This is a genomic window from Opitutia bacterium ISCC 52, assembly GCA_014529675.2.
Classification (GTDB): Bacteria; Verrucomicrobiota; Verrucomicrobiia; order Opitutales; family UBA2995; genus UBA2995.
The window spans coordinates 3,460,288-3,517,958 of record CP076040.1 but is presented as its reverse complement, the minus strand read 5'-3'; the positions used below and the strand labels follow the sequence as shown (position 1 = coordinate 3,517,958).

The window sequence follows — 57,671 nt, the reverse complement described above, 5'->3', positions numbered from 1 at the left end:
TTACGGCTGGGGAGGTGTCTTCATCTCCCACATAGGTCACGCGGTAAAGTCCCGATTGGACCCTTCGTCCACCGATTGCAAAATACATGGCGCCATCCTCCGGGTGAATCACCATATCCGTTAATGGAAGTGGGACACCTGAGATGAAGTCTTCTTTGTATCCTGTATAGCTGGATCCTTTGGGCTCGAGAAAGACGGAGTAAAGTTTCCCCCAACTCCAATCCATGATGAAAAACGCGTTTTGGTATTTGGCGGGGAACTTAGCGCCATAGCCGAAGGTGACTCCAGTGGGTGAGCCGGGGCCAATATTCACCGTTGCCGGAACACTGTCCGCATACCACTCGGCAAACTTGCCTGTGCCATTTCGCCAACCGTAGTCAGAACCGCTGACTACATGGTTTACGCGAGTAGGGCGGTACCAGGGAGTATTGAAATCATACTCCATGTCTGCGTCGTAGGTGAAGAGCTCGCCATCGGCGTTGAAGTCTGCGTCGAAGATATTGCGGTAACCCATGGAGTAGCGCTCCCAATGCTCACCATCAGGTGAGATCTTATAAATGATCCCGGCTGGGGCCAGGCGTGAGCGATTGTGTCCACGGCCATCGGGCATACGGGGTAGAAGGTGGTCTTCCCCAAAGTTGCTTATGTTTTCCCGATTTACTTCGGTGGGTTCAGCATTGTTTCCACAAATCAGGAAAATGGATTTCCCATCAGGAGACAGTTTTACAGCGTGGACACCGTGATCACCCCGTGAAGGGATGTGGCGCAAAAGCTCCACATGATCGAGCTGGTCGTCGCCGTCTGAATCGGTGATGCGATACAATCCGGAATTAGTGCTGTCTTCGTAGTCATTGACGCCGACATAAAGTGAATCGAATGCCCAGAGCATACCATTGACCGCCCGGATGTTGGCGGGCACCTTTTCGATAGCTGCAGCGTTGAGTGTTTTGCCTGGAGCTGGTACCGGAAAGCGGTAAAGGCCACCAAACTGATCACTGGCAATTAATCGGTTTTTTCCGTCCAAGGCCAGGTTGACCCAGGAGCCTTGTGTGTCTCCGGGAACGGAGTAGAGAAGCTCCACTTTGAAGCCATCGGGCATGAGGATGTCTTCAATAGGAGTCGCGCGGTTTTCATTTACCGCGAGCCCCTCTTCTAGGGGTGTATCATTTTTTTTTTCGATCAAGGCTTTTGCCTCTGCTGCATTTATCCCATCTCGGAGTTGAATATTTTTAACCTGGATGGACATGTCTGGCCCTCGGTGAAGTTGCAGCCCAATCAGTCCACTTAGTACGGTACTGGGATCGCGGTCCACCACATCGACCGTGATCACTCCGTTGATCTTGTGTACACTGCGACGTCCCATTGCGATGACTTCGTAGGTGTTCCACTCGGAAAGATCAAAGGCGGGTTCAGATCCCAGGTTACCTCGAACCTGTGGAGTGGTCTTTCCCTTATCATTCAAGTCAGCTGGAATGAGGACCTTCTGTCCACGTTCGGCGATGATACCACGGCCGGTTTGCTCGCTGTAATACATGCCCTGGTATTCCGGTTTTGGGTGGATATCCATTTGGGGGCCTTTGAGCCTGAACGGGCCGCTATCCAGGCTTTGCGCTCTATACATGACACCGGAGTTGTTGGTGCCTGCCATGCGAAGTCTCAGTGTCAGGTGAAAATTGCTTACCTCGACATCCTTTGCGATGAGGAAGGTGTTAGCCTCGAGAGTCACGCCTTCTGTGCTGCCGACGATGTTTCCGTCTTCCACTTTCCAGAGTTCGGAACTGCCTTCCCAGCCACTGAGGTCTTTCCCGTTAAAGAGCGACTTGTATTCCTGCCCGGCGGCGGACATTCCGAAGAAAAGGATGGAAACGAATGCCACTGCAAACCATGCAAGCGACTGTGAGGAAGAAGGACGATGTGTCATAAATTTAAAGGGTGTTCTTAGGCTTAGACGAATGGGGTAATACATACCATTAAAAGGGATTGTTGAAGAGCTGCGTGCTGGCAAGTTTCTTTAGTTCCTAGTTATTCTCATTGTAGAGTAGTGTTTCTATACAGGGTAAAATTATTTTCACTCCAATTATTTGAGCATTTTTTGTGTAATTGCATTTATCTGAGCTTGAAGTGGAACTACTCTCCAACCAGAACCTCACTTTTGTAGAAAGTGCCAGCACCGGTATCCAAGGATGCGACAAGTTTTGGGAGTAAATGCTCCATTTTGTCTTTCAAGGTCCAGGGTGGGTTAATGATCATCATTCCAGATGCTGTCATGCCGCGTTCGTCAGAATCAGGGGAAAGGCCAAGTTCGAATTGCTGGATGTTGCGGATCCCGCTTTTCATAAGTTGGGTTTCCAGTAGATCGATCCGCTCTCTTTGTACCACCGGATACCAAAGTGCGTAAGTTCCTGTCTCAAATTTGCGATGGGCTTTCCGGATCGTTTGGATCACGGTTTCGTAATCACTTTTAACCTCGTAAGAAGGATCTATCAGAATGAGTCCACGACGGGAACTGGGTGGCAGTTGTGATAGCAAACCCCGATAGCCATCCATGAGTTCTAGGCCAAATCGGCTGTCTTTTTCGAAGACCCGGCTCAAGATTTCATAATCGGCGGGATGTAATTCGAATAAGCGGGCTCGATCCTGTTCCCTTAACACGTGTTGGGCAAAGAGGGGAGATCCAGGATACTGTGAGCATGTGTCCGTCGTGTTGTGCCGTTGGATCACCTCAAAGTAAGTGCTCAGCTCGGGCCAGTCTTCTGCTGCGAGCTTTTTGAATCCACCTGTGGCTTCGTTTAACTTGGTCGCATGATCCGACTGTAGGTCGTAGAGCCCGGCTCCGGCATGCGTATCGATATAAGTAAAGGCTTTGTCTTTTCGCGTCAGGTACTCCAGAATCTGAACTAAGACGATGTGTTTGAGAACATCGGCAAAATTGCCTGCATGAAAAGAATGACGGTAGCTGAGCAAGGTGTTAAAAAGAAACTAAGCCGGCAAGGATGCCTAAGCAGACCACAAAGAGAAAATAATAAAAGGCAGACTTGGCGTATTTAAACTCCTTCCTCCGGTCTTTCTTTCTTGCCGCAGCGATCGCGCCGACTGCACAAGGAACAAACACGCAAGGATAACCCAGGCAGACGCTGCGGAAGCAGGCTCCGATTATAAGTGGAATCCAGGGGAGTCCCGGAGGTTTGGGTTCCGTCATTGCGATGATCAAGCTTATGAAGACAAAAGGATAAATCAGTACTGGCCACCCACTCAATAGGAGTAGGAGCTTTGACTTCTTGTTCAGCTTTTCATCTATGCCGAAGTCCACGATGGTTGGTGTAGGGTTCTTCGGGGTATGAATCTTGATTCTGTGTGGAGCTTGTTCAGGCATTCTTTGACCTCAGGACCGCACAAGCGGTTCATTTGGTTAGGGAATTGAGTAACTATTCGGACGTGGAAAAAGAGAAAGTTGGATAGATTGAGAAACCCTTTGGTTTCTTTCAAGGGGGTAATTCACCTTAGAAAACAGGATTGGGTCTGCAGACTCTGGTATCCGGTTTGCTCACCCAGATCTACTGCCTAGCCAATGGGGCGTCTAAAAATTGCCCTGATCTCCTTGGCGATCTATTTGGTTCTATCGCATAGTGCCGGTATTTTTTCGACCCTTAGCCGACAGAAACCAAAAGTTTTGGTGTTTTGCGACTATTTGTTCAGCTTCTGCCCTACAACGGCGTTTCCAGAAGAATTTTTCCCCTGATGAATACGCCAGCCCAATTGTAGGTAGAATTCCGGAATCTCAGTGTAGGCATAGAGTTCATCTTCGAAGTCAGATGAAAGCTGTTCAGCCAACTGAACCAATGAACTTCCGATGCCACGGCTCCTGTGAGAATCTTTCACATAGAGCCCATTGATCCAGAGTGTTGGTGAAATGTCCTCAGTGCGTTGATAGCGACTGATCCAAACAAAACCAGCGGCTGCCTTTTCATCGACGGCTACTTTTGAAGGGGGGGGATTTATCCTTAACAAGAAGTTTTTCACGAATCGTATCCAGGCTATCACGGCTTTCCTTCGACCATTCATCGAATATCCATTGCGAAACGGTATCCAGGAAAGGACTATTATCGGATAGGGAATGGAAGGAGAGCTTGTCGGGCATAGAGGGTAATCAGGTCCGGAATATCGTAGAGGCGTATAGTCCAATCGCTAATCCAGTATAGTAAATAGTAATTAATAGAAGAATGTTTGTGCTCTTTGGAGAGTGCTGGGGAACTCGATCTCTGAATGCTGGACGAGTAATTCCCGTATGTTCAGCACCGACTTTCTTAAGGCCAGTCCATCTTGAGCCAGTGCTTTGATGCCTAGCCCACCTGTCCTGAGGGAACTTGCTCCAATGGCTACCTCTTTATTGGATAGTTGGTTGAGAGGCTCGATCAATTCTTTTACCGGCTTTGAGGTCAAGAAATAGAGACTCACATAAGGACCATGAGGAAAGCGGGTCCGCCAATCGGCGACGTCACCTGCCTTTGGGTCAACGTTGAAGTTCTCGTAGACCATTAGCGTACCCGATCGGTAGATACGTAGCTTTGAGCGCCAGGATTTAAACTCGAAGGACTCACCGTAGCTTGCACGTCCTGGAGAAATGATCTCTGTGAGAAGCAGCCTGCTGCTAGCCTCTAGATCTACCCTGGTGAATTGCCTCAGTCTTGAAGCCGATTGTAGCACCAAGGGTGCTGGCCAGACATCCAGAGCAGCATCTTCTCCAAGCTGGTAATGTTGTTGGATGGTGGCTTCGCCGTCGGCCATAGTGTGCACGCGGCAAGCAGCCGGACTTATCATAGCAGCCTTGGCCCCAGCTTCCACCTTGCAATCGATCTCCAAATGATCTCCTTCCAGTAATCCTGCGGTCGGACTCGTGAGCAAGTTAATGGCCCAGCCTTTGTCATGGTAGGTTTTGGCTATATGAAGGGGAGGGCGAACCCATTGTTCCTTGAGAGTGGATCCCTTTGGATCAGCTATATAAGCTAAGCGAACACCTCCGGATACGGCGGGTCGCTTGGCAGGCTGATTCTCTGTGATCGTTTCGGGCATCAACCAGCTTTGGGAGTCAGTGGAAAGAAACACTCCTTCTCGAGCCAGGCCAAGACATCATCCAGCCCCTTTCGGCTTTTTAGATCGCAAAGGAGAAAGGGACGTTCATCGCGCATCTTCTTTGAGTCACGTGCCATGACATCGAGATCCGCACCCACATAAGGGGCTAGCTCGGTCTTGTTGATAATGAGTAGATCTGAAAATCGAATGGCAGGGCCACCTTTGCGGGGGATCTTATCGCCCTCCGCAACATCAATTACATAAATGAACGCATCCACCAGCTCCGGTGAGAACGTAGCCGATAGATTGTCGCCACCGCTTTCTAAGAGAACGACTTGAGCGTCGGGATGCTGTAGCAGCAGGTTATCAATCGCTGCTTCGTTCATACTCGTGTCGTCGCGAATGGCCGTGTGCGGACAGCCCCCTGTTTCTACTCCGAGGACTCTCCCGGCTTCAAGTGGGCTATTTTTTACCAGGAATTCGGCGTCCTCCTTGGTATAAATGTCGTTGGTAATCGCGACGAGGCTGAATCGTTTGTTAAGTACTTCTGTGAGGCGAAGGAGGAGCATTGTCTTGCCGGAACCAACCGGGCCTCCGATGCCAACGCGGACAGGACGTGGAGATGAATTTGTATCAGACATGGATTAAAAAGGATGAGTAAATATGTTCTTAGGAATTTTATCGCTTAATTGTTTTGAACAGTCGCTTTCGCTCAAGAAAACGAAGGTAACAAAGGTTCTATGGATTGTTGCTTTCAGTTTTTCTTCGTTATTTTCGTTTCCTCTTTGTTCAAAATGGCGTCGCTGTTGGATCACTTTAGTTAGGTTTTTGCAGTCATCTGCATTTTCTGCGGTTAAACAAAATTAAGAAATAAAAAGTCGTGAGAAAGCGGTGGCATGTTGGGCGCAGGCAATGTCGTAAGCGGGTGCGAACCATCCAGCGTCCTCGCGGTTAATGGTGAGCGATTGATCGACCCAGGTGGGCAACTGATCCAGTCCAGCGTGTAGAGCTGCTTGTGCAGATTCCGGACCGATGCGTAAGAGTTTAATGGAGGCGGAAACAAAGTTGGCCAGATTTTGATACCCGTAGGCCATGAGACCAGCTCGTTCTGGCACTTTGAGGATTTCAAACTGCAATGCTGTTACCACAAGATGATGACCAAATACGTTTTGTTCGGCCAATAGCATTCGGTAATTTTCCACCCTTGGATCATCCCAGAGTTTCTTGAGGAGTCGAAGGCGACCTCGTCCTTGCGCTAGACTCGCTTCGCGAATTTCTGATGCCCATTTCCAGGCATCGATCTCTTGTTCTAATTCGATGAGCCCCTCAGTATCAGTCCCAATCAAAAGGTCTCTGGATAAGCGAAGGTAGGGTAGTTCCAGGCGCGCCAATGCAGGGCCGGCGTGGTCCATAAAAAATTGAGTCAGGTCCTCTCCGTTTTGGTAGCCGCAGCTTGCGGCCCATTGCTCTAGTCCCAATGAGTGAGCATAACCTCCCGTGGGAAATAGAGGATCGGAAACCTGAAGCAGTGAAGCGACCCACTGCTCGTCAGATGAAGCATCGCGAGTCATTTAATGGTGATGATGGTGATTCGAATGATCGTGCCCATGGCTATGTCCGTGATCATGATCATGATCGTGATCGTGAGAGTGACCGCCAGACTTGCTTGGTTGAAATACACGGGTGACACGTTCGAAGGCTATGGATTCACGCTCGAGCATCTGCTCCACAGCCAAATCGTCCTGTACTAGAATTCCTTTGTCCGAAAATGCGGCTTTGAAATGAAGGTTGCCGATCATCCAGCCTAGCCATGCCGCTTGTTGCCCTTCGCCCATAGGTACCAGGAAACAGGGTTCGGGTGCTTGTTCTATGACATAGGCCGTATGGGCTTCTACCAGAACGCAGTCTCCGTGGTTCAGGGCTTCAGCTACATCGAAACCAAAGTCCGTGTCATCAGCTGCTTTTCCACGCCAGCGTTTCCGGGCCAGTTTATGCCTGTCCACGGGGATTGATACATGATCGTGATGATGTGGAATCGGGTTTAACGCTTCGGTAACTAGATGCATTTTAGAATAGAAAGTAACGTTGCGCCATCGGAAGCTCGGTTGCCGGTTCGCAAGTCAGCTCCTCGCCATCTGCCGTCACAGTGTAGGTCTCTGGATCGACATCAATGTTTGGAAGATAGTCATTCATAACCATGTCATGCTTAGAGATCTTTCGAGTGTTTGCTACTGGGCGGATGATCTTCTCCAATCGGAGAGAATCTGCCACACCTGCGTCCACGGCAGCCTGGCTAACAAAGCTGATAGAAGTTCGGTGCTTTGCCTTTCCAAAAGCAGCAAATTGAGGTCGGTAATACATCGGTTGTGGTGTGGGGATGGAAGCATTGGGATCGCCCATGTTAGCCAGAGCGATCATGCCACCTTTGAGTACCAGCTCCGGCTTCACTCCGAAGAAGGCTGGTTTGAAGACAACGATGTCAGCCAGCTTCCCCACTTCAAGACTACCTACATCGGCGGTCGTTCCGCAGGCGATAGATGGATTAATCGTGTATTTGGCAATATAGCGAAGCACACGAAAGTTATCGGCCGCTGTATGCACATCGGACTCCAGCTTTCCAAACTGCTTCTTCATTTTGTCCGCTGTTTGCCAGGTGCGTATCAAGACTTCACCCACGCGCCCCATGGCTTGGCTATCGCTTGACATGATGGAAATGGCTCCTCGGTCGTGCAGAATGTCTTCGGCTGCGATGGTCTGAGGTCGAATCCTTGATTCAGCAAACGCCACGTCTTCGGGGATCTTTGAATCCAGATGATGACACACCATGAGCATATCTAAATGCTCGTCGATGGTGTTAACTGTAAAGGGACGTGTTGGATTGGTAGAGGAGGGGAGCACATTCGCTTCTCCGCAGACTTTTAAAATGTCTGGAGCATGACCTCCTCCGGCACCTTCCGAGTGGAAGGTGTGAATCACGCGGTCTTTAAATGCTTTGATGGTCGTTTCGACGAAGCCCGACTCGTTCAAAGTATCCGTATGGATGGCGACTTGAACATCCATCTCGTCCGCCACGCTGAGGCAGTGGTCGATTGCACTGGGGGTGGTTCCCCAGTCTTCGTGAAGTTTCAACCCCATGGCTCCCGCTGCCACTTGTTCGCGCAGAGCATCCAAGTTGGACGAATTCCCTTTGCCCATAAAACCGAGGTTCATAGGAAAGGCGTCTGCCGATTCCAGCATCTTCTGAATATTCCAGGGTCCAGGGGTGCAGGTGGTTGCATTAGTGCCGGTTGCTGGTCCTGTTCCACCGCCAGTCATGGTAGTTACTCCACTGGCCAAGGCTTCGTCGATTTGCTGCGGGCAAATAAAGTGAATGTGGGAATCAAATCCTCCAGCAGTTACAATATGCCCTTCGGCAGCGATCACCTCCGTGCCAGCACCTATGACCATGCCATCCGCGATCCCGGATTGAATGAGTGGATTGCCTGCGTGTCCGATACCAGAAATGCGCCCATCTTTAACTCCGATGTCGGCTTTGATAATACCGAGAATGGGATCAATGATGGTTGCATTGGTCAGGACTAGATCGAGGCAGTCTTTTCCGGTGGCAAGCGGTGATTGTCCCATGCCATCTCGGATGACTTTGCCGCCTCCAAACTTTACTTCGTTTCCGTAGCCTGCCGCTTCGGCAATCAGGTCCTTCTCGACCTCAATGAAGAGCTCTGTGTCGGCAAGGCGTACTTGATCACCCACGGTAGGTCCGAACATTTCGGCATATTGTCTTCGTGTAAATTCTAAGCTCATAACTGTCCGTCTACTTTGTTGTTAAGTCCATGGACTTCGCGTTTGCCAGCCAAGGCGACCAGCTCGACTTCCCGTATGTCACCAGGCTCAAATCGCACGGCTGTGCCCGCGGCGATATTCAGGCGGAAACCCTTCGAGGATTCTCGGTCAAATTCCAGGCCTTCGTTCACTTCGTAGAAGTGAAAATGACTCCCCACCTGAACGGGCCGGTCACCTGTATTGCTGACTTGAACGGTTAGGGTCTCAAGATCGGGATTCCCGGTTAGAAGCGCATCGGGTTCGGAAAATTTATATTCGCCTGGAATCATCGTAGTGGGTTGTGGACGGTTACAAGTTTGGTTCCATCGGGGAATGTGCCTTCAACCTGCACTTCGTGAATCATCTCTGGAACACCTTCCATCACATCATCTTTGGCCAGGATAGTGGCTCCGTAGCTCATAAGATCCGAAACCGATTTTCCATCGCGGATGCCTTCGAGTATTTCATAGGTAATAACTGCAATGGCTTCCGGGTAATTGAGTTTAAGGCCTCGGGCTTGTCGGCGCCGAGCCAGGTCGGCGGCAACGACAACCATAAGTTTTTCCTGTTCGCGGGGCGTTAGGTGCATAGACGGTGATAATTGATTAATTCGTTTATAAAGCGGATGAAGCAGCCCAAATTATGCCAACTTATGTGGCTTTGGTTATTTTTGAGGACTAGCATCTAAAACGGACCCCGGCAAGCTGGAGCTCTTAGAAATAACGCGAATATCTGTTCAAAGTGAGACTGTTTTACTCAGATTTCGGATGGGAGGGGATGGTGAAGGGAATATTCGTTGTTATGGGGCTTCTAATACGTGCTTGCTACTATTGAGGTCTTCCTCTACAAATTAACATCTTCAGCAATTTTAATTATAATCCGTCCATTATCCCAAAACATATGAAAAAGCTATTATCGATCATCGCAATTCTCGCTTTCGCAACCGGTCTTTACGCCGCTGATGAAGCAAAAACAGTAACTCTAAACGGAACTGGCACCTGTGCTAAATGCAGCCTGGGCATCGCTGAAAAGTGCACCAATGCACTTCAGGTGAAGAATAAAAATAACGACAAAGTAAGGACTTACCTCTTTGCTAAGAACATCGAGCATGGCGCCTATTTCTGTCAGGGAGAAACGGCAGGCCTGAAAGTTAAAGGTTCGGTTGCCAAAGTAGATGGTAAATTGGTTCTTACAGCTAGTTCTGTTGAGAAAACAGAAGGCTAATAAGCGATCTGCCGCATTCAATTTCAAGGGTCCCGATACCGGGGCCCTTTTTTTTGTACATCCGGTTACGAGCTTGCTTGCCAATGATTTAACTTCACCGCTTAATCGGCAATCCACTACCCCAATAGATATGATGAAGATACTGCTAACGTTTATACTGACCTTCCTTTTTTCATTTCTCAATCTTCAGGCGGCTCATCACGCGAGCAAAGCTAAGGTAAATCTACCGGACGGATTTGTCGCTCTGTTTGATGGGAAATCCAAAGATGGATGGTTTACCAACCCAAGAGGAGCACAAGAAGTATGGAAGGTGGATCCCAAAACCGGAGCCTTGGCACGCAGCCTTCAGAACGGTTACATTTGGACGGAGAAAGAATACGGCGATTTCATTCTCGATCTGGAATACAAACTCTCAAGGGGATGTAACAGTGGTGTTTTCTACCGCACCGATCCGAATAACCCTGTGCAAGGAGGGTTCGAGATTCAGCTGCTTGATTCACAAGGTGTGGACAGGGGGAAGCATGATCACGGCGCGATCTACGATGCCGTCGCTCCTAGCAGCAAACCAGCCGGCAAGGTGGGGGATTGGGACAAGCTTCGCCTTCGTGTTAAAGGCGATATCGTTCGGGTCTGGGTCAACGGAGTTAAAGTATCTGAAGCCGACCTTTCAAAATGGACCACCGCTCAGAAGAATCCGGATGGTTCCAAGAACAAGTTCAAAACCGCTTTGAATGATCTACCGAAGATGGGTCACATTGGTTTTCAAGACCACGGCCACAATGTTTTGTTTCGCAATGTGTTCCTCAAGGAACTTTAACCTTAGAGTTGTTCTATTCTTCAATTGCTTCATCGACTTTGGATTTTAAGTCGATACCGTGACCTATCATGAGTGCTACTGATAAAGATGATCCGAAGCTTCTGAGTGCTTCGGCGTCCATGCTGTTTGATGCACTGCTTCATCAAACAGAGGACCAGGTTTACTTCAAAGATCGCGAAAGCCGCTTTATTCGAGTCAGTGATGTTATGCCTGCCAAGTTTGGGCTGAAGTCGCCGGAAGAATTGATAGGCAAAACGGACTTTGACCTCTTTTCCAAGGAGCATGCGCAGCAAGCCTACGACGATGAGCAGCGGCTGATTCGAGATAATGAGCGCCTGGTTAATTTGACCGAAAAGGAAACCTGGCCCGATGGCAGTGTGACCTGGGCAACCTCGACCAAAGTTCCACTTTACTTGGGATCGGGTGAACCCGTGGGTATTATGGGTATTACGCGGGATATCACGGAGCAGGTCGTTGCTCAGCAGGCCCTCGAGGAAAGTCGGGAACAGTTGCGTCAGAAGAACGAAGAGATGGCCACCGATTTTCAGAATGCCGGGCGCGTTCAACAGCGATTGATTCCTGGCCCTATGCCGGAACACCCGGATGTAGATATTGCAGTGCTGAATTTGAGCTATTCCGATGTGGGTGGCGATGTGATTACCTTCCCGCTCGTTTCTGATAAACACCTATCCTTCCTCTTAGGGGACGTGAGCGGTCATGGGTTATCTGCCGGTTTATTTACTATTCTAGTCAAGCACCTGGCCGATTTTTACATGCCAGCAGAGTTTGCTCATCCTGAGCAGGCCTTAATCGAGCTCGATCAGCACATGAAAGGACTCATTCCTTCAGGCTTTGTCGCGGTGATGGTTGGGACCCTTGATCTTTCAGAGGATGAGTATGCAACTCTAACTTTGGCCAACGCAGCTCAACCTCCCTTGCTCTGGTACCGGGAAAGTTCCGACACCGTTGAAATCGTAAACTGCCCAAGTGAGAACGTTGTGGGATTAGGTATTTGTGATAACGTGCAGGTAACTAAATTTACAGTCGATCTAGGAGACTGTCTTCTGTTCATGACCGATGGATTAATCGAGTGTCGAAATCCAGAAGGCGTTGAATTAGGAACCGAAGGTCTGGTGGACGTGTTTAAAAATTGTGCCCGCCAACCAGTCCAAGAAGTCGTCAAAACCCTCGAAGCATATTTGAAGTCCTACTGCGGTGCCAATTATCCTCAGGACGATACCACGCTACTGGCCCTGCGCCTCAAGGAAGACTAATCGGGGGTTTTGTCGCTAAGCGCTAGCGTCAGTATGTTTTGTCTTAGGTAGGGACGCATCGCCGAGGCGTCTGTTCCAGTAAGATCAGATATTCATCGGTCGGCCCGGCGGTATGACCCTACCTTCCATGTTAATACCTTCGACATGTGGTGACAACTTATCTGCCACCCTTTCTTGTGATACAGGCGATGGGCATCCAGCCGCTGATGGCCCGTGTCGAGGTGCAGCTCATTACATCGGTTCCGTTTACCTTCTTCTTCCAGCCAATCCATCAGTGCGCCGGCGTAGCCTCGTTTGAGTTTAGTGGGATCCGTAATGAGGTCATCCAGGTAGAGCACTTTTCCCCAGGCCATGAACTCTGCGAAGCGGTAACCTGCAAGGGCTGCGATTTCATTCTCTTCATCGATGAGTGCGACCAGGTGATACCCTTGCTTCTGTTGTCGCCGGACTTTTTCAATATAGGCGTCTTCTATCAGATGAGGACGAAGCGCTCGCATGACATGAAAACTGTCGGCCAACTCCTGGCCGGTGGATATTTCTTTAATGAGACTACTCATTGGGTTGCTTTCGTTTCAGGTTTAGCGCTTCCAGAAGATACCCTGTAGACATGCAAAGCCATGCAAATCCATATATTCCAATCATTATAGTGAAAAGAAAGCTTGGGAGGTGATTGAATCCCAATCCAATGGCGGCAGCAGCCGGAATCGAAACTAAGGCTCCATACATTTGCATCCGCGTAGGGAGTGTTCCCAGTCGCCGGTGTCGTATACTCGCTCCGACTACTATTGAGAGGTAAAAGATAGCTGCTATAGAATAGAAGAAGATTAAATTCATAAATCTAGGAGAGGGTTATAACGTGCATTCAAGGTATGATTTAATCGGCTGCTGGAATCAAACTCGGAATTCACTCGAAATGTATATCCATTCATATTTTAATCTGCCTATGTCACTTTTTAAGATCCTTGTTTGTTTAGCATTTTATTTTGTAGGCGTCCTGTATTCAATTGGTAATGACAGGCCGAATATCATCGTTATTCTGGCCGATGATCTTGGTTACTCCGATATCGGTTGCTTTGGTGGTGAAATTGAAACCCCGAACCTGGATCGCTTGGCTCATGATGGGCTTCGATATTCCCAGTTTTATAATACGTCGAAATGTTGGACAACCAGGGCATCGCTTCTCACCGGAGAATATTGGCAAAAAGTAACAGTGGGAAATGGTCTCAAGCCGGAAACGATTACCGTGGCGGATCGACTCAGGGATGCTGGTTACCGAACTTACCTAAGTGGCAAATGGCATCTGGACCAGAATCGACACGACGATCCTTCGCGCAATCCGTTGGAATTTGGGTTTGATACGTTTTACGGCAACCTGCACGGCGCTGTGAGTTACTTTAATCCCTATACTCTGATGCGAGGCAAAGAGTCTGCTGCAGATGAGATTGGAGATGACTACTATCTTACAGATGCAATCAGTGAGGAGGCAGTCAAGAATGTGCGAGACCATGCGCGTGATCATGGCGAAAATCCCTTCTTTCTGTATTTGTCCTACACGGCTCCGCACTGGCCGCTCCAGGCACTTCCTGAGGACATTGCCAAGTATGAGGCCTACTATCAGGACAAGAGCTTCGAGCAATTGCGACGTGCCCGATATGAAAAGATGAAGACCCTGGGCATTTTACCTAAGAGCGGCCAGTTGTCCGAGGCAACTCACGGTGATTGGTCGAAAGTGGACCAACCCTGGAATGCCCGGCGCATGGCTGTGTTCGCTGCTATGGTTGATCGTATGGATCAGGGCATTGGTCAGGTGCTCACTGCATTGGAAGAAACCGGTCAGTTAGAAAACACCCTCATTTGTTTCATGGCCGACAACGGAGCTTCGACTGAATTGATTGGCTATAACAATGCCTTGAGTTGTCTCGGAGGAGAGGCGCTCACTAGAGATGGTCGTCCTATCAGTATCGCCGGTGAAGAAATGCCTGGAGATGAAACCACCTTTCAAGGGTATGGTCCTGATTGGGCTAATGTTTCCAACACCCCTTATCGATACTTCAAAGTCACCAGTTTTGAAGGCGGCATTCGGTCTCCGTTTATCGTTCATTGGCCAGCTGGTATCACACGAAAACACCGAGGAAGCATCGACCACCAACTGCTTAGCCATCTTATTGATTTAACTCCAACATTCTTACAGATGGCTGGGCAAGACATTCCAGATTCCATCGACGGCACGAGCGTACTCAGCTATTGGAAAGGGAAGCAAAGCGGTAACCCACAGCGCGTTCTTTTCAATGAATTTGGCAGGAGTAGTGCGATGTACGATTACCCCTGGAAATGGGTTCAGTATAGAGGTGACCGCTTTCTCTTTAACTTGGAAAAAGATGCTTCTGAAACAAACGATGTGTCTCAACAGTTCCCAAAACAATTCAACTCGATGAGGCAAAGGTTTGACCAATGGAAAGCATCGTTTGGTGACTAGGTGCACTTCCTCTAAAAAATCATAGCTTTCAAAAGAAAGGTTGTCGCACTTCATTTGCTGACAAAGAATCAGTTAAATCCAAACAATATAATCAATCATGTCCTTTCAAGATATTCGATCCACCCAAGGCCGTAAACGGCTATTTAATAGCGTTGTAGATACCATCGGAGACACTCCTTGTATTCGTATCAACAACTTGGCGCCTGATAATGTAACCGTATACGTGAAGGCCGAGTTCTTTAACCCTGCCGCTTCAGTCAAAGACCGACTGGCTATTAACATCATTGAGGCTGCTGAGCGTCGTGGAGATCTCAAGCCGGGGCAAACCGTTGTTGAGGCAACCAGTGGAAACACTGGTATTGGTTTAGCTATGGTCTGTGCAGCAAAAGGATATCCTTTGGTCGTGACGATGGCCGATAGTTTTTCTATCGAACGCCGTAAGTTGATGCGCTTTCTCGGTGCCAAAGTGGTTCTGACACCGCGTGCAGAAAAAGGATACGGCATGTATCAGAAAGCCAAGGACCTTGCTGAGAAGAACGGCTGGTTTCTAGCCCGTCAGTTTGAAAGTGCGGACAATGCTGATATCCACGAAAGTACCACTGGGCAGGAAATTATGTCTGATTTCGAGGGTCAGCGGCTTGACTATTACGTAACCGGTTATGGAACTGGCGGAACCCTTACCGGAGTGGCTCGTGTGCTTCGTAAGGAACGTCCGGATACAAAGATTATTTTGAGTGAGCCAGCCAATGCTCAGTTGATCGGATCCGGCGTCGCTCAAGGCCGAGGCGATGATAATTCTCCAGCGGTAAGTCATTCTGCATTTGAACCACATCCGGTACAAGGATGGACGCCTGACTTCATACCTTTCGTGCTACAAGAATCGATAGACAACAGTAACTACGATGAATTGATTCCTGTTCCAGGGCCGACTGCCATTGAGCATTCGCGTAAACTGGCTACTCAAGAAGGTATCTGCACCGGCATTTCCGGCGGGGCAACACTGGCTATCGCTTTACAGATTGCCGAGAAAGCCGAACCAGGATCCGTAATCCTCGCCATGCTCCCAGATACGGGCGAGCGTTACCTGTCTTCGCCTCTATTCGAAGGGATTGCTGAAGACATGACGGACGAAGAAGTCGAGTTGTCAAAATCGACGCCTGGTTACCAGATGGACTAATCGCATAAACGCAGATTTAGTTTTACCACCTTTCAGAAGGCTTGGAAGTATCGCTTCCAAGCCTTCTTTTTATCTTTTCAGTGTAAAAAAAGTCTTTTCAATTTCAGAGTTATTTTGGAATTTCTTCATCTGCGGTTCTATTAAGACTATATTGTATATTCCCGTTCATCTAGTATGGCTAAGCTAACCCGCTTCCTGCGTTTCCTCTCATCGAAACAATCTCTCTCAGAATCGTTGTCCTGGGGCATTGATCGCAACATGGGAAAGATGCGGCCCGATTATTCTATTCGCATGGATCGGGAGGATATCCCCGTTTGTGAGGGGGTATATATCCAAGTCTATAATAAGGAATTGAGGCTTGGAAGAGGACCAGCCTGTTCCTTATTCATGCTAGAGGAAGAGGTTCTAAGAATCGATTGCTTTGGGAAAGGAGCGGGGCACTTACATATTGCATTCTTTCTTCCTGGTTCAGGTGAGAATAGATTATGGATGCACGAAGCTACGGTTGAAGAGCAAGTCGCTCGAGCGAAGTTCGAGCTTCATCGGAATTTTAGGTACTATCAGGCTAGAGTCCCTAATCCAAAGATTCGGGCCCTTGAAATTGGTCGACGGGAGATGAAGGCAGCCAGTCAATTGGCCTTCGAAAAGATGACCCGTTTTATTGAGTTGTTTCCTGAAGGCGAATTCGTCTGATACGAGGCGTACGGCGATGATATAGATTAAAATACTTTCATCTGGGTAAAGGTATATTGCCAATCGTCAGGATGCCCTGATAAAAAGGAGGCATGTTCAACAAGTCTCGTTTCTTTTTTCTAATCGGTACATTCATTTGCCCGCTTCTTTTTATCAATTTGCAGGCCCAGAGTCCTGCCACTCAGCGTTTGCTGGACCGGAATAAAATCCTTGGCCCGCAAATTATTAAAGTGGCTGAGAACGTCTATACGGCTGTTGGCTACTCGGCTTCAACCAACACGATGATAGTCGGGGATGACGGAGTGATCATCATCGACCCGGGACAACAAGTTCCTCTCGCTCAGCGAGCTCGGGCCGAATTTGAGAAAATTACCAAAAAGCCCGTTTTGGCGATGATCTACACCCATGCTCACTTTGATCACACGGGCGGTGCAGGAGCATTTTACGAAGAGGGAAGTGATATGCAGATCTGGGCCCGTGACAACTTTGGGTCAGAGCAGCATCGCAATGAAGAGGTCGGTTTTTCAGGCGGGATTCGCAGGGCCAATTCCCAGGGATTTGATTTGAATCCGGAACAACAAATCAGCGTGGGCATCGCCATCCCTCCCTATGATCGCCTTCGGGGAAACGCATTTGGAGGAGGCGAGCAAGCAGCCCGGAGTGGTGCTACACGTCAGCGTGGTGGAGTCAGCGGACCCAGGGCAGGCATTGATCCAACGCACACTTTTTCCGAGGACCGGAAAGTAATCGAAATTGCAGGCATCAAGCTCGAGCTGGTGAAGGCACCTGGTGAAACGGACGATCAACTATACGTTTGGTATCCGGATAAGAGGATCGTGTTTGCGGGCGATAATTTTTACCAATCCTGGCCTAATGTCTATCCTCTGCGTGGTACCGCTCGACGGTCGACCCGGGATTGGATCAAAAGTATCGATGCCATGGTGCAAGAGAATCCTAAGCATGTGGTCGGAGGTCATACTCCACCGATTCTCAATGATGCACTCGAAGTGCTTACAAACTACCGCGATGCGATTAAATACGTATACGATAAAACCATTGAAGGTGCGTCCAATTACATGACCCCTGATGAGTTGGTTGAATACGCGGCACTGCCTGAGAAATATGCTAAACTCGATTACCTGGGCGATTACTATGGTACCGTGGAAGGTACTATTCGCGATATTTATGCTCAGGATCTAGGTTGGTTCGATGGGAATGTAATGACCCTGCACCGCGAATCTCCTGTACAACAGTCTCAGCGTATAGCCGATCTAGTGGGTGGCGCTGGCGTATTGTTTGGTAAGGCAAAGAACGCCCTGAAAGGTGGCGATGCATTAGGTGCGGCCCAGCTTGCACAACATGTGATTCGCCTTCAGCCAGACAACAAGGAAGCCAAGATTCTCATGTCAGATGCTTTGTATATTGTTGGTGAAGCCACCTTCAATGCTCCCGTGCGGAATATGACCCTTTCTACCGCGAATCGCTACAAGCGTCTTGCGAATGAGGAGTAGCTGAAATTCGACGGTCGCCTCATCTTCACATGAAATTCGTGATCCCTATCATTATCTCACTTTTTCTTGGGGGCCTTGGATTGGTCGCCGAGGAGGCACCGTTTGCCGTTCACAAGGGCCTCGTTTATTCAGAAGTAAGTGGCGGGATTACGCTTGATTTGTTCGTTCCGGAAACAGCGAGTGAACCCGTCCCTTGTATCCTGGTGATACAGGGCGGAGGCTTCAACGCCCAGGATGGGCAGAAGTTTCGACCCTTTGCTGAATATTTGGCTGAACAGGGTTTGGCGGCTGCGCTCATAGCTTATCGTGGACGACCCAATCATCAGTACAAGGATACAGTTGCAGACACGAAGGCTGCGGTCAGGTTTGTTCGCAAAATAGCTGAACAATATTCCATAGATCCCGAGCGCATAGGTGCCATGGGACGTTCGGCGGGAGGAACCCTGGCCGGACTTTTGGCGGTGACCGGTGGTATGGAATCGTTCGAAGGTGAGGGTGGGCATCCTGATTACTCCAGTCGTATTCAAGCGGCCGTTGCCTATGCTGGTGTCTTTGATTTTGTGAGCCGTTTTACCGATGAGAAGCAGATCGCGCTGCAACCCAATGTGGAGACTAAGGTGATCTCGAATGGAAAGTGGGTAGGGCCTTCTTTTTCACCGGATGGCAAAGATTGGATCCATGCATCCGTAATCACACATGTGGATAAAGAGGATCCACCCATCTTGCTTATTCATTGTGAAGACGACGCTACCGTTCCCTGGCTTCAATCTGAGCTCCTTTTCGAAGCAATGAAAGAGGTCGGCGCGGATGTATCTCAGATTTACTACAAGGAAGGGGGCCATGGGTTCAAAGGACGTGGAGAACAATCGATGGCTTCCATGGTAGAATTCTTTAAGGAAACATTATGAGAAAGATTACGCTGATCGGTTTATGTCTTCTGGCTTTCACAGCTGGTTCATTTAGTAGAGAACTGGAGATTGTAGCCCATCGAGGTGCTAACCACTTGGCTCCTGAGAATACCTTCGCCGCCGCGCAGAAGTGTGTTCAGCTACGCGTTGACTATGTCGAGGTAGACGTTCGAACCAGTCAGGATGGAGTGATGTATGTCATTCACGATAAGACACTCGATCGGACAACCAATGGTACGGGTCCGGTTGTGGAGCGGGATTCATCCTATATCGACTCCCTTGATGCTGGAAGTTGGTTCAGTTCTGAATTCTCTGGTGAGAAAGTCCCTCGTCTGGATGCCTTTCTAAAGAGCTTCAGTGGCAGGATCAAAATCTATTTTGATGTGAAGGGCGCTGATCTGCGAGAGCTGCTAAAACTGATTTATGAGCTTGGTTATGAGGACGACTGCTTCTTTTGGTTCTCCAATGATGAGAAGGCTAGAGAGCTGCGAAGCCTGGATCCTGTCATTCCTCTAAAAATGAATGCGGTTGATGTGGCTGGTTTAGAACGAGTATTGGACTTTAATCCTCAATTGATCGAATACCGACTCGAGCATCTGACTCCCGCCTTTATTGCCTTTTGCAGGGAAAACAACCTCAAGCTCATGGCGCATGCGTTACAAGAAGGTGCGGAAACTAACTACCAGAGGATTCTCGATTCCGCCGCTGGTATGGTGAATCTCGACCGGGCCGATGAGATGATCGAATTGCTCAACCAAGCAAACGGTGAGGATCCCATTCGCATGACCTTGGATTATGATGGATCGAAGCGAGAGTACTTTGTCCGCTTGCCCATGGATTTCGATCCTCGGAAGTCCTATTGGCCCCTAGTAACTGTGCACGGAGGCAATGGGAATGGCAGGACTCACTTCCTCGCCAAGGCTGCACGTCAGGAAGCCAATCGCCAAGGTCTCGAGGCTATTGTCATTTCTCCGAGCTTTTCCAATGAAGATTTTCAGGCGAGCCGATTCCCCGATCTTGGGGAAGGTCCGTTCCTTGAAGCTGTGCTCAAGGATGTCCGTTCGAAATATGATCTTGAAGAAAAGATTCTCATCACTGGCTACTCTCGAGGTGGCCAATTTTCACATCGTTATGCGCTTAGAAATCCGGAAGGCGTCTTAGCTGCCGCTCCCTGTGCATCGGGCACTTGGACTACACCCGATGGCCATCTACTAATCGAAGCAATTGGAGAAGTCGCAGACCCAGAAACTTATCTTCAAGAAACCGAAGACCTTAGTCAGGTTCCGGAGCGTCTGCATGGTATGTTCAACCAACGTGTGGGCAGCGCTGCCGGCTTGAAGGCTGTGGATGGATCGAAGAATGTTCCTTTCCTTGTCATGTGTGGTTCCTTGGATACTCGGTGGGATATAGCGCGATCTTTCGCTGATAGCCTAAAAGGCTTGGGTTATGAGGTAGAGACTTCTTGGCCACGTACTCCACATGGAGGAAGAAACAGCCAGGAGTTTCAGTGGGAGTCTGAAAAATATTCCCGTGAGGCCATTAGATTTTTTAAGCGCACGATCACAAAAAAAGAGACAGCCGAATGACTGCCTCTTTGGAGAATTTTGATATCGATCAATTTACTTTGCGCTGATTGGGATAACCGCGATGGCATCACCCCAGTGAAGCTTCATGTCCGCTGAGTTATTACTTAGATTAGTAAAGTAAATAGCGAACCATTCATTAGGATGATTCTCTCTTGTTAGCTTAGCTGTTGCTCGGACGACATCTTTAGATTCGTCGTATTGAGTTCCCCACGACAACTTGGAATTGATTATAATATCCATAGTTTTGTCATCGGCGTTTGGTTTTGTATACATGGAGTAAGTACCCGCCTTCACAGATGCATCCCCAATCATTATATCGTCAGATAGAGTAATGACTGTCGATTCGTTGGCTCCGGTCCGCCAGACCTTTCCATCGGGAACCATGTCTTCGATTTTACGTCCTTTGAGTCCCGGGCGGCCATAGGTAATGGATATAACGGTAGTTCCAATGGTTTGACTGACTTCAGCATTGGGGCTTGGGCGTGCCTTTCCGTTTCCACGTTTTTGAGCGAAGCTGAAAGAGCTCGTGGCCAATAATATAGCCAGAGCAACGGCACTGATTCTGATAAGTGATTTCATAGATGATGTATGTGATGATTGTTTGAGGTTGAAATGGCTTTAAATTAATTTTTTGGAGGCGTGATCATAATGTGAGCTCTATGGGTGCCAGGATTCATGATCCACGGGCCACCTGGAATTTGGGGCGCCAGTGGAAGCCCAGTGCTTTCTGGGGTAGCAAAAGGGATATAAAACACCCAGCGCAGAAACTTGTTTTCAATTTCCTGGGTCTCCTCATTTACCTTTCCTGTTAGAATAGCCAGCAGGGCTCGCTCAGGCATTTCAAGTTTTCCGGCTTTTATCTCTTCCTCCCGAATATCAAAAATTTCTTTTTCAGATTTGCCTTCTTTGCGAAGTGCTCTGGCACGAGCCATGAAGGGTTCCAGGCTTTTGTGGTAGCAGGCTACGCTGAAGTTCTTTTTCTTTGGATCGTCAGCCAGGCAAATCAGGTCATTGCTGCCTTCGCGAAGCACAGCGAGAGTGCCATCGCTACGGTAACCCATTACAGTTGCGTTCTCTCGATCGGATTCTTGTGCCGCTAAAACCGCGGTTGTGATCTGCCAGTATACGGATGGAACTTTGGTTTCAGCATAAGAAACTAAAGTGCTTAGGAGGGTAATTAGAGTTAGGGGTAATAGTGCTTTCATAATTTTGAATAATGGTGACATGATACGTTGGTGGCAAGTGTGCTTCCGAATCATGAATAGTTATTAATGCTTCATGACCTGGTGGTAAGCTTCCAGGTAAGATTTGACGACGGCATCGGCCGAAAAAGAAGTTATGGCTCGGTCTTGCGCCGCGGATCCCATTTGTTTTCTTAGCTCGGGATTGTCAGCTAGCGTGGCAATCGCGTGCCCAAGTTTTTCTGAGTCCCCAAAGGGTGCCATGAATCCCGTTGAAGGATCCTTCACAACTTCTGGAATTCCACCCACATCAAACGAGGCGCTGGGTAACCCATAGCGCATGCCTTCCAATATGCCCAGGCAGAAGCTTTCATACTCCGAGGAGTAAACAGTGAAGTCTGCAGCGGCGTAGTAGTTGTCTATGTCAAATACATCATCGGCTACGATTACATGATCTTGTAATTCCCGATCCGCGATGAGTTGTTTAACTTTTGCGGGATCAGCACCTGCCAGAATGACCATCTTGAAAGTTGCTTTGGCAATCGCCACCTTCACTGCATCCAGCAGCAAGTCTATGCGCTTAATGGTTCTTAGATTCGATGCGTGGAGAGCAAGTGGTTCATCTCCCACACCCAGTGATGCTCGAATGTTCTCTCGTGTATCCGTCACCGGTCTGGGCTCATAGAAATTCGGAATGACTTCGATGTCCTGCTTCAGCTCAAACAGGTCCAGAGTACGCTCTTTGAGATTATTGGAAACGCAAGTGACCAGATCTGAAGCTTCAAGGACGTGTTGAAGCAGGGACCGATACTCCGGCATTGCTCCCAGATAAACAATGTCCGTGCCATGCAAGGTTGTGATGATTGGGGGTGCGGCTTCGCCAATCAATTCCTTTGCTATCCAGGCTGCTGCTGTGTGTGGGATTGCATAGTGTGCATGCACTACATCGATCTTATGATTTCTGCAAACCTCAGCAATACGGGTGGCCAAGGGCAGGGTGTGATCTGGGCTGGTGAAAAGAGGAAATTCAACCGGTGTCGATTCACAGAAGTGGATTCCTGGACGATCGTTTTTCAAACGATGAGGTGGACGCTCAGATACCACGTAAACCTGGTGTCCCCATTCCGCCAGTTTGTGACCGAGCTCAGTCGCGAGAATGCCACTACCACCGATGGTAGGATGACACAGGAGCGCGATGTTGAGGGATTCTGGCATCGGTTCCTAGAATCTTTGACTCTTAAAGTTGCTCAAATCTTCTGACGAACTGGCAAGCAAAGGACTTTCCGAAAACAATCGTTGTGCCGAGTGAACACCCACTTGAATTCCATAGACGCGAGCCCTCGAGAGCTGAAGGTCGATGTAATCCATGTTTTTCACTTGGCTCGCGTGGCACTCCATCAATTCCTTCCATCGTTCTACATGGCTGGATACATCCACCAGGATCGAGTTGAGTCCATCACCATCATTACCTCCGCTGGAAATTTCATAAAACAAAAGCAGTTGGGCGGTGTGAGGTGACTGATCTTCCAAGCCCGGGGTTTTCCCATATCGAGCCAGGCGGTGAGCATCACGGACTAACAGATGGGCCTCTCGATGATCCGGGTGCTGGTTCAAGTGACCGGTTGGCGCAAGAAGGATGTCTGGCTGAAGTCTTCGGATCTCTTTGGCTAAGGTTAAAGTAGCCTCTAAGTTGACTCTGATACCTGTGTCTCCTCCGGCTTTCACAAAATGCAAAGTCGCTCCCAGTAAGGTGGCTGCGTATTGTGCCTCTACTTCTCTTGTCGATCCGTCTCCTTGAGTCCCTGCTTCTCCTTTGGACAAGACAACCAGAGTTACCAGAGCTCCTTTGTCGACCGCATCCAATAGAAAGGCACCACAGCCAAATTCAATGTCATCCGGGTGGGCCCCAACTGCCACAATACGTTTACCATTCATGATCTATATCTGTATAAGCTTCTCCAGATCTATCAATATCGTCTCGCTTTACGAACTCTATTTCAGGCGCTTCCTCTGTATTCAGGTATTGGGTCTCACCGGCACCCGTTACGTAGTGCGTGCAATGGACAATCGATTGCATCCAGAGCAGGCGAGTATCCCTTGTGGGGCTGATTTGTGATTTCTCAATCCCATCCACTGGTACCTCAAAGTAGTTACTGCCTCCTTTGTATAGATAGTAGCCTCCATCCTTGAACCGTGCTCGGACGGTTTCGCCTTCATACGGAACATCCGCAAAGTGGTCGTCTACGTCGATCGCTTGCTTCCTTAGTTCGGGGTCGCTCGATCGAACAAGTTCAATGCCATCCATCAGTCCCATGCCTCGATACATCTCGATGCAAAACTCAGTGACATTGTCCGACTCGACATCGGAAAATACGTCGACGCATTCCGGACCTACCAGGTTGGGAAGACAACGCCGGGTTTTTTCCTTCCACTCTGGTTTGATGGTCTTGCAATAAAGCGGGGAGTAAAGTTTCTGGGTCTTGTTGAGGACTTCGAAATTAACGCGCTCAATTTTATTGGTATGCCGATTGGTAAGTTTCGAGCATGTCTCCCGATGATCGTGGTCACTGTCGTGGAGGAAAAAAATAATCTTTCCGCCGATCTCGGACTGCAGTCGTCGAGCGGTCCTAATTTTCGAAAACACAAAACGATTCGGAAAAATACCGCAGGGCTGCTGCCCGAAGCATATGACGGGTTCGCTCATTAGGCTTCAACTTGCTTGCTACCAGAGAATGTCTGTATGATTAAACTCAATACGATCACCAGGACGCAAGCAATCAGGTTATACCACAGGTAACCAATCTCAATGAAGTTGGTGAAGTAGATGACGAGAACGGATATCTGGGCGATAACGGCGGCAATAAAAGCCGCGTGGGCTCCGATGCGCTTGATAAAGAAGGCTGCCAGGAAAAGTCCGAGCACCGTGCCATAAAATAGGGACCCTACAATGTTCACCGCTTCGATCAGGCTTTCTACCATGCTGGCAAACAGCGCAAACAGAATGGCCAGCCCTCCCCAGATGGCGGTGAAGATGCGCGATGCCCTCATGTAATGACGGTCGCCGCGGTCTTTCACAAAGTGATTCTGGTAAAAGTCGACGGTAGAGATGGTGGAGAGTGCACTCAGTTCGGAAGCCGTGGAAGACATCGCCGCACTCAGTATTACCGCAACCAGCAATCCGATGAGGCCGATGGGGAGTTCATTGAGCACAAAATGTATGAACACATAATCCGTTTCCTTCATGCTCGCTTGTCCGGTGACCGTCGCAATGTGATCCTTCAGGTTGGCGCGAGCTTCCTTGATTTCAGCTCCGGCTGTTTGAACCTCCAACTTCGAGCTTGCTGCAAGGACTTCATCTCCTGATCGCATTGCATTTACATAGTCGGTCAAAGCAGATTGCTGACTCTCGAAGTTTTCCGTAAATGCATCTTCAAGATTCTGGTAGGCCAGGGCATCCTGTTCCATGGCCGTTTCCGTCATGGATGCAGGGAGGAAGGTGGCTGGAGGTTTTTCCCATTGATAAAATACGAACACTAATACGCCCAATAGCAGGATCATGAACTGCATCGGCACTTTAAGGAGCGCATTAAACATTAGGCCCAGACGACTGTCTCGTATCGAGTGGCCTGACATATAACGTTGTGCCTGTGACTGGTCGGTCCCGAAGTATGAGAGGGACAGAAAGAAGCCTCCCAAAAGACCGGACCAGAGTGTATAGCGCTTGTTGATATCGAATGAGAAATCAATCACGTTCAGGTGTCCGAGCGCTCCGGCTACACTCAGGTTTTCCACAAAGCCAGCATGATTGGAGATCTTGTAAACCACAATTCCAAATGCGATGGCCATCCCCGTCAGAATCACAGTCATTTGGTATCTGTGAGTTAGGCTGACCGCATGATTACCTCCTGTAACTGTGTAAATGATGACGGCTAATCCCACGCCGATGACAGTCGTATTCATGTCCCACCCGAGCACACTCGTTAGAATGATCGATGGAGCGTAAATGGTTATGCCTGCAGAAAAGCCACGTTGAATGAGAAAGATAATACTACCCAGCGTACGCGTCTTCGTATCAAATCGATGTTCGAGAAACTCATAGACCGAACGCAGTTCCAGCTTGTAATACATGGGGACAAATACCACCGCAATCAGGATCAAAGCCAAAGGCATGCCGAAGTAGTTCTGCACAAACGCCATGCCGCTGTCATAAGCGAGGCCGGGTGTGGAGAGGAAGGTGATCGCGCTGGCTTGGGTCGCCATCACTGAGAGTCCGATGGTGCCCCAGTGGTTTGAACTACCTCTCAGGAATTCGTCCAGTTTTCTGTCGTTGCGTGTCTTCCAAACGCCGAAGAATACAATGGAGATCAGGGTGCTACCCAGAACTATGATATCGAATGTGCTCATGTATGATACGAAACTCGTTTCTTAGGCGAAAGCGTTCGTAAGCCAGGCGTAAATTGCGATCTGTGACACGAGAGCCACAACCACAAGGATATACAAGCGTGTCCAGCCAGAGCTGCTCTCGTCTTTTACCGACGACATCACTTCGTTGTTCGAATCAGTTTCCATGTCCTAAAGAAATTAAATTTACAAAGAATCTTATGGCTCCCGGATTTCCCTCCGGCAACTGTCTAAAAAAGGATAAACCCGTGTAGGCATACCAGCCCTTTCCGTACGGAGCGATCAAGAGTCCGCCGTCTCTGGGCGGTTCTCCGCGATCGTTGGCCGAGATAACCGCTTCGTACTTCTCGTCCCAGTTATTTGAAAAATAAAGGCCTCGTTCCTGGATCCAATTGTCAAAGTCCTTGGCCTTGATCTTATTCGGCACGTTGAACACCGGATGCTTGGGTTTCAGCATGCGCATTTCCACATGTTCTTCGGAAACACGGTCTCGGGAAAGCTGAAGCGGGTAGGGGGAGCTGAACTTCGACTTGGTCCGAGAGCTGGTGGTGTTAAATTGCGATATGAGTGTGCCTCCGTCCTCCACGTAGGCCAGAAGCTCTTCGAACTTCTTGTCCAGTCCGGTCAGTGCATCGAAGGTGCGAGGACCCAGGATGACACTGTCATAACCTTTCAATTGATTACGGTCGAGATTGGCGACATCGATAAGGTCGACTTCATAACCAATACGTTTCAAAGTTTCAGGTACCGGATCACCCACGCCCACTACGCAAGCGACGCGGTTGCCGGCTCGTTTCAAGTCCAGGCGAGTCACCTTGGTTGCCGCTTTGGCCAGAATGGGTTGGCGGCCAACGTGATCGTATTCGATCTGGTTCGAGCGGAGGTCGTAGGTCTCTCCGTTCTCAGTGCGAAGTTTGAAATAGATCGTGCCTTCCGATGCGTTGGCTGGCGGATGGATCGTGGCGATCCGAGTTTGCTCTGAATTGGCACCAGTTATTGAAACTTCCGATTGGTCAAAATCGACCGACCAGCCTTCGGGTGCCTCAGCGATCAGCGTTCCGGAAAGTCGACCCGCATTGGCCGACACCGTGAGCTCAACTGCTTTGCCGTTGTTAGTCTCAAATAGCATGACCGTCGCATCCGGTTTTAAAACCGCTTTGGGACGTATGCTTACACGGTGATGCACTTCGCCTTTGACCGGATCGCTGACTCGTTGAATGACCGGTGTGGAAAGTTCAACGGTATGGCCGTCTATTTCGATCTCGGCTGTCACCGACATGGGAGCAGGAACCGTCGTGAGCTCCAAAAGCCGTTGGTTCTTAAAATGGTAGATGCCTGTTTCTGGCTCTTCTTCTAGCCAAAAGGGCTGCGTGAGCGGCGCATCATTTTCTAAGCTAAAATTCACGGACGTTATCTCAGATTGATCCTGTCCAAGTGATTTATTTAAACCCGAGATGCTTTTCAACTCAATCGACTTGGGCCATTGCTTGCTCTTAAAAGCTCTGATGGTCACGCTCTTGGCAACTGACTTAATCGGCGAGCGGTTGGTGAGTTCAACGTCGAGCTCTACCTTGTCACCGGGTGTCAGGTAAGCGCTTGGTGACCGAGCTTCAAAGTGGAGCCCGAGTGCAGCTGCGACCAGATGCTTGATGGTCTCTCGTTTTGTGTGGATGGTTCGATGATCACCCAGTTCAGCTAGCTGCTTTTCAGCCTCCAACAATTCGGGCACGACATTCCACGGCGCCCGCGGATCAAACTCTGAAGTTATGTTTGAGAATCGTTCGGTCAGGCTATTGCCACCTGGAAAACGCGACCAACTCGTATCGATTCCATCGAGCATGTCTCCATTCGTCGGCTCTCCGTCTAGTAAAACAAGTCGTTCAGTTTGTGGACCACGGTTTCCAGCCCGGCCGAAGCCCTGACTCTTGTGCATGCTGCGACTGCGCGCCGCGATTTCTGTGTAAGAGGTCCCCAGAAGCGGATTATATTTTCCAATCTCAAGGGAAATGACTTCACGGGTTTCATTGGCCATACTCGGAGCTCTGCCTCCAGGGCCCCGTCGACCATAGCCGTTCCAGAAAATGCGTTTGGTCTGGTGAACGCCCACATCCTTGAGCTGCTCAGGAAATTGCTTATGATCGGCAGCCAGGCTGAATGCTTTCACCGCGAGTTGAGCCGATACCGTGTGGTGACCATGGGTGGGCCCGGCATCGGGGTTGAAACGGGTGATGATGATATCCGGCTTAAAGGAACGAACCGCGTAAACCACGTCGCCCAGGACTTTTTCTTCCTGCCAGTTTTCCAGCGTATCCTCCGGGTTCTTGGAATAGCCGAAGTCGCGCGCTCGGGTGAAGAGTTGCTTGGCCCCATCAATTTTGCGGGCCTGCAGTAGCTCATTCGCACGAATCAGTCCCAGGTTTTCCTTTAATTCCGGACCAATCAGATTTTGACCGCCGCCCCCGCGGGTCAGTGAAAGGTAGGCGGTTTCCAGTTTTAACTCCTGCGCCAGGTAGGTAAGCAGGGCGGTGTTTTCATCGTCCGGGTGGGCAGCCACGAAAAGCACCGAACCAACCATGTTGAGTTTTTGAAGCTCATTTTGGAGCTGGGCGGAGTTCATAGACTGACCAAATACCGAGGTTGCCATCAACAGGGATGCGGCGAGGTGTACCGAGCGAAAAAAGGGCATAGATAATTCTTATAGATAGGGTAGGATCCAAACCATCTCTATTTATTCCAGCCGTCGCCAGTCAAAACCTGAGAATATTTATGGTCCTATGGTAGAGACCGATCGCCGACTGTGTCGGGTCGAAGCCTTGTGCGAAGCCTGAGGGCGACGAAACCCTGATTCTGTCCTTATCCTCTGCAATTTGAACAGAAGGCAACGGAGATAACGAAGAAATATCGGATGGGCAGCACGTGTCCATTGAAGCCTTCTGGCTTAGTTGGAAGCTACCTTCCTACACTTAAGAAAATGCCTAAAAAGCTGTAGCCACGGTCGGAAGACCGTGGATCGTAATTTTAAACTAGTTTAAGACAAAAAAAGAAGGACAGAAATAGAGGTGATCTTCGTTACCTCCGTTTCCTTCTGTTCAAAAATAGCGTCGTTGCAGGCGGTAGGGCGATCCGACCCTACCTTTCCCTTGATTGTCCCAGAATAATGTAAGAAATTAACCCTATGCGTCTTCCCACCTTTTCAATTCTGGCCGGCTTCATTACTCTCTGTGCGTCGGCCCAGGCCGATTTCACCATTTCCGGTTCGGGATCGGTCTTCGCAACTGGAAGTACAGTTAAACTCTACCGTCAGGACCTGGATGCTCGCAGTCAGAGGGAGGAACTGTCGACTCAGGTCCAGTCGGACAACTCCTTTGAAATAGAGGTCACTGGAGACCCCGGCTACTTTACTCTCGCTATTTCTGGTTGGGGGAAAATTCCTCTTGCTGCGGCCGATGGACAACAAGTCGAGATTTCGATTCTATCCAAAGAGGCATCTGATTTTACTGTAGCGGGCTCTCCGGATACAAAAGTGTTGCTGGATTACGAAGCCTACCGCAAAGACTCTCTTTACCGTCTGGTTTATCCTCCCCGAGCAGCCCTCAACAAAGCGACTGCCATGAGAATGTCACCGGACAAAATGGCTCCGCTCGCTCAAGCAGAGGTGGATGGTTATATTGCTCACAAACGGGAGCTCAATGATTTCACGGCAGAAAAAGCCGGAACATCCATCGCCCTCTATGCCACCTCGCTTCGTTGGGACGATAGTCACCGGATCGAGGAAATAGAAAGACAGGTAGCATCCTTCGCGGAAAAGCATCCCGACCTGGCCATCACCAAGAGTATGCAGGAGCGGCTTAGGAAATTTAAGCTGACAGCCATCGGGGCAAAGGCGGCTCCTCTAGCTGGTCAGGACTTGGATGAAACCGATCGATCCCTCGACGATTTTAAAGGCCAGGTTGTCCTGGTCGACTTTTGGGCTTCCTGGTGCGGACCTTGTCGCGTCGAAAACCGACACTTCCCCAAGGTCTTGGAAAAGTATTCAAAAAATGGATTCAATATCCTGGGAGTCAATATGGATAGTAACCGCACCATCTGGTCACGCACTTCCCAGCAAGACGGTGTCATCTGGCCTCAAATTTCGGACCTCCAAGCACTCAACTCACCCATGGCCAAAGCCTATAACGTTTCCGCATTGCCCATGAGTTTTCTTCTCGATGGAGACGGGCGTATCATCGCCAAGAATCTGCGGGGTGAGGCGTTGGATAAGAAGTTGGCTGAGTTGTTTTAGCATAAGACAAGCGTGAGCCTCTTATGCGTTGCATTCGTGATCTTCCGTGAGATCTTAATGAGAGTCCTACCCTAATTATTATGAAAAGTCTCCTCTGTATTCTAACCACTTTTTTTCTATTAGCCAGCCCAGCCTTTGGCTACGTACTTCAACCCGCCATCAGCCCGGATGGCAAACAGGTGGCCTTTTGTTATCAGGGTGACATTTGGACCGTTTCATCGAAAGGTGGGCGTCCTTTCCGAGTGACCGTGCATGAGGGCTACGACTCCAATCCGCGTTGGAGCTTGGATGGCGAGCGCCTGGCCTTTCAAAGTGATCGTTATGGTAACAACGATATCTTTTCCATGCCCAGCCAGGGTGGGGTTCCGACGAGACATACGCATCACTCGGCGACCGATAATTTGGCTAATTATAATGAGGATGGATCGATTCTCTTTCTGACTCGGCGTGTATATGCTCAAGTAGAACGAGAGTATGAAATCTATCGAGCTGCAGTCGAAGGGGGAACGCCAGCACGATACATGGATGCCTTGGGATTCGATCCCGTGGTGTCACCAGATGGAAGTAAGATCGCGTTTGTGCGTGGTACCTGCCGGATCGAACGTGAAGCTTATCAGGGGCCTGCCAATCGCGATGTCTGGATCTATGATATGGAGAGTGAGGAATACACGCAGCTCACCGATTATGAAGGGAACGACTTCTCCCCCAAATGGCTGAATGACTCGACGCTGCTTTTCATTTCGTCCCGCGAAGGAAAATACAATGTCTTCCAAACGACCCTTAAAGGATCTGTCAAACAGATCACTTTTGAAGAGGAGTTCGGTGTGAACTCCTTCGACCTCAGCCCACGCACCAAACAGATCGTTTATCAGCACGGTGCTGATGTGTCTCTTCGAAAGGTCGGTTCAAGGTCCAGCTCTCTTCTTGAGATCGAGCTGTCGGCGGATGTTCGATTTGACCCTGTTGTTTCTGAGACGATGAAAGACAAGGTCGACGAGTATGCGGTGTCACCGGATGGAAAGCACACGGCTTATGCGATTCGTGGAGACTTGTTTGTTACCCGCAATGACAAGGAGGATGATCGCAGTGTGCGTTTAACCAATAGCCCATCTCGGGAACGCGATGTCATCTGGCTGAATGATCAGGCCATTCTCTTCGCTTCCGATCAGGATGGGCAAAACGACTTTTACCTCATCGAGTCGGCTGACGAAGATGAGGAGAATCTATTTAGAACCCTTAAGACGCAGACCCGAAAGCTTACCGATACGCCGGAAGAGGAATTTGCACCGATCCTGGCGCCAAATGGAAAGCAGCTCGTTTATCTTCAAGGAAACAGTAAGTTGATTGCCGCCGAAGTAGATGAGGAGGGTGCTTTTTCTAATGCCGTAACGCTACTCGACGGATGGGCCGAGCCAGCGGACATCAGTTGGTCTCCAGACAGTCGTTGGATTGCCTACTCGCAAGATGACCTGAACTACAACTCGGAGATCTTTATCCACCCGGTCGACAATTCCTCGGATCCCGTGAACGTATCGATGCATCCCGGTTATGATTCCAGCCCGGCCTGGAGTTGTGATGGGAGCAAGTTGGGTTTCCTTTCCGAACGAAATAACGGCGATGCCGATGTGTGGTTTGCCTGGTTGAAAAAATCGGATTGGGAAAAATCAGACGAGCAATGGGAGCGCGAGCGTCAGCAAAAAGACGATAAGGAGAAAGAAAAGAAAGCACCTTCCAAGAAGAAGGGTGATAAGCCCGAGGAAGCCTCGAAAGAAACGGAGAGTGAGGAAGAGGCAGAGTTAGATGAAGAGAAAGATGAAGACGAAGAGGAAGAGAAGGGTGATGAGGATGAGGAAGTCCCCGCCATCGAGATCGATTTCGATCGCATCTATCTGCGCCTGGTTCAGGTGACTTCCAAGTCTGGGAATGAAGGAGAATTCGTTTTCGATAAGGAAGGTGAGATGATCTATTACACCATTGGTAGTCCTGGTCGGCAGGATTACGAAACGGTCCGAAACCTCTACAAAGTCCGCTGGGATGGCGAAAAAGAGAAAACGGTCATCGGGGATAAAAGTGGGCCTCGTGCATTATACCTTTCAGGAAAAGGTGATCACGTCTACGCTCTGACTAAGGGTGGGGTAATTCGGCGGATTGTGACGAAAGATAATAAAGTCGAAAAACTCGCTGTATCCTCCCGCATCCAAATTGATAATGCTGGGGAGAAGGAGCAGATTTACCATGATGCCTGGCGTGCCCTTGATCGTGGATTCTACGACCCCAATTTCCACGGCTATGATTTTTCGGCTCTCAGAGATAAATACCTTCCACTGGCCAAGGCTGCCTCTACCACGGAGGACTTTCAATACACCTTCAACCTGATGTTGGGTCAGCTCAATGCGAGTCATATGGGAATGCGTGGGGTGGATAATCCCAAGGAGACTCAGTCCCAGAAATCTGGATTGGTCGGTATGGAAGGTGTGAATACCGAGGACGGTTTCCGGGTTAGCTCAATCGTACCCTCCAGTCCACTAACTAAAGCTTCTACGCCGATTGAAGTCGGCGATGTAATCATATCCGTCGATCGAGAACCAGTGGCCAACGATGTGAACGTATTCTCTCTCTTCGCCGACAAGGCAAACAACGAAGTGCTTTTGGAGATCGAAAGGGAAGGGGAGACGCTTGAGAGCATTATTTGGCCGGTAGGTTCTTTGAGCTCGGAAAACTACGATGCCTGGGTTGAAGCTCGTCGTGAACTTGTCGATGACTTTTCCGGTGGCCGATTGGGTTATCTGCACATTCGGGCCATGGGCTGGGATAGCTTCGAACGTTTTCAGACCGAGCTAATTGCAGCTGGCTATGGCAAGGAAGGGATTGTGATTGATGTGCGCTACAACGGCGGTGGTTGGACCACGGACTACCTCATGGCTGTGCTCAATGTAGATCAGCACGCCTACACGATCCCTCGAGGAGCGGCATCCAATTTGGCGGAGGAGCATCTGCAGTTTAAGAGCTACTACCCAAGTACTCGCCTGCCATTGGCTTCCAATTCAAAACCATCTGTCGCCCTCTGTAACGAAAACAGCTACAGCAATGCTGAGATCTTTTCTCATGCCTACAAATCCCTCGGGCTCGGAACGTTGGTGGGTCAGCCAACCTTCGGTGCGGTCATTTCAACCGGTGGCTACGGATTAGTCGACGGTTCCTACGTTCGCATGCCTCTCCGTGGCTGGTTCGTCAAAGAAACCGAGCTTAATATGGAGCACAATCCCGCCGTCCCGGATATCCTTGTCGAGAATCCGCCGGCTTATAAATCAAGGAAGGTAGATCCCCAATTGAAACGCGCGGTTGATGAGCTGATCAAGCAACTTGACGCGGGGTAGTTCGAATTTATGCCTAGCTGTAGGAGCGGGTTTACCCCGCTCTTACAGTTCAATTCGATCAGCTTGAAAACACTTCCCGCTCTTTTTCCAGGGATGCCAGTGCTTCTTCATCAGTAACTGTGCTTGCCGGTGTCATCAGACTCACCACCACACAACAGATCGACGACACCGCCACTGAGGGAAGGGTGACCCCGCCAAACATCGCTTTCCAATCTGGGATAAACATTAGAATTAAAGCGGTACATGATCCCGTAACCAATGCCGCAACCCCACCTTGCCAGGTAGAGCGTTTCCAGAACTTTCCGAACACCGCGCAGACGAACATGCCGCTCATGACGATTCCCACCATGTCTTTGATGTAGTCGAAAATGTTGTTCGACAACATCGAGAACGCTACTGCAAAAACCGAGGTGATCATGGCCCCATAACGAGAGTAGAGAATCGCTTTTTCCTTTGGGGGCATCTTGCCCGTTAGAAGAATAAAGACGTCACGCAATAAGATGGATGTTCCAGCAATCGCATCCGAGCTGGCAGAAGAAATCACGGCGCTCAATCCAGCCAATAAAACAATGATACCGATACCTGCCGGAAGGATCTTGGTCACGAGTTCCGGAAAGGCTTGATCGGGATTGGCGATATCGGGAATGAGATTGAAAGCCGTAATACCGACGATGACCGGAATGATGGCAAAGAGCAGATACATCAGTGCCGAGAGATAGTAGCTTTTCTGCACCGTTTCCTTATCGACTGACGAGTATATCCGTTGCCTGAATGAGGGGACCGTCGCCGTACTGATAAAGATACTGGCGACCACCGTAAGCGAAGCGAGAATCGTTCCAGGTTCTAGGAAAGTAAAATATTTAGGGCTGAATAAGGCCTCCGAATTGTTGAAAGCGTCCAGTTGACCCAGGCAAAGAAATCCCATCAGGATAAATCCAAAGAATAGAATCACGGCCTGTATCGTATCCGTCCATACAACGGCTGTATAACCTCCGATGATCACGTAGATGGTGAACCCGGATGCAACGATTATCTTCGACCAGGTCATATCGATGCCGGCTACCCAGTTCAGATAAAGGCTACCGCCAAGGATATGTGTTCCCAGCCAACCCACCGAGGCAAAGAATATGGCTACTCCAACGATCCCTTTGATGAGCCTATTGCCACCATAGTAGAATGACATCTCCTCGGACAAGGTCATGAACTTGTACTTCCGCACATCGGCAAAAAACTTCGCCAGAAAGAACAGTCCAAAGGCTCCACCCAGCGCGAACAATGCACCGGCCCAGCCTTGAACGTAGGCCTTGCCCACAGCGCCCATACTCGACCCCGTACCCACCATCGTCGCTATTGTCGTTCCCAGCACCAGGAAGAATGGCACCTTCCGACCACCGAGTAAAAAGTCATCTCCCGTCTTCTGCTTTCTCGATACCCACCACCCCAGTATGACCATGCCGAGCATGTAGAAACCGAAGATGATAAGAAAGAGTTCTTTATTAAACGTAGATTCAGCAGGCATAAAGTGCGTGGAGATGAATTAGAGTTGGAGATCGAAGTTAGAAAAGCATTCTGACCCAAACAACTTCTCTCTCATTTGGCTAGAACGATGTAGACGGTCTACACCGTAGGTAGAGTGAATGGGTTCTAGAGCTTAGTTTGGGAACTCCGGTCGATCCAGAGCTTCGATTTCGAAGATGTGGTTTTTTTCGTACTGTGATCGGATCCCTTGACCGATTTGGAGTGTGACTCCGTTATCCTTGAATATGGCGTTCGCTGTTGTGGGATCTTTGAAATTATATTTGATCTTGGTGACTGGCTCCCATCGCTCTCCATCCGATACCCAGGCTCCGTAGTAAGTGGTCGCTCGTCTTTGATCCGCCAGCTTCTTGCCTACATGCTCCAGGAAACCTCCCGGTCCTCTCAGATAGTGAATACCTGGCCGCTCAATGGTCGCGATGAAATGCCACTCTTTTGCCACCTCACCAAAGTAGGCTGAGTAACGCGTGTTCTCATTCAAGTGTTCTACCTCCACATACACCTTGTAGCGCACACCGGGTTTCCACTTAAAATCCAGCTCGGTGTGATAACCTGATCCTTCATGGCCAAATCGATGGTTGTCCGGGGTTCCCATCTTGGACGACTTGATCATTTTCGCCTGACCGATGATCTTACCTTTTACTTTGGTATCCCAGATCGAGAAATTGATATGGGGGTTTCTCATCGCCAGACCAACATAGCCACCGGTGAACGAAATAGCCGAGTAGGTCCCTTGTGGCAGATCGACCACTTCCACTTCACGATAAAAGGCCGTGATGTTCTTCACATCGTGATGAGCTACCGCATAGGCCGCCTTGAGGTGCTGGCCTTGAGCGTTTAAACAAAAACTAAGAAATAGGGTGAGCGAAATGAGGATCGTTGAAGCTTTCATAGAGTGGAATTCATCAGTCTCATTGAGCATTTCCTCACCGTGAATTCTCATCAAGCTATCTTTATTTTTAATTCGATGACCCGATTGAACCTGAAACGGCGCATCTAGTAATATAAGCCCCCAACCCCCCAAAAAATAATCGTATCTATTGTACCCCTAGTGGTCTCTCTGTTCATCGCGTCTTCGCTCTATGGTATCACACCCATACAGGAGGACTTTCGCTTCTTGGACCAATCCTACACCTATAACGAAATCACTCCTTCCAGACGGAAAATTGAAGAAACCAAGCATTTTCATCTAAATGAAGTATCGGGGCTGATCGTTGAGCGAAGCCTAACTTCTATAAACGGTGAGCTAACGGAAAGAGAACGTGCTTGGTGGTTCACTGATGAACGTCAAAACAACCATTTTCGCCTCGCCCTGATGCCGAATGGGAATTACGTCGTAACCGCTATGGCTCGTGTAGCCTCTGGCTACAAGGGAGTTGGTGTGAATGAAACCATTCGCGGCTTCAATTTTGCTACCGAGCATAACTACAACGCGGCGAGCAATGGCAGACTGAGGATTTCATCCGGCCCTCTGGTTGCACGAGGACAAGTAAACGAAAGTATGTTCTGGAGAAAAACCTGGCGCTGGACAGAGATTGATCTGGAAGCGTTCAACACTCAATACCGGTCCGTTGGTGGAACGGTTGAGCTCGACGATGAATTGAAGTTTATGGAACCGTTGCTTGGAGTTTGGGAAGGCACAGATTCGGAAGGCTGCAATCACCGAAACATGTTTGTTAAACATTCGCCCCGCTGGGTTTTGGAATTCTGGCGTATCGGTGGAGCAGACGGCGACGGTCCACCAGGAACCAATATAGCTGGCGTCGACAATCTCAGCAACGGAACCATCAGTCGGTCTTATATGGGAGCCCAAGGTTTCGCTCAGCATGCCGGACGCTATGAACCTGAAGGCTCCGGCACCGTTATTCAGTTTCAGGGAAACAATTACCTGATCCGTGAAGTTTCTGGTGACACGATGACCGTGACCTGGAAATCGCTCGAGGGAACCGAATACGTTGAGACGAGGAAGTACCAGCTGAAGAGATCGACCAACTAGACATTTAGACTTTGTCTGCGAAAACAAATAGCAGGGGGGAGCGTCTTCAGGACGGCCCGCTTGTTTTTGTACTACTTACAAAGATTCAGCCTGTCCTCATTTCCGCGAACCAGAAAAACTATCCATGGATCACCTTCGAGGATGGTAGGTAAAGCACCAATCAAGCCTTCTGAGGATGATTAGGCGTTATGTGTGTTATTGAAAGATTAACCGCCGAGTTCGTTGAGAACGCGGAGGAAATTTAAACTCGGCGAACTCTACGTCCTCGATCGCATCGACAAGCTCAGCGCAGGCGAAAGCGGGTGGTTCATTAGAGTGTTGTCTTGTATTTTCGAGGAAGAGTAGGAGGAAGAGGAAGATTGATAGCTCTGATACCTGAATACCGAGCTGGGGCTTACCACTCCGCCCTAAGGGCTACGGAGGCACACGTCCGCCGCCGCCTAGGCGCTATGGCGTGACACCGCACCGTTCCCAGGATTATAGCAAATCCTTGCCGTCTATGGCCCAGGTCCAGGGCGTGTAGTTCTGGCCCATGGAGTCGTTAATTTTCTTCAACTTGGCGTGGGCGGCTTTGGCTTCGTCATTAGCGGTGGCCATATCGATGGGAGAGGTCTCTTCTGGGTCAATTCTTAGGTCGAAGAGTTCGCCAGTTTCCTTGACCAGTTTGTACTGCTTGTCGAAGGCCCAGCTTCTTAAGACACGGTCCTCCTTATTGACTCCGGGAAGGGGATCGTGGTAAATGTAGAGCCAATCGCGGTGTTCGCCTTTTTGCCCTTTGATTTGTGGGAGGATGGATTCGCCATCGAAGATTTCACCTTCAGGTAATGGGATGTTGGCTACATCAAATAGGGTACGGGTAATATCGTTGCAATCGACAAGATCATCCACGACGTGGCCTTTGGCGGCCGATCCGGGCCAGGAAACGATAAGTGGGACGTGGGTGCCGCGCAGGTTGTTGTGCCCCTTGCCACCTGGATAGATGGAGCCATCTTTCATTTGCGTGCGGACGTGACGTGGCGAACCATTATCACCGTAGAAAATGATCAGGGTGTCTTCCTCGAGTCCAAGTTCGGTGACCTTTGCTTCGATATGGCCGATCAAAACGTCGATGTAATCCACCATGTCTTTGTAATAGCGGCCGTCTTCGTCGTGTCTCTGCTCCGGCCATTCAGGACTGTCAGGTGTGGGCTGGAAAGGGCCGTGAGGGAGCGCCATGGGATAGTAGACAAAGAAGGGTTCGTTCTTATTGCGCTCCATGAAGCCGTTGATGTAATCGACGTATAGGTCGGGGCCATATTTACCTACTGTATCCGTTAAATAGGTACCATTGTCGTTGATCGTTGGATCCGGGAAGCGGTCTCCTTTGTCTTCGGTATGCGCATCGTGCCAGAGAAAGTATTCATCGAAACCGGCATCTTCTACCTTTTGGCCCAGGCCACGGTACTCCGGTAAGAAGTCGGGTGGGTTATAGCTTTGTAGCTGCCACTTGCCTGAGATGCAGGTTTTGTAGCCGGCGGCCGTCATCCAGTGCCCGAAGGTTTTCGATTCAGGAGGAAGGATTCCAAAGGAGTGCCAGTTGCGCCAATTGTATTTGCCGGTCATCAACGAGACTCGTGTGGGGGTGCAGAGGGGTTGGGCGTGCGCATGATCGAAGCGAACACCGTTGGCTGCCAATCGATCAAGGACGGGTGTGTCGTAGGAAGCTCCTCCATAGGCTCCCACTGTCTCATAGCCCATATCGTCGGCCATGATGAGGATGATGTTGGGCTTTCGTTTGTTACTGCCGGATTCCTTTGTTTCGGGTCCGGAGCAGGCAACACCAAGAATCAGGGTGGCTGAGACAAGTAGGGTAGTAAGAAGTTTTTTCATTAAAGGAATAGGAGTGAATCAAATATCCAATCCTGCCGATCACAATAGATCAAGTGGGATTCAATGCTAATCATGTTACATGTAACCGTAAGACCGATGCTTATCGGTATTCCGTAAGGAATAATTTCCTGTCTGTGTCATTGAAGCATTCGGAGGATTAGCTTGCAATTGTAGGCAAAGCACCTCACCCATGCAGCTTCTATTAAAGGATTACCGGGTTTCCCTCTCGCATCGACGCCTGAAATACACCCATGGAAAACCAGGCGCTGCGGTGATCAATTGAACTTATTTAGGGTAATTCCTAACCGCTTTTGGCAATCGTGTCCACATGGGTGACCAGCCAGAGCAACCAACTTAACCACAAGCCATCTCATGGCACAGATTCTATTCGTGAGGTGGATTCCAAAAACATTTATTTAGATGAACACTTTTGCCGATCTCGGCTTATCCAAAGAAATACTCCGCGCTATAGCGGATAAAGGCTATCAGACACCGTCACCGGTACAAGCAGAGGCTATACCTGCTGTTTTGACCAAGAAGGACGTAATGGCGGCCGCTCAAACCGGTACCGGTAAAACGGCCGGATTCACCTTGCCGATTCTGCATCGGCTCCAACAAGAGGAGAAGGGCAAAGGCTATCCCATAAGGGCTCTGGTTTTGACTCCTACTCGCGAGCTGGCTGCCCAAGTGCAGGAAAGTATCCAAACCTACGGCAAGCATTTGCCTTTCAGAAGCCTGGTTGTTTTCGGGGGGGTAAACATTCGCCCGCAGATCAAGGAGCTTCAAAGAGGGGTCGATATTCTTGTGGCCACCCCGGGTCGATTACTCGATCTCTGTAGCCAGAAAGTTTGTCGACTGGATCAGGTAGGCATCTTTGTTCTGGATGAAGCGGACCGTATGTTGGATATGGGATTTATCCCGGACATCCGCCGGACGATAAGTCTGCTGCCACGGAAACGCCAGACGCTGCTATTCTCCGCAACCTACTCGAAAGAGATTCGCCAACTAACCCGCGAGTTTCTCCATAAACCCATTTCCATCGAAATTGCGCCTGAAAAACCGGCGGCTGAGTTGATAGCGCAACGGGCTTACCGTTGTGATGTTTCCCAGAAGGCTCAGCTGACCACCCACCTGATCAAAAAAGGCAATTGGGAGCAGGTGCTTATCTTTACTCGGACCAAGCATGGGGCCAATCGCTTGAGTAAAAAACTCACCCAAGCTGGTGTCCAGTCTAGCGCGATTCACGGTGATAAGGCTCAAGGAGCAAGGACTCGCGCCTTGGAAGGCTTTAAGAAGCGAACCATTCGTGTGCTGGTTGCGACAGATATCGCTGCCCGTGGACTCGACATCGCTCAACTCCCCCATGTGATCAATTACGAGTTGCCGAACATTCCGGAAGATTATGTGCACCGTATTGGCCGGACCGGTCGTGCCGGGCGAGAAGGAGAGGCGATTTCCTTGGTTGGGAATGATGAGCGTCCATTCTTCGAAGGTATAGAGCGTTTGCTTAGGAAGAAAATTGAAATTTCAGAAGTTAAAGGCTTTGAACCAAGTCATTGGCCCGCGAAGGCACCTACAGCCAGTGAAGTTCAGAAGGCCGCTGCAAGGCGGAAAGAAGCAGCTCGGCAAGCTCGAGGCCCTCGTAGGAAGTCGAACGATAATGGTCGGTCTGAACGATCTAACAAAAAGTCTTTTTCAAAAAAGAAGTCGTTTGTGAAAAAGAGAACTGCGAGCAGTAGCAGGCCAGAATCGAGATCTAGTAGTACTTCAAGTGCGGCTCCTGCCAGCGCAGTGGCTGCAAGGCCCAAAAACCGACGCAATCGCAGGCGCCGCTGAGTTCTCCTCATAGATTCAAACGCCTTCGCAATCGCGGGTTTTAAGTCATTAGAAAAGAGATTGTTATGACTGTTACTATTAACATTTCAATTCTCACTGAGGATGAACCTCGCCGGTAGCGCTTTCGAAGGCTAAACCTAACATGCGCGATGAGCTGCGTTGCAGCCCGGAACCCGCTTGGTCATGTAGTTATCTACGCTCCCGCGCCAGCTTGCGAACTGGGCCTTGCTCCTCATCACATCTTAGTTTTTTGAAACATTTGAGTTCTTGTAAAAAGTTTGTAGCAGAAGTAGCTTTTCTAGCGTTGGTTTTGATATAGCCTGTGCTTTCTCCAGCATGGCGCTTAAACCAGCCTTTGAAGTTTATACCTACAGTCTTCCTTTTTCTCGCCCTGGCATCTGCTGTACAAGCGCAAGTTTTCAGCAGTCGTTTCAGTAGTCACGATATTTACAAGTATGATGAGGAGACCGGTCAACGAATCGGTGACGGTGCATTTATCCCCACTCAAGCTGGATTGACCAATCCGCATGGGATTGTGGATCGCGGCTCCGATATCCTGGTGGCCAGTTGGACACATGAAATCAAGCGCTACGATCGCGAAACCGGAACCTTTTTGGGTAACTCTTGAGGTTGACCAGGACAGGTGAAGTCCCAGGTCAGATGGTCTTCTTCGATTGTGGAGGCGTTACCTTGCTGATTGGCCTGAAGGAAGAAGTCGCGCCGAATTCCATACTCTACTTGAATGTGGGTGACACCGAAGCATCTATCCAAAATGCCTACAATCGTTTGAAACAGGCAGGGGGATCGGTGGGAGACTCTCCCCATTGCATCGCTAAGAACTGGAATGGAGTGGATGTCTGGATGGCGTTCTTTAAAGATCCATCAGGAAACCAGCTTGCTTTTAAGGTCAACGTTCCGGCAAGCTAACCCTGAATGATTCATTCCTTTTCCCGATTCAAAAGAAGGCTGGCTGTTTTTACAGTTGTGCTGCTTTCGTTGTCAGTGGCAGAAGCAGCTGCCAAATCCTTTTCGATCGGGGTCATTGCTGATTGTCAGTATTGTTCTGATCCCGGGACCGGGAAGCGAAAGTATTCTCTCTCGGAGAAAAAGCTTCAAGCATGTATTGATTACCTCAATACTATGGATCTGGCATACGTGATTCATCTTGGGGATTTTATTGATAAGGATTTTGAAAGCTTTGAGGTGGTGGCTCCCATCTATGATCAGTTGAAAGCGCCGCACTATCATGTGCTTGGGAATCACGACTTCTCAGTTGATGATTCGTTAAAGTCCAAGGTTCCGGAGCGGCTGGGGCTGACGTCTCGCTACTACGACTTTGAGATGCACGGTTGGCGCTTTGTCGTGTTGGATGGTAATGATGTTAGCTTTCATGCTCATCCTGAAGGCAGTGCTGAGTATCTTAAGGCGGAGCAGTATTATACGGAAAACCAAATTACCTCACCTAAGTGGAATGGTGCTCTGGGGGTGGAGCAACTAAGCTGGCTGAAGCAAACGCTCGATCAAGCAGAACGAACAGGAGAGAAAGTGATCCTGTATAGTCATTTCCCTGTTTACCCGGAGAATGACCACAATTCATGGAATGCAAAAGAGGTGGTATCATTACTATCTGGATACGATTGCGTGAAGGCCTATATTAATGGGCACAATCATGCAGGCAACTACGCCCATCGAGAGGGGATTCATTATATGACAATGAAAGGTATGGTGGATACAACCGAGACTGCCTATTCGGTCGTTGAAATAAAAGAGGACTCGCTTGAGGTTCGTGGGTATGGTCGGGAAGAGGACCGTGTTCTGGAACTGCGCTAGCAATTAACTTGAATAACTATGAAACCACGTATCAATCTCGCTGAAATTACGGTTGGTGATGGAGATTCACTCTGTCTCCTCGAACATGACGGCGCTCACGCTATCAGCTTTAACGGGACTGAGCTCATGCACTCAAAGGCCAGTGCTTCTGAGAAGATGCTAGGCACACTTGGAGTGGGGCGCTTGAATAAGGAAACTGAGGCTCGTGTATTGGTCGGTGGATTAGGATTGGGAAACACTTTGCGCTATGCGCTAAAATCGTTGGGGCCTCCCGCCGTAGTCGAGATGGTCGAAATTTTCCCTGAAGTGCTGGATTGGTATCGGGAGCATCTAGAGCCACTCAATGGGCCGATACTGGATGATCCTCGTGTACTCGTTTCCAATGGTGATGTAGCTCGTCGCATACTAAAAGCGAAGCCTCAAACCTACGATGCGATATTACTGGATACGGATAACGGATCGATTCCTATGGTCGATAAGTCCAATAAGATGCTCTATTCCTACATGGGGGTTCGAGCGGTCAAGGAGGCACTGAAACCCAATGGTCGTGTAGTCTATTGGTCGGCGGGGAAAGACGACAAATTTGAGAGTCGATTAAAGTCGGCTGGTTTCCAGGTAAAGGGAATCCCAGCTAAGGTACACGAGCGAGCTAAGCGCGATGCCTATATGATCTATACCGCTGACCTGAGGAATTAGTCAGGAAATACAGTCCTATTACAGTCCGGGTATTTCGTCGCTATCCTGAATGATTTTATCTTCCCAGATAATTTCGTCTTTGTCGAAAACCAGGATACGAGCTCGGCTGCCAGGAGCCGGTAGACGATCTTCTTCAGGTAGCCATTTACGCATGAGTTTCTTAACCCGTCCATACTTGGAGTTATAAGCCAGATTGTTCCATTCATGTGGATCTTCATTCATGTCGTAGAGTTCTTCCTCTCCATCTCGGTAAACAATGTAACGCCAGTCTTCGGTGCGTATGCTGTGGTTGCCTTGATTGTGAGTGGTGATGGCTGGCCACTCGCGCTTCGCTTCCGGATTTTCCAGTTGAGGTACTAGACTATGGCCTTCGAGCTTATCATTTTCGGGTAGATCGGTGAGTTCCAGAAGCGTGGGGTAGATGTCGAGTAATTCGGCTGGGCGGTTGGTTTTCTTATTTATACCTACGCCGGGTCCGGCAAAGATGAGCGGCACGCGTGTGGAACGATCCCAAAGCGTGTTCTTTCCCGTAATGTCTTTCTCGCCCAGGTGATAGCCGTGATCCGACCACAACACGACGATGGTATTTTCAGCCAGGCCATTGCGCTCCAATGCGTCCAATACGCGACCTACCTGACTATCCACGAAACTAACGGTAGCCAAGTAGCTACGAACAAGGTTTCGCCATTGGTGGGTCTCCCGAATAAACTTCAGACGCGGCTCTGGTAAGTACCAGTGGGTGTACCAGGAAGAGCGAGATGTGTCATTGCGGTCTCCCGGTATCCAGGGGGGAAGTTGAATCGATTCTTCTGGATAGAGATCAAACCACTTTTGGGTCGCGTAATTGGGTACGTGGGGGAGGAAAAATCCAACCGACAAAAACCAGGGGCCTTTCGGTTTTCCATCGAGAACCTCTTCAGCCCAACTGGCGACTTTCCAGTCACCTTTGTCTTCGTCCTGGTGAGGAAACGTTCCCCAGTCTACCAGGGGATGGTTGCCAAAGGGAGTTGTCACCAGCTTCTCAGGTGGTTTGACGCCAACTCCTGCCGCAGGGCCCATGACCTGGAACTCACTGTCGTTTTCTTTTCGACCGTACCCGCCATGATAGATTTTACCGGTTGAGTAGGTCGTGTAACCCTGAGTTTCAAGGTATTGGGGGAGAGAGAGAACGTATTTAAACTCATCTACTTCGCGAAACCACGGAGCCAATCCATAGATGCCTGTTGAACTTGGACGCATGCTCGTCATGAGACTCGTTCGTGACGGATTGCAGAGCGGTGATTGGCAATGGGCATTGAGAAAGGTAGTGCCCCGCTGTGCCAAACGTTCCATATTGGGAGTCTGGACTTGTGGGTGTCCACCCAGGGGGCTGACCCAATCGTTGAGGTCGTCAATGGCGATGAAAAGAATATTGGGCTTCTCCGCTGCCAACGGCAGGGCGAAGAACATTGAGAGAAGAAATAATCGAAGGGTAGATACTTTCATAATTTTGGTGAGGCATAGTTCAACGGGGATGTCCTCAATGATCAATCTTGGAAAATGATTTTCGTGGAAGGCCGAATTCGTAGTGATGGACGAGTTTTGGATTACTTTCTGAGTTTTTGGAATTTGCAGGTATGCTAGGGGTATTGAGAGTGGTTAAAAATGTATTTAGAAAAGGGTGTTTTAATTTTCATTTTAAAATGAAAAAGGAGATTTTATGCTGTATGGGCGCCTCCGGGTTTTAAATACATCTGACTAATAAGGGAACGGGGTAACTCGTTTAGCTCTTGATAGATGGACAGGTGATAAAGGGAATAAATAGCATCTGAGAGAAGCGCACCTAAGCAAAGGAGATTGATTTTTATAATAAATAATGAACCCAAGTAATCCAGAGCCTGTCTCAGAACGTATAAGCTATTATCATACCCTAGAAAAAATCGACTTAATCACACATGACTAATGAAAATGCGAGTGACATACCCTCGTTCCAAAGTTGCAGAATCGGATAGGATTCTGGAGCAGTCCTCTGTGCTTAGGGAATTGAAAAAAGAGAAGCAGGAAATTATTAAACTCAAATGGTTGGAGTCAGAGAAATCCGGCACAGATATTGGCTACGAGCAGGCCTTGTTTATGTGGGCTCGACGACATCGGTCGCCTTGGCGTGCAGCGCGTCGAAAGCGCATGTTTCAGAAACGTAAGTAAAGTTCTGAGACGTTGCCTCTGCATTATGAGCAAAGGGAATGCCTTGCCCCATTACGGTAGGATTGGTAGGCGTCTGGTTCTTTTATAGATACCCATGCTTCGTTTACCCCGTTCTATCTTCCTCCTATCACTTTTATTCCCTGGAAGTTTATGGGCGGCCAACGAAGAGAGACTAGTGGTGTTGACCTTCGACGATGCCGTGAAGTCGCATCGTACCTTTGTCGCTCCACTCCTGAAGGAACTTGGATTTGGAGCTACTTTCTATGTCACCTACAATTGGATGGATGACACAGAAAACTTCATGAGATGGGAGGATATAAAGGAGCTTCATGAGCTGGGCTTCGAGATTGGAAACCACACATGGACCCATCGAGATATGGGAGATCCCTCGAATGCGAGACGACTTGCAGGTGAACTAGGGCTGGTGAATTGGAACCTGCAAAAGCAGGGCATTCCCGATCCTGTTACCTTCGCCTATCCTGGAAACAGGTTTGGGCCGGAGGCGTTTGAAGTGCTTCAAGCAAATGGTTATCAGTTTGCGCGTCGTGGGATGCAGCCTGAAACGGCTTATGGAAAAATGGAGTCGGGGCCCCTCTACGATCCAGCCATTCATCATCCTTTGTTGGTGCCTACGACTGCTGATGCATACCCTGAGTGGGATTTGAATTACTTTAAGGAGGTTGTGGATAGAGCGGAACCCGGGAAGTTTGTGGTACTGCAGTTTCATGGAGTACCTGATGTGGCTCACCCCTGGGTCCATACCGATGAAGAAGCCTTTAAATCATTCATGCAGTATTTGAAAGATGGGGACTTTAAGGTGATATCACTTCAGGAAGTTGCCGATTTTTTGCCGGATGGATATGAAGCACCTGAAGATCCCTTGGTTGGATATCGCTGGTCGAGAGCGAAAGCGATAAACACCCTGTCTCTTGAGCAGGAGGCCACACGAGAGAATCTCGAATACTGGGTTGATAATATGCGCCGATTTCACCACTACAGCTGGGGTGAGATTGCGGATGTATCCGGATATACCGTTCCAGAGATTCAGGAACTGGCTGCCGGTTTTGGTGAAGTCATCCAGCCGGGCGAGGATAAACTTACCTTATTGCCTTATCCCGGGGGGCGTCATCCGCGGATAGGAGCTTTGTCCAGTATGCTTGACCCTATGCGTGGGACCAAGCTGAGTATTTTTCTTCCTTGGGATAAAAGACAATATGCGGTTTTGGATGTGCCAGAGGCTTTGTTCTGTCAGCTGGGAGTGACCTTTCTTGGACACACGCATGTGCCCACGATTTGGGATAAGGATAAGATCACCATTGAGAACTCTGATTGGTCAATGACTCAGGCAGGTGACTATGAAAACGAGTGGAAACTACCGAACGGCATGGAAGTCCGTGTATTAGTTAAGCCACTACGTGATTCTGTTGAGATGGAGTTGGAGGTTTATAATGGCTCCGACGTGGATATGGAGTTTATCAATGGACAGGTTTACATCATGCTTAAGGGGGCTCATGAATTTGATTTACAGACCCGCGATAATAAAGTGCTCACGGATAAAATTGCTGCCGTTCATTCTGAGGATAAGACCCGTTGGATATTGACGGAGTGGGATCAGTTGCGTCGGACCTGGGATAATCCACAATGTCCTTGTGTGCATTTTGATCCTATCTTGAATCCTTGTAAGGTAGGAGAAACGGTTCGGGTGAAAGGACGCATCTGGTTTTATGAAGGAACTGAGATTCCTGCTGAATATACGCAAACTCACTAATTTTTTAAGCTATATGTCTGATTCTAAAACTGCAGTTGTTATGTCTGGACTTCCAGAAGTCCATTTGTCGCTTTTTCGGCGTATTCAATTCTCGGTACACGATCCGGTTGTACTGATAGAGTTGGAGGGGGGGGATAAGAAGGTGCTTATTCTTCGAGATATAGAAATGGAACGCGCCAGGGCAAAGGCTCGCGTGACAGACGTGCATTGTCCTGCAGATTTTGCGCCCGCGGGAGGACTCTCAGGCGACCGGGAAACGGCTACCGCTCAAGCGACTGTGGAGTGTCTCCGGCAACATGGGATCGAGCTTGTTTATGGGGATCGCCTATTGCCCCTGGCTTATGTGGACCGTATCCAAAAGGCGGGAATCCAAGTCCAGTTTGATCCCGACCTCGGAGTGCTCGAACGGAGACAGAAAACGGAAGAAGAAGTTGCATGGTTGCGTGAGGCCCAGGGGGTTACGGAACAGGCCATCGAAATGGTCTGCCGCGCCATCGCTCAGGCAGATGCGAGATCGGATGGTGTCTTAGAATCGAAAGGGCAGGCATTAACATCTGAGGCCTTAAGGTTTGAAGTAGATAAATTCTTTCTAAAACAGGGGTATGGTGGAGATCCGGCGATAATCGCTGCAGGACCGTCCGCTTCTGATTGTCACTATTTGGGCTCTGGTGAAATTAAAACAGGTGAGCCTGTGATCGTAGATATTTTCCCGAAGAATCGAGCCACTCAATATTGTGGCGATTCTACCCGCACGGTCGTTCATGGCGATATACCAGATGAAGTCATTCGTATGCACACTGCTGTTCAAGAAGCTAAACAAGCTGGAATGAATACAACGCGAGCGGGTGTTGGTGGTCAGGTCGTGCACGAGGCCACCTTAGCAAGTCTCCTAGCGAGTGGCTTCGCCTCTGGTTTACCCTCATCTGATGATCCAGATAGTTATTGTGCCATGACTCATGGGACCGGGCATGGAATTGGTCTGGAAGTCCACGAGCCACCGCTTCTCGATTACAAGGGACTCGAATTGGTAAGTGGAGATGCACTGACTATTGAACCTGGCCTGTATTCCAAATCCATTGGAGGGGTCCGATTGGAGGATATGGTGATTGTTCGCGAGGATGGTTGTGAGAATTTGAATAAACTCCCTGAGGATCTCGACTGGAAATAAGGACCTGTTAGATCGCTGTCTTACTCTTTCCTGATTGCTTGCTGATTTGTTCGAAAAGGTGCGTCACATTCGGTCGCTGAGAACGGATGTGTTGCCGTAGGGCCTTGGATGCTGCCTCCCAATCCTTTCGGAGTAGTGCTTTTAGAATACGACGATGTTCGGTCGCTTTTTCATCGATGACTGAGGTAGCTACCGTGGAGTATGTAAACAGGTAATTGTAATAGATACCAAACTGTGAGAAGAAAGATCGTATGTAGCGATTACCCGATTCTTCGATCCAGTAGCTATGGAGTTCATTATTGAGTTGGGGCTTTCCTTTTGAGTCAGGGGAGTTGGACTTTATGAACTCTTTTAAGACACCCGGATCCAAATGCTTTTTGGCCAGTTGAAGCGCCTTCAGCTCGAGTGTTTCACGCATCTCGATATAGTCCAGCATATCCTGTTCGCGAAATGGATGCACCAGCCAACCTCGTCGTGGGATATGCTCGATTAAGCCTGAACCCGCTAGACGATTGAATGCCTGTCGTATGACTGTTCTACCGACCCCATGCTTTTGAGCGAATGATTCTTCCCTCAGGTAAACCGACTCACCGAGTATGCTGAGTTGGATAACATCCTCTGTGATGATTGTGTCCCAGTTGAGCGATGGAAGGCCGGGGACCGGTTTTCGTATTTTGGATTTGGTCTTTGATTTCCGTCGCGTGTTAATGCGCAAGCGGCCATTGATCCCTTTGAGAATATATTTGTCCTCAATCAGACGTTCCAAAGCGACCCGAACAGGCGTTAGACTGACTTCGTACGCTTCGGCCAATCCAGTGAGGGTCAGTTTGTCTGACAAGAGATCGCCATTGCGGATCTTTTCCTTTAGGTCATTTTCGATATGTTCAGAAATAGTCACTCAGCTAATATCTTCTTTTTAGAAAGAATGGGATGGCCTTAAAGTTCAAGTCGGCAGTCATTTTGATTTTTGATAACTGAAGGAGGTTGCTGTGATTTCTGTTCGTCATTGCCATTGTGTGCAAAGTAAATCTACATGATTGACTATGCGAAGCCTTTTTAAACCAATGACAGTAGGGATCCTATGGCTTGCTTTGTTTTTGGGGTGCTCCAAGTCGGAATCTCCTTTTTCAATCGTTTCGATGACGCTGCACGAGGAGGCGCTCGCTCGTGCGCATGATGTAGAGCTGTCCGGCAACCTCGCCTTCGTGCCGGGGAAACAAAATGCTCTTTCCATCATCGATATTAGTGATCCCGCGCACCCGGAGATCCTGTGGTATATGAATGATCCTGGAATTTCTGATTCGGAGACGGTTCTTCCGGTGGAGGATAAGTTGTTCTTGGGGACCAAAGATTTCCTGACTCTGGATGTAAAGGATCCACGGAATCCAGTCATACTGAAGAAGGTCTCCGATCGCTCGCGGATTGATCGCATCAATGGGATGATTAAGGTGGGTTCTTCCGTTCTCGCGGCGAACAAGTCCGGGTTCATCGACCTCTTTGATGTGAGTGACATCCGTAATCCATTCCTGGTTGATGCTTTGGAGACAAAGGAGCAATTTAGCCTGAGTCTTCCTCATGATATTGATCGGTACGGTGATCACATTGTGATTGTTGATCCTAATGGATTCAAACCACCGTTAGGAAAGGTGGGAATTTTTAAAGCCTTCCAGGATGGGGTTGTGTTGCCCGTGGAAGATTGGAGATTGGTCGGCAAGGTGGAAGACGAAGCTTTGATCGGGGCTAACCGTGTTCAGGTAAAAGGTAACTATGCATTTATAGGAGGTAGCCTTACGGTTGAGGCCAGTGGACAGGCGGGGCCTGATTTCAATCGCATGGCAGTGGTTGACTTGGCTGATCCAAATAATCCCGAGGTGGTTGCCTCACTTCCGTTTGGGGACATTCGCGGACCCAACGGTCTAACGGTGGCTGGCAATGTGGTTTTCTGTGCCGGTGGCAAACCGTAACGGCCTACGATATCAGCCAGCCAACGAAACCCGTTCTTCTCGGTACCCAGAGCTTTCCTGTCTACAATCAAAGAAAACGGACAGACAATTACCACGACTTGATTTACCGGAATGGATTTCTTTACATCAGTGCGCAGACCGATTACGGATTTCTTATTCTGAAGGTGAATGATAAACGTATTCGCCATTTGGCTGATTCAGCCTAAGCATTTTTCTTTTATGACTGATTTTAGGATTTTCCTGGTTTTCCTTTTCTCCGCTCTCAGCTCTACGCTCTTCGCTGCGAAGCAACCCAACATCCTGTTCATTATGTCGGATGACCATACGACCCAGGCTTTTGGGGCTTATGGTTCTCGCTTGGCGTCGCTTAATCCGACTCCGCATATCGATCAGTTGGCAAACGAAGGAATGCTCTTCACTCAGGTTTTTTGTAATAATTCCATCTGTACACCGAGCCGCGCATCGATCATTACCGGGCAATATCCTCAAACGAATGGCGTATTGGATTTGTTAGGACGAATCGCTCCCGAACGACAATACTTGCCCAAGGAAATGCATAAAGCGGGTTATGAGACCGCCATGATTGGCAAATGGCATCTCAAGGAGGAACCTGCTGCGTTTGATTACTACAATGTCCTGCCTGGGCAGGGTCGGTATAACAATCCGGTCACTCGAGACATGAAGAAGGGTGCTTGGCCTGAGAATACCAGTCAACACGAAGGTCACTCCTCGGACGTCATCACGGACCTCAGTCTGGATTGGCTCAAGAGTAGGGATACAAGCAAACCATTTTTTCTCATGCATCACTTCAAGGCGCCCCACGATATGTTCGTGAATGCAAAGCGCTACGATTCCTATTTAGAGGATATGGAAATACCTGAACCGGACAATCTGTATGATCAGCCGGCGGCTGGTTTTGGATCCCCGTCCACTCGAGGTCACAACGACGAAATGATCAACACTATCGGTGCTTCCATTTCCAAGCGAAACAATCAGTGGGGGTTGGGGCAGCGGCTGGGAATTGATGAGTCCATTCCTGAGCCCGAATATACCTCTGTTGTATATCAGACCTATCTGAAACGCTACCTACGTTGCGTCAAAGGCGTGGATGACAACGTCAATCGCCTGGTTGATTACTTGAAAGAGGAAGGTATCTACGACAACACCTTGATTATCTATACCGGCGACCAGGGCTTCTTTTTGGGTGAACATGATTTTTTCGACAAGCGTTGGATGTATGAGGAAGGCATGCGGATGCCCTTTATTGTTCGCTATCCGAAAACAGTGGAGCAGGGGAGTCAATCTGACCTGTTAATCAATAATACGGATTTCGCTCCGACCCTAATTGAATTTGCAGGAGGCTTCGTGCCCGACTTCATGCAGGGCGATAGCTTTGCCGAAACCTTGCTTGGCGAAGAGCAACACGGTTGGCGCGATGCGACATACTACCGCTACTGGATGCACATGGCACACAAATTGTGTAATCCTGCTCACTTCGGAATCAGGACACGTAAATACAAGCTGATCTTTTTCTACGGCGCGGATTATGAAGACCCACCCCGCATGAACTACTGGGGCTCTCAGGCAGATATTGCCACGCCTCCGGGTTGGGAGCTCTATGATGTGGAGAATGATCCGCATGAAATGAACAACCTGTATTTGAATCCGGAATACGTAGAGACCATTGCGGAGCTTAAAGACCGACTTAAGTCTCTTCGTGAAGAACTTAACGAGACCGACGAAAATTTCCCCCACATCCAAAAGATCATCGATAAGCATTGGGATGATTAAGTTGCTTTAATGGCCACTTCCTTTCGGCAGCAAGCCACCTCCTACAGTTGAGATATTGAAACGCCCTCTGTAGGAGGTAGCTTGCTGCCGATAGATTAAGTGTCCAAATATCAAGCACCGTTCACTGCGCTCTCGGTCCCGGCTGAATATGGTTCATTAGATACCAGGTTTTGGTCTTTAGATTGTGGGCGGTGCCTTGTCCGTCACCAGCAGACTTAATGGAGTGGGTGCCGCCGGTATAGGGGACCGCTGTGAATTGTTTGTTGAGACGGATAAGTTCATTAACCAGATTCTCAAAATTCTGATAGTGGCAGTTATCGTCCTGCGTGCCGTGAAAGATAAGCAGGTTTCCTTGCAGGTTTTCTGTGTGAGTGATGGGTGAACCGATTTTGTATCCGTCTGGATTATCTTCGGGGAGGCCCATGTAGCGTTCCTGATAAACCGTATCGTAAAGCAACTGATCGCTGATAAAACCTCCAGCCATTGCCAGGCTGTAGAGTTCAGGATAACGGAAGAGCAGGTTGAGGCTCATGGAGCCTCCACCGCTGAAGCCGGTTACCGCAATACGATCCGCGTCGAGGTAGGGATACGTTTCAAGCAGTTTCCTAACAGCAGCTGATTGGTCGTGTGAAGAATAAATGCCGATGTTGTGATGGAGGTGGTGACGCCACTTCCGGCCGAGTGGGGCAGATGTGCCACGATTGTCGATCGACATGACGATGTAGCCTCGTTGTGCCAGGTATTGGTACCACTGGCTCTTCTGCCAAGTGTCTTTGACGGTTTGACCGACAGGCTCTCCATACACATAGAACAGGACCGGATACTTCTTCGATGGATCAAAGTTGTAGGGCTTGATCATGTAGGCTGGAAGGTCGAAGTCTTCACCGATATCGATAGTGAGGAAGGATACCTGCTGAAAGTTTCGCTCCTTCATTTGGGTTCGGGCTTCTGCATTGTCTTCGCCTGAGTGAATGACCCGGTGGCTAGGGAGCTCGACCAGGTCGTAGGAAGGGGGCGTGTTCGCGTTGGAGAAACTATGGAATGCACGTGTCGCGTCACTGGAAAGTCGATACGCGTGTGTTCCGCTGCTATCCATGGGAGTCAACCGCTCAGCTTCGCCCGTGCCATCAATGCGTTCACGGAAGAGATAGCGCTGGGTGGCGTCTTCGGGTGATGCAATGAAGTAGAGCCACCCATTGTCTTCGTCAAACTTGAGCATACTTATGACGTCGTAGTCGCCTTTGGTGATGAGTGTCTTTGCTTGGCCGTCGCGATTTACACGGTAAAAGTGACGATAACCATCCTCATCACTTTGCCACAGAAATGCCTGCCCATCGTCGAACCAGGTCATGTGGTTGTGAACATCGATCCAGGTATCGCTCTGCTCTTCGAAAAACGGATTCAGCTTGCCCGACTTTACATCCGCCATCCAGAGGATACTGTGGTTCTGATTGCGATTCAATCGTTGAAAAACGAGCTCCTCTGAATTGTCAGTCCAGGTAAATCGGGGGATGTAGTGCATGCGTGGATCGCCGGGCAGGTCATCGAACCATTTGGTGCGAGCGCGGGTCGAGCTGGTAACTCCAATGCGCACCGACGAATTTGTCGTTCCCACCTTCGGGTAGGGCAGAGGTGTTACCTCGGGATACTTGCCTGCCAGGTAATTGGTGAGAGGAAAGGTGCCCACCCCTTCAGTGTCGAATTGGACATAGGCGATAGATTTACTATCGGGGCTCCAGGCAAAACCATCGCGTAATCGAAATTCTTCTTCATACACCCAGTCAGATGTCCCATTGACGATGCTCTCTTTTTTACGGGAAGTCAGCTTCCGAATCCGGTTGTTTTTCAAATCCTCCGCATAGACGTCCCGATCCTGTACATAGGCGACTCGCTTCGAGTCTGGAGAAAACTTGGCAAACATGAGGGTGGCTTCATCGAACTTGGCACCCAGTTGCCGAAGTTCATAGGTTTTGAGATCCAGCACCCAATAGTCTCCTCGGGAATTGATCCGCCACACTTTCTTGGTGTTGGTGTAAATGAGTAGTTTCTTCTCATCCGGTGACCAGGTAAGGTTACTTTGATTCTCAAGCTTGAGGGTTTTGTCCTTTCCTTCGGGAATGAATTTATCGGCGGACAGCAATAAGGTCTTTTCGTCGGTCTCCGGGTTCCAGTCGAAGAGGTCTTTACCGCCTTCAACGGATTCTGATTTTTCAAGAACGAGGCAACTGGCTCCTTCCGGGCGCCAAGCGTTTTGGGCCTCTTTTTTGGTTTCGATCGCTTTTTCGTCGATGACCTCTTGGAGAGTAAACAGCGACGGATCATCGACGGTTTCAGGGATTTCTTCCCACTGGGCCATGATGTTGTTTCCTTGAATTGAGCTTAAGGGCATAAAGTTAGAAAGTAAAAGAATGATTAGAAGCCTTATGTAGGTTGGTGCGGTCATAACTGCTCACAGGTGTTTTGTGTTATACAAAGTCGAATTGGGGGAATGATGAGGCAACTCTTTGATTCGCTTGAATTCAATCTTTAATTTGACATTGTGTGCAAAAATAAAAAATGTGGCCAGATCAATTCAGTTCACAGCATTTAGATTATGACCGATCAAACTAGTAATACTCAGGCAAAATGGAGCGGTGTATTTCCCGCAACGACCACGCAATTTAAGGAAGATGGATCACTCAATATTCCTGCGACACTCAAACACTTGGATGTCATGCTGGAGGGAGGTGTACATGGATTTGTCATGTTGGGAACCGTGGGAGAAAATTGTTCTCATGAAACTGCCGAGAAGCTTGAATTGCTCCAAGCAACGGTGGAGCACGTGCAGGGCAGAGTACCTATTCTTTCTGGTGTAGCTGAATACACCACGGATCAGGCTTGTCGCTATGCCGCTGCCGCCCAGAAGACAGGCATCGATGGACTCATGGTGTTACCGGCTATGGTTTACAAGACGGATGTGCGTGAAACGGTTGCCCACTTTCGCACGGTCGCTGCGGCAAGCGATCTTCCCATCATGATTTATAACAACCCCGTTTCTTACGGAGTCGACATCAAGCCCGAGACCTTCGTCGAGTTGGCTGATGAGCCTAAGTTTACTACCATTAAAGAATCATCGGAAGACCCACGCCGTATAACCGAATTGCGGAATCTATGCGGAGATCGTTATCAGCTCTTTGCCGGGGTGGATGATTTGGTGCTCGAAAGTCTTGTCCTGGGAATCGATGGTTGGGTATCTGGTTTAGTAAATGCATTTCCGGTTGAGAATCGACTGATCTGGGATCTGGCTCTCGCCGATCGCTGGCAAGAAGCGCGTGATGTCTATCGTTGGTATACGCCACTTCTAAAACTGGATACCCTGCCTAAGCTGGTTCAGTATATTAAACTGGCGGTGCAGGAATGTGGTTATGGTTCAGAGCTTACAAGAGCACCGCGGCTGGTCATTGAAGGAGCGGAGCGGGAAGAGGTTTTGGCTATCATTCGGAAAGGCATTGAGACGCGGCCCAATCCGGCGGACTTTGGAATGTAACCTGTTTGTGCCTTAGTAGGCATTAAATGTCCTTTTCAATGTGATCGTGACCTGTCATTTGTCATCTGCCCACGCCTTTCTGAATGAGTGAAACCGATCATATACCCAGTATTTTTAATGACGTACTGGGTCCTGTCATGCGTGGACCTTCGAGTTCTCACAGTGCAGCCGCTAACCGTATCGGTCGATTGTGCCGGGATCTGGTTCAGGGTGATCTAAAAAAGGCCGTCATTGATTATGATCCCAATGGATCGCTAGTCACCACGCATAAGTCACAGGGGACCGACATGGGGCTTTATGGAGGATTCTTAGGTTGGGAGCCGGATGATCCTCGTTTACCGGATCATGCTGAGCATACCGAAGCTGCCGGGCTTGAGATCGAGGTGCGTTATGAATCCTATGGTGCGACCCATCCCAATAACTACCGTTTATTGGTCGAAGGAGTGAATGGTTCGACGCATAGCATGCAGGCGATCTCCACTGGAGGCGGCATGATCGAAGTGACAGAGATTGATGGCACCGCTGTCCGTATGGGAGGTGATTATTTTGAACTCTTGCTCTATTTAAAACCGGATGCTAATGCAGGGTCCGTTCTGGCTAAATTACTGGAAGGATTGGACAACGAGGGAAGTGAAGTGTGCTCCGGCGACATGACTCTGCTGCGTATTTCCAGGGTTAGTCATCCGACATCTGAACAGATGGCATCTATACACGACCATCCCTCGGTCCTGGACCTAAGAGTCTTAAGCCCCGTTTTACCTGTGATGTCTCGGGAAGATCTTTCCGTTCCATTCCTAACGGTTGAAGCCATGTTGGCCTTTAACGAAGGTAAAGACCTGGCGCTTTGGGAACTGGCACTCGAATACGAAAGTGCTCGAGGAGGTATTTCGCATGATGAAGTGATAGAGAAGGGCAGGGCCATTCTTAAGATCATGGAGAATGGAGTGAAAACCGGACTCGCTGGAACGCAATACGCCGATCGCATTCTTCCCTGTCAGTCAGTGACCCTCATGGAGCGTGAAGCTCAGGGACGTTTGATCCCGGGCGATGTGAATATCCGCGTCATTGGTTACATCTCCGCCATTCTCGAAGTGAAGTCCTCGATGGGAGTGATTGTAGCTGCACCTACCGCCGGATCCTGTGGTGCGATGCCGGGATCGATGTTAGCGGTTGCAGATTCTCTAGGCGCTGACGAGGAGGCGAAAGTTCGCGCGCTCCTCGTTGCAGGTTTAATAGGTGTCTTTATTTGTAAGCACGCAACCTTCGCTGCCGAAGTTGGAGGTTGTATGGCCGAATGCGGATCCGGTGCCGGTATGTCTGCCGCAGCCATGGTCGGCCTGGCCAATGGTACGCTTGACCAGCAACTCGCAGCCGCATCCGTAGCCCTGCAAAACTCATTTGGAATGACCTGTGATCCAGTGGCCAATCGCGTTGAAGCTCCCTGTCTTGGCAAAAACGTCTTAGCTGGATCCAATGCCCTGTCTTGCGCAAACATGGCCTTGGCTGATTACGAGCACCTCATCCCATTGGACGAAGTCATCTATGCTATGAACGAAGTGGCCGATGCCATTCCCCATGAACTTTGTTGTACCGCCAAAGGCGGACTCTCCGTAACCCCAACCTCCAAGGCCATCGAAGAGCGATTGGCTGAGAACGAATAATGAGCTTATGCTAGAAAACGAAAAAGCAGCCAAAACCTGGTTCGGCCATC

The 57,671-nt window shown here is 49.3% G+C and carries 51 protein-coding genes (2 of these 51 only partly in view); 25 read left to right on the top strand and 26 right to left on the bottom strand.

Going from position 1 to position 57,671, the window contains the following annotated elements; all coding sequences use genetic code 11:
• The 11 genes from GA003_14975 to GA003_14925 all read right to left on the bottom strand — a co-directional run.
• Window positions 1-1,846, bottom strand: partial view of a DUF1080 domain-containing protein gene (locus GA003_14975; protein ID QXD30454.1) — the 5' portion only. The gene continues 1,343 nt to the left of window position 1, outside the view; 1,846 of the gene's 3,189 nt are visible here — the first part of the coding sequence; its start codon is at window positions 1,844-1,846; its stop codon lies off the left edge, out of view.
• A 281-nt stretch (window positions 1,847-2,127) separates the two neighbouring features.
• A complete protein-coding gene (gene rlmJ, locus GA003_14970; GenBank protein QXD27307.1) occupies window positions 2,128-2,964 on the bottom strand; it encodes a 23S rRNA (adenine(2030)-N(6))-methyltransferase RlmJ in 837 nt (278 codons plus the stop codon).
• Window positions 2,965-2,968: 4 nt separating this feature from the next.
• Window positions 2,969-3,373 (bottom strand): hypothetical protein, encoded by a 405-nt coding sequence (locus GA003_14965; protein ID QXD27306.1) that lies wholly within the window; start codon window positions 3,371-3,373, stop codon window positions 2,969-2,971.
• Window positions 3,374-3,684: 311 nt separating this feature from the next.
• Window positions 3,685-4,041, bottom strand: coding sequence for a GNAT family N-acetyltransferase (locus tag GA003_14960; GenBank protein QXD27305.1), 357 nt, complete (start codon window positions 4,039-4,041; stop codon window positions 3,685-3,687).
• 168 nt (window positions 4,042-4,209) lie between these two features.
• Entirely contained in the window at window positions 4,210-5,070 is an 861-nt protein-coding gene (locus tag GA003_14955) for an urease accessory protein UreD (protein QXD27304.1), read from the bottom strand.
• Window positions 5,070-5,711, bottom strand: a complete 642-nt coding sequence (ureG, locus tag GA003_14950) for an urease accessory protein UreG (GenBank protein QXD27303.1) — start codon at window positions 5,709-5,711, stop codon at window positions 5,070-5,072. Before ureG ends, GA003_14955 begins: the two co-directional genes overlap by 1 nt.
• Before the next feature lie 222 nt (window positions 5,712-5,933).
• On the bottom strand, window positions 5,934-6,641 hold the full coding sequence (locus GA003_14945) for a hypothetical protein (protein QXD27302.1): 708 nt from the start codon (window positions 6,639-6,641) through the stop codon (window positions 5,934-5,936).
• Window positions 6,642-7,136, bottom strand: a complete 495-nt coding sequence (locus tag GA003_14940) for a hypothetical protein (GenBank protein QXD27301.1) — start codon at window positions 7,134-7,136, stop codon at window positions 6,642-6,644.
• A 1-nt stretch (window position 7,137) separates the two neighbouring features.
• Window positions 7,138-8,871 carry an urease subunit alpha gene (gene ureC, locus GA003_14935; GenBank protein ID QXD27300.1) on the bottom strand — a complete coding sequence of 578 codons (1,734 nt, stop codon included), beginning with the start codon at window positions 8,869-8,871 and terminating at the stop codon, window positions 7,138-7,140.
• Window positions 8,868-9,179: an urease subunit beta gene (locus tag GA003_14930; protein QXD27299.1), complete on the bottom strand. Its 312-nt coding sequence runs from the start codon at window positions 9,177-9,179 to the stop codon at window positions 8,868-8,870. The genes ureC and GA003_14930 overlap by 4 nt, the downstream gene beginning before the upstream one ends.
• Window positions 9,176-9,478, bottom strand: coding sequence for an urease subunit gamma (locus GA003_14925; GenBank protein QXD27298.1), 303 nt, complete (start codon window positions 9,476-9,478; stop codon window positions 9,176-9,178). Before GA003_14925 ends, GA003_14930 begins: the two co-directional genes overlap by 4 nt.
• Window positions 9,479-9,789: 311 nt before the next feature.
• Between GA003_14925 and GA003_14920 the strand changes: the two genes are divergently transcribed.
• The 3 genes from GA003_14920 (at window position 9,790) to GA003_14910 (ending at window position 12,204) form a co-directional block, all read left to right on the top strand.
• Window positions 9,790-10,113, top strand: coding sequence for a hypothetical protein (locus GA003_14920; GenBank protein ID QXD27297.1), 324 nt, complete (start codon window positions 9,790-9,792; stop codon window positions 10,111-10,113).
• Between the two features lie 130 nt (window positions 10,114-10,243).
• Window positions 10,244-10,930, top strand: coding sequence for a DUF1080 domain-containing protein (locus tag GA003_14915; GenBank protein ID QXD27296.1), 687 nt, complete (start codon window positions 10,244-10,246; stop codon window positions 10,928-10,930).
• 68 nt (window positions 10,931-10,998) lie between these two features.
• Window positions 10,999-12,204: a SpoIIE family protein phosphatase gene (locus GA003_14910; protein ID QXD27295.1), complete on the top strand. Its 1,206-nt coding sequence runs from the start codon at window positions 10,999-11,001 to the stop codon at window positions 12,202-12,204.
• 92 nt (window positions 12,205-12,296) lie between these two features.
• On the opposite strand, the gene GA003_14905 is transcribed toward GA003_14910, so the two are convergent.
• Together GA003_14905 and GA003_14900 are read right to left on the bottom strand one after the other, a co-directional pair.
• Window positions 12,297-12,761: a GNAT family N-acetyltransferase gene (locus tag GA003_14905; protein ID QXD27294.1), complete on the bottom strand. Its 465-nt coding sequence runs from the start codon at window positions 12,759-12,761 to the stop codon at window positions 12,297-12,299.
• The gene (locus GA003_14900; protein ID QXD27293.1) at window positions 12,754-13,038 is read right to left on the bottom strand and encodes a hypothetical protein; all 285 of its coding nucleotides are present in this window, start codon (window positions 13,036-13,038) and stop codon (window positions 12,754-12,756) included. Before GA003_14900 ends, GA003_14905 begins: the two co-directional genes overlap by 8 nt.
• Window positions 13,039-13,147: 109 nt before the next feature.
• Between GA003_14900 and GA003_14895 the strand changes: the two genes are divergently transcribed.
• The 6 genes from GA003_14895 to GA003_14870 all read left to right on the top strand — a co-directional run bounded on the left by GA003_14895 (window position 13,148) and on the right by GA003_14870 (window position 20,555).
• Window positions 13,148-14,680: an arylsulfatase gene (locus GA003_14895; GenBank protein ID QXD27292.1), complete on the top strand. Its 1,533-nt coding sequence runs from the start codon at window positions 13,148-13,150 to the stop codon at window positions 14,678-14,680.
• Between the two features lie 97 nt (window positions 14,681-14,777).
• On the top strand, window positions 14,778-15,857 hold the full coding sequence (cysK, locus tag GA003_14890) for a cysteine synthase A (protein ID QXD27291.1): 1,080 nt from the start codon (window positions 14,778-14,780) through the stop codon (window positions 15,855-15,857).
• 174 nt (window positions 15,858-16,031) lie between these two features.
• The gene (locus GA003_14885) at window positions 16,032-16,550 is read left to right on the top strand and encodes a hypothetical protein (protein QXD27290.1); all 519 of its coding nucleotides are present in this window, start codon (window positions 16,032-16,034) and stop codon (window positions 16,548-16,550) included.
• Window positions 16,551-16,642: 92 nt separating this feature from the next.
• Entirely contained in the window at window positions 16,643-18,061 is a 1,419-nt protein-coding gene (locus GA003_14880) for an alkyl/aryl-sulfatase (GenBank protein QXD27289.1), read from the top strand.
• Between the two features lie 29 nt (window positions 18,062-18,090).
• Window positions 18,091-18,969, top strand: coding sequence for an alpha/beta hydrolase (locus tag GA003_14875; protein ID QXD27288.1), 879 nt, complete (start codon window positions 18,091-18,093; stop codon window positions 18,967-18,969).
• Window positions 18,966-20,555, top strand: a complete 1,590-nt coding sequence (locus GA003_14870) for a hypothetical protein (protein QXD27287.1) — start codon at window positions 18,966-18,968, stop codon at window positions 20,553-20,555. Before GA003_14875 ends, GA003_14870 begins: the two co-directional genes overlap by 4 nt.
• Window positions 20,556-20,588: 33 nt before the next feature.
• Here the strand turns inward: GA003_14870 and GA003_14865 are convergent, their stop codons facing one another.
• The 7 genes from GA003_14865 to GA003_14835 all read right to left on the bottom strand — a co-directional run bounded on the left by GA003_14865 (window position 20,589) and on the right by GA003_14835 (window position 28,823).
• Window positions 20,589-21,134 carry a DUF2911 domain-containing protein gene (locus GA003_14865; GenBank protein QXD27286.1) on the bottom strand — a complete coding sequence of 182 codons (546 nt, stop codon included), beginning with the start codon at window positions 21,132-21,134 and terminating at the stop codon, window positions 20,589-20,591.
• Window positions 21,135-21,178: 44 nt separating this feature from the next.
• Entirely contained in the window at window positions 21,179-21,760 is a 582-nt protein-coding gene (locus GA003_14860; GenBank protein QXD27285.1) for a hypothetical protein, read from the bottom strand.
• A 63-nt stretch (window positions 21,761-21,823) separates the two neighbouring features.
• Complete coding sequence (gene bshA, locus GA003_14855) at window positions 21,824-22,951, bottom strand: N-acetyl-alpha-D-glucosaminyl L-malate synthase BshA (GenBank protein ID QXD27284.1); 1,128 nt, start codon at window positions 22,949-22,951, stop codon at window positions 21,824-21,826.
• A 6-nt stretch (window positions 22,952-22,957) separates the two neighbouring features.
• The gene (locus GA003_14850; GenBank protein QXD27283.1) at window positions 22,958-23,671 is read right to left on the bottom strand and encodes a PIG-L family deacetylase; all 714 of its coding nucleotides are present in this window, start codon (window positions 23,669-23,671) and stop codon (window positions 22,958-22,960) included.
• Window positions 23,661-24,440 carry a hypothetical protein gene (locus tag GA003_14845; GenBank protein ID QXD27282.1) on the bottom strand — a complete coding sequence of 260 codons (780 nt, stop codon included), beginning with the start codon at window positions 24,438-24,440 and terminating at the stop codon, window positions 23,661-23,663. The genes GA003_14850 and GA003_14845 overlap by 11 nt, the downstream gene beginning before the upstream one ends.
• Window positions 24,440-26,140: a sodium:solute symporter gene (locus tag GA003_14840; GenBank protein ID QXD27281.1), complete on the bottom strand. Its 1,701-nt coding sequence runs from the start codon at window positions 26,138-26,140 to the stop codon at window positions 24,440-24,442. Before GA003_14840 ends, GA003_14845 begins: the two co-directional genes overlap by 1 nt.
• Before the next feature lie 154 nt (window positions 26,141-26,294).
• Window positions 26,295-28,823 carry a PIG-L family deacetylase gene (locus GA003_14835; GenBank protein ID QXD27280.1) on the bottom strand — a complete coding sequence of 843 codons (2,529 nt, stop codon included), beginning with the start codon at window positions 28,821-28,823 and terminating at the stop codon, window positions 26,295-26,297.
• A gap of 489 nt (window positions 28,824-29,312) precedes the next feature.
• Here GA003_14835 and GA003_14830 point away from each other — a divergent pair, with 489 nt between their 5' ends.
• Together GA003_14830 and GA003_14825 are read left to right on the top strand one after the other, a co-directional pair.
• Window positions 29,313-30,419: a redoxin domain-containing protein gene (locus GA003_14830; protein ID QXD27279.1), complete on the top strand. Its 1,107-nt coding sequence runs from the start codon at window positions 29,313-29,315 to the stop codon at window positions 30,417-30,419.
• Window positions 30,420-30,499: 80 nt separating this feature from the next.
• Window positions 30,500-33,796, top strand: a complete 3,297-nt coding sequence (locus tag GA003_14825; GenBank protein QXD27278.1) for a PD40 domain-containing protein — start codon at window positions 30,500-30,502, stop codon at window positions 33,794-33,796.
• Window positions 33,797-33,854: 58 nt separating this feature from the next.
• Here the strand turns inward: GA003_14825 and GA003_14820 are convergent, their stop codons facing one another.
• Both GA003_14820 and GA003_14815 read right to left on the bottom strand, forming a co-directional pair.
• On the bottom strand, window positions 33,855-35,315 hold the full coding sequence (locus GA003_14820) for a sodium:solute symporter family protein (GenBank protein ID QXD27277.1): 1,461 nt from the start codon (window positions 35,313-35,315) through the stop codon (window positions 33,855-33,857).
• Between the two features lie 132 nt (window positions 35,316-35,447).
• Window positions 35,448-36,224 carry a DUF3472 domain-containing protein gene (locus tag GA003_14815; GenBank protein QXD27276.1) on the bottom strand — a complete coding sequence of 259 codons (777 nt, stop codon included), beginning with the start codon at window positions 36,222-36,224 and terminating at the stop codon, window positions 35,448-35,450.
• A 159-nt stretch (window positions 36,225-36,383) separates the two neighbouring features.
• Between GA003_14815 and GA003_14810 the strand changes: the two genes are divergently transcribed.
• Window positions 36,384-37,328 carry a hypothetical protein gene (locus tag GA003_14810; GenBank protein QXD27275.1) on the top strand — a complete coding sequence of 315 codons (945 nt, stop codon included), beginning with the start codon at window positions 36,384-36,386 and terminating at the stop codon, window positions 37,326-37,328.
• A gap of 477 nt (window positions 37,329-37,805) precedes the next feature.
• Here the strand turns inward: GA003_14810 and GA003_14805 are convergent, their stop codons facing one another.
• Window positions 37,806-39,197, bottom strand: a complete 1,392-nt coding sequence (locus GA003_14805; protein ID QXD27274.1) for a sulfatase-like hydrolase/transferase — start codon at window positions 39,195-39,197, stop codon at window positions 37,806-37,808.
• Between the two features lie 420 nt (window positions 39,198-39,617).
• On the opposite strand from GA003_14805, the gene GA003_14800 reads away from it, so the two are divergent.
• The 5 genes from GA003_14800 to GA003_14780 all read left to right on the top strand — a co-directional run bounded on the left by GA003_14800 (window position 39,618) and on the right by GA003_14780 (window position 43,559).
• Window positions 39,618-41,033, top strand: a complete 1,416-nt coding sequence (locus GA003_14800) for a DEAD/DEAH box helicase (GenBank protein QXD27273.1) — start codon at window positions 39,618-39,620, stop codon at window positions 41,031-41,033.
• Between the two features lie 355 nt (window positions 41,034-41,388).
• Complete coding sequence (locus GA003_14795) at window positions 41,389-41,661, top strand: hypothetical protein (GenBank protein ID QXD27272.1); 273 nt, start codon at window positions 41,389-41,391, stop codon at window positions 41,659-41,661.
• Window positions 41,662-41,693: 32 nt separating this feature from the next.
• The gene (locus GA003_14790; GenBank protein QXD27271.1) at window positions 41,694-41,960 is read left to right on the top strand and encodes a hypothetical protein; all 267 of its coding nucleotides are present in this window, start codon (window positions 41,694-41,696) and stop codon (window positions 41,958-41,960) included.
• A gap of 6 nt (window positions 41,961-41,966) precedes the next feature.
• On the top strand, window positions 41,967-42,863 hold the full coding sequence (locus GA003_14785; GenBank protein QXD27270.1) for a metallophosphoesterase: 897 nt from the start codon (window positions 41,967-41,969) through the stop codon (window positions 42,861-42,863).
• Window positions 42,864-42,881: 18 nt separating this feature from the next.
• A complete protein-coding gene (locus tag GA003_14780) occupies window positions 42,882-43,559 on the top strand; it encodes a spermine synthase (protein ID QXD27269.1) in 678 nt (225 codons plus the stop codon).
• Between the two features lie 18 nt (window positions 43,560-43,577).
• Here GA003_14780 and GA003_14775 read toward each other — a convergent pair whose 3' ends face one another.
• Complete coding sequence (locus GA003_14775; GenBank protein ID QXD27268.1) at window positions 43,578-45,044, bottom strand: sulfatase; 1,467 nt, start codon at window positions 45,042-45,044, stop codon at window positions 43,578-43,580.
• Window positions 45,045-45,506: 462 nt separating this feature from the next.
• On the opposite strand from GA003_14775, the gene GA003_14770 reads away from it, so the two are divergent.
• The 3 genes from GA003_14770 (at window position 45,507) to GA003_14760 (ending at window position 48,679) form a co-directional block, all read left to right on the top strand.
• Window positions 45,507-45,743: a hypothetical protein gene (locus tag GA003_14770; GenBank protein QXD27267.1), complete on the top strand. Its 237-nt coding sequence runs from the start codon at window positions 45,507-45,509 to the stop codon at window positions 45,741-45,743.
• Window positions 45,744-45,837: 94 nt separating this feature from the next.
• Window positions 45,838-47,511: a polysaccharide deacetylase family protein gene (locus tag GA003_14765; protein QXD27266.1), complete on the top strand. Its 1,674-nt coding sequence runs from the start codon at window positions 45,838-45,840 to the stop codon at window positions 47,509-47,511.
• 13 nt (window positions 47,512-47,524) lie between these two features.
• Window positions 47,525-48,679, top strand: a complete 1,155-nt coding sequence (locus tag GA003_14760; protein ID QXD27265.1) for a Xaa-Pro peptidase family protein — start codon at window positions 47,525-47,527, stop codon at window positions 48,677-48,679.
• A 7-nt stretch (window positions 48,680-48,686) separates the two neighbouring features.
• Here GA003_14760 and GA003_14755 read toward each other — a convergent pair whose 3' ends face one another.
• Complete coding sequence (locus tag GA003_14755) at window positions 48,687-49,577, bottom strand: GntR family transcriptional regulator (GenBank protein ID QXD27264.1); 891 nt, start codon at window positions 49,575-49,577, stop codon at window positions 48,687-48,689.
• A gap of 166 nt (window positions 49,578-49,743) precedes the next feature.
• On the opposite strand from GA003_14755, the gene GA003_14750 reads away from it, so the two are divergent.
• Window positions 49,744-50,643, top strand: a complete 900-nt coding sequence (locus GA003_14750) for a hypothetical protein (GenBank protein QXD27263.1) — start codon at window positions 49,744-49,746, stop codon at window positions 50,641-50,643.
• Window positions 50,644-50,862: 219 nt separating this feature from the next.
• The gene (locus GA003_14745; GenBank protein QXD27262.1) at window positions 50,863-52,434 is read left to right on the top strand and encodes a sulfatase; all 1,572 of its coding nucleotides are present in this window, start codon (window positions 50,863-50,865) and stop codon (window positions 52,432-52,434) included.
• Window positions 52,435-52,555: 121 nt separating this feature from the next.
• Here GA003_14745 and GA003_14740 read toward each other — a convergent pair whose 3' ends face one another.
• The gene (locus tag GA003_14740; GenBank protein ID QXD27261.1) at window positions 52,556-54,823 is read right to left on the bottom strand and encodes a S9 family peptidase; all 2,268 of its coding nucleotides are present in this window, start codon (window positions 54,821-54,823) and stop codon (window positions 52,556-52,558) included.
• A 204-nt stretch (window positions 54,824-55,027) separates the two neighbouring features.
• On the opposite strand from GA003_14740, the gene GA003_14735 reads away from it, so the two are divergent.
• The 3 genes from GA003_14735 to GA003_14725 form a co-directional block, all read left to right on the top strand.
• A complete protein-coding gene (locus tag GA003_14735) occupies window positions 55,028-55,960 on the top strand; it encodes a dihydrodipicolinate synthase family protein (GenBank protein ID QXD27260.1) in 933 nt (310 codons plus the stop codon).
• 137 nt (window positions 55,961-56,097) lie between these two features.
• On the top strand, window positions 56,098-57,621 hold the full coding sequence (locus GA003_14730; GenBank protein ID QXD30453.1) for an L-serine ammonia-lyase, iron-sulfur-dependent, subunit alpha: 1,524 nt from the start codon (window positions 56,098-56,100) through the stop codon (window positions 57,619-57,621).
• 7 nt (window positions 57,622-57,628) lie between these two features.
• Window positions 57,629-57,671, top strand: partial view of a peptide MFS transporter gene (locus tag GA003_14725; protein QXD27259.1) — the start only. The gene runs 1,448 nt beyond the window's last position; 43 of the gene's 1,491 nt are visible here — the first part of the coding sequence; it begins with the start codon at window positions 57,629-57,631; the stop codon falls past the right edge of the window.

Coding starts and splice junctions, on each gene's coding strand:
- GA003_14735 (QXD27260.1), top strand. CDS start 55,028: ATGACCGATCAAACTAGTAATACTCAGGCAAAATGGAGCGGTGTATTT.
- GA003_14915 (QXD27296.1), top strand. CDS start 10,244: ATGATGAAGATACTGCTAACGTTTATACTGACCTTCCTTTTTTCATTT.
- GA003_14840 (QXD27281.1), bottom strand. CDS start 26,140: ATGAGCACATTCGATATCATAGTTCTGGGTAGCACCCTGATCTCCATT.
- GA003_14870 (QXD27287.1), top strand. CDS start 18,966: ATGAGAAAGATTACGCTGATCGGTTTATGTCTTCTGGCTTTCACAGCT.
- GA003_14905 (QXD27294.1), bottom strand. CDS start 12,761: ATGAGTAGTCTCATTAAAGAAATATCCACCGGCCAGGAGTTGGCCGAC.
- GA003_14955 (QXD27304.1), bottom strand. CDS start 5,070: ATGCCCGAAACGATCACAGAGAATCAGCCTGCCAAGCGACCCGCCGTA.
- GA003_14785 (QXD27270.1), top strand. CDS start 41,967: ATGATTCATTCCTTTTCCCGATTCAAAAGAAGGCTGGCTGTTTTTACA.
- GA003_14835 (QXD27280.1), bottom strand. CDS start 28,823: ATGCCCTTTTTTCGCTCGGTACACCTCGCCGCATCCCTGTTGATGGCA.
- GA003_14910 (QXD27295.1), top strand. CDS start 10,999: ATGAGTGCTACTGATAAAGATGATCCGAAGCTTCTGAGTGCTTCGGCG.
- GA003_14760 (QXD27265.1), top strand. CDS start 47,525: ATGTCTGATTCTAAAACTGCAGTTGTTATGTCTGGACTTCCAGAAGTC.
- GA003_14825 (QXD27278.1), top strand. CDS start 30,500: ATGAAAAGTCTCCTCTGTATTCTAACCACTTTTTTTCTATTAGCCAGC.
- GA003_14830 (QXD27279.1), top strand. CDS start 29,313: ATGCGTCTTCCCACCTTTTCAATTCTGGCCGGCTTCATTACTCTCTGT.
- cysK (QXD27291.1), top strand. CDS start 14,778: ATGTCCTTTCAAGATATTCGATCCACCCAAGGCCGTAAACGGCTATTT.
- GA003_14750 (QXD27263.1), top strand. CDS start 49,744: ATGACAGTAGGGATCCTATGGCTTGCTTTGTTTTTGGGGTGCTCCAAG.
- GA003_14945 (QXD27302.1), bottom strand. CDS start 6,641: ATGACTCGCGATGCTTCATCTGACGAGCAGTGGGTCGCTTCACTGCTT.
- GA003_14805 (QXD27274.1), bottom strand. CDS start 39,197: ATGAAAAAACTTCTTACTACCCTACTTGTCTCAGCCACCCTGATTCTT.
- GA003_14850 (QXD27283.1), bottom strand. CDS start 23,671: ATGAATGGTAAACGTATTGTGGCAGTTGGGGCCCACCCGGATGACATT.
- GA003_14740 (QXD27261.1), bottom strand. CDS start 54,823: ATGCCCTTAAGCTCAATTCAAGGAAACAACATCATGGCCCAGTGGGAA.
- GA003_14815 (QXD27276.1), bottom strand. CDS start 36,224: ATGAAAGCTTCAACGATCCTCATTTCGCTCACCCTATTTCTTAGTTTT.
- GA003_14865 (QXD27286.1), bottom strand. CDS start 21,134: ATGAAATCACTTATCAGAATCAGTGCCGTTGCTCTGGCTATATTATTG.
- GA003_14880 (QXD27289.1), top strand. CDS start 16,643: ATGTTCAACAAGTCTCGTTTCTTTTTTCTAATCGGTACATTCATTTGC.
- GA003_14885 (QXD27290.1), top strand. CDS start 16,032: ATGGCTAAGCTAACCCGCTTCCTGCGTTTCCTCTCATCGAAACAATCT.
- GA003_14765 (QXD27266.1), top strand. CDS start 45,838: ATGCTTCGTTTACCCCGTTCTATCTTCCTCCTATCACTTTTATTCCCT.
- GA003_14965 (QXD27306.1), bottom strand. CDS start 3,373: ATGCCTGAACAAGCTCCACACAGAATCAAGATTCATACCCCGAAGAAC.
- GA003_14845 (QXD27282.1), bottom strand. CDS start 24,440: ATGAGCGAACCCGTCATATGCTTCGGGCAGCAGCCCTGCGGTATTTTT.
- GA003_14920 (QXD27297.1), top strand. CDS start 9,790: ATGAAAAAGCTATTATCGATCATCGCAATTCTCGCTTTCGCAACCGGT.
- bshA (QXD27284.1), bottom strand. CDS start 22,951: ATGCCAGAATCCCTCAACATCGCGCTCCTGTGTCATCCTACCATCGGT.
- ureG (QXD27303.1), bottom strand. CDS start 5,711: ATGTCTGATACAAATTCATCTCCACGTCCTGTCCGCGTTGGCATCGGA.
- GA003_14895 (QXD27292.1), top strand. CDS start 13,148: ATGTCACTTTTTAAGATCCTTGTTTGTTTAGCATTTTATTTTGTAGGC.
- ureC (QXD27300.1), bottom strand. CDS start 8,871: ATGAGCTTAGAATTTACACGAAGACAATATGCCGAAATGTTCGGACCT.
- GA003_14775 (QXD27268.1), bottom strand. CDS start 45,044: ATGAAAGTATCTACCCTTCGATTATTTCTTCTCTCAATGTTCTTCGCC.
- GA003_14940 (QXD27301.1), bottom strand. CDS start 7,136: ATGCATCTAGTTACCGAAGCGTTAAACCCGATTCCACATCATCACGAT.
- GA003_14930 (QXD27299.1), bottom strand. CDS start 9,179: ATGATTCCAGGCGAATATAAATTTTCCGAACCCGATGCGCTTCTAACC.
- GA003_14745 (QXD27262.1), top strand. CDS start 50,863: ATGACTGATTTTAGGATTTTCCTGGTTTTCCTTTTCTCCGCTCTCAGC.
- GA003_14790 (QXD27271.1), top strand. CDS start 41,694: ATGGTCTTCTTCGATTGTGGAGGCGTTACCTTGCTGATTGGCCTGAAG.
- GA003_14820 (QXD27277.1), bottom strand. CDS start 35,315: ATGCCTGCTGAATCTACGTTTAATAAAGAACTCTTTCTTATCATCTTC.
- GA003_14900 (QXD27293.1), bottom strand. CDS start 13,038: ATGAATTTAATCTTCTTCTATTCTATAGCAGCTATCTTTTACCTCTCA.
- GA003_14860 (QXD27285.1), bottom strand. CDS start 21,760: ATGAAAGCACTATTACCCCTAACTCTAATTACCCTCCTAAGCACTTTA.
- GA003_14730 (QXD30453.1), top strand. CDS start 56,098: ATGCGTGGACCTTCGAGTTCTCACAGTGCAGCCGCTAACCGTATCGGT.
- GA003_14780 (QXD27269.1), top strand. CDS start 42,882: ATGAAACCACGTATCAATCTCGCTGAAATTACGGTTGGTGATGGAGAT.
- GA003_14770 (QXD27267.1), top strand. CDS start 45,507: ATGCGAGTGACATACCCTCGTTCCAAAGTTGCAGAATCGGATAGGATT.
- GA003_14925 (QXD27298.1), bottom strand. CDS start 9,478: ATGCACCTAACGCCCCGCGAACAGGAAAAACTTATGGTTGTCGTTGCC.
- GA003_14875 (QXD27288.1), top strand. CDS start 18,091: ATGAAATTCGTGATCCCTATCATTATCTCACTTTTTCTTGGGGGCCTT.
- GA003_14800 (QXD27273.1), top strand. CDS start 39,618: ATGAACACTTTTGCCGATCTCGGCTTATCCAAAGAAATACTCCGCGCT.